The 50,258-nt window shown below is 43.9% G+C and carries 43 protein-coding genes, 1 tRNA gene and 2 other annotated features; of the genes, 1 reads left to right on the top strand and 43 read right to left on the bottom strand.

What is annotated here, in order from left to right:
* Positions 1-403: 403 nt before the first annotated feature.
* The 43 genes from EJP82_RS28690 to EJP82_RS24580 form a co-directional block, all read right to left on the bottom strand.
* Positions 404-1,900, bottom strand: a complete 1,497-nt coding sequence (locus EJP82_RS28690) for a LysM peptidoglycan-binding domain-containing protein (RefSeq protein WP_127194672.1) — start codon at positions 1,898-1,900, stop codon at positions 404-406.
* A 162-nt stretch (positions 1,901-2,062) separates the two neighbouring features.
* Entirely contained in the window at positions 2,063-2,941 is an 879-nt protein-coding gene (ilvE, locus tag EJP82_RS24375; RefSeq protein ID WP_127194673.1) for a branched-chain-amino-acid transaminase, read from the bottom strand.
* A gap of 21 nt (positions 2,942-2,962) precedes the next feature.
* Positions 2,963-3,832 (bottom strand): prephenate dehydratase, encoded by an 870-nt coding sequence (pheA, locus tag EJP82_RS24380; RefSeq protein ID WP_127194674.1) that lies wholly within the window; start codon positions 3,830-3,832, stop codon positions 2,963-2,965.
* Positions 3,829-4,797 carry a homoserine kinase gene (thrB, locus tag EJP82_RS24385; protein ID WP_127194675.1) on the bottom strand — a complete coding sequence of 323 codons (969 nt, stop codon included), beginning with the start codon at positions 4,795-4,797 and terminating at the stop codon, positions 3,829-3,831. The genes pheA and thrB overlap by 4 nt, the downstream gene beginning before the upstream one ends.
* A 29-nt stretch (positions 4,798-4,826) precedes the next feature.
* The gene (locus EJP82_RS24390) at positions 4,827-6,119 is read right to left on the bottom strand and encodes a homoserine dehydrogenase (RefSeq protein WP_127194676.1); all 1,293 of its coding nucleotides are present in this window, start codon (positions 6,117-6,119) and stop codon (positions 4,827-4,829) included.
* 45 nt (positions 6,120-6,164) lie between these two features.
* Positions 6,165-6,602, bottom strand: a complete 438-nt coding sequence (locus EJP82_RS24395; RefSeq protein ID WP_127194677.1) for an ACT domain-containing protein — start codon at positions 6,600-6,602, stop codon at positions 6,165-6,167.
* 200 nt (positions 6,603-6,802) lie between these two features.
* Positions 6,803-8,113 (bottom strand): GTPase ObgE, encoded by a 1,311-nt coding sequence (gene obgE / locus EJP82_RS24400; RefSeq protein ID WP_127194678.1) that lies wholly within the window; start codon positions 8,111-8,113, stop codon positions 6,803-6,805.
* Positions 8,104-8,868 carry a Spo0B domain-containing protein gene (locus EJP82_RS24405; RefSeq protein WP_127194679.1) on the bottom strand — a complete coding sequence of 255 codons (765 nt, stop codon included), beginning with the start codon at positions 8,866-8,868 and terminating at the stop codon, positions 8,104-8,106. Before EJP82_RS24405 ends, obgE begins: the two co-directional genes overlap by 10 nt.
* A 232-nt stretch (positions 8,869-9,100) precedes the next feature.
* The gene (rpmA, locus tag EJP82_RS24410) at positions 9,101-9,412 is read right to left on the bottom strand and encodes a 50S ribosomal protein L27 (protein ID WP_127194680.1); all 312 of its coding nucleotides are present in this window, start codon (positions 9,410-9,412) and stop codon (positions 9,101-9,103) included.
* An 18-nt stretch (positions 9,413-9,430) separates the two neighbouring features.
* Positions 9,431-9,763, bottom strand: coding sequence for a ribosomal-processing cysteine protease Prp (locus EJP82_RS24415; protein ID WP_127194681.1), 333 nt, complete (start codon positions 9,761-9,763; stop codon positions 9,431-9,433).
* 13 nt (positions 9,764-9,776) lie between these two features.
* The gene (gene rplU, locus EJP82_RS24420) at positions 9,777-10,088 is read right to left on the bottom strand and encodes a 50S ribosomal protein L21 (protein ID WP_127194682.1); all 312 of its coding nucleotides are present in this window, start codon (positions 10,086-10,088) and stop codon (positions 9,777-9,779) included.
* A gap of 13 nt (positions 10,089-10,101) precedes the next feature.
* Positions 10,102-10,186, bottom strand: a sequence feature (ribosomal protein L21 leader region).
* A gap of 56 nt (positions 10,187-10,242) precedes the next feature.
* On the bottom strand, positions 10,243-11,487 hold the full coding sequence (locus tag EJP82_RS24425) for an Rne/Rng family ribonuclease (RefSeq protein WP_127194683.1): 1,245 nt from the start codon (positions 11,485-11,487) through the stop codon (positions 10,243-10,245).
* A 50-nt stretch (positions 11,488-11,537) separates the two neighbouring features.
* Complete coding sequence (locus tag EJP82_RS24430; RefSeq protein ID WP_127194684.1) at positions 11,538-12,395, bottom strand: M50 family metallopeptidase; 858 nt, start codon at positions 12,393-12,395, stop codon at positions 11,538-11,540.
* Positions 12,388-13,278: a M23 family metallopeptidase gene (locus EJP82_RS24435; RefSeq protein WP_127194685.1), complete on the bottom strand. Its 891-nt coding sequence runs from the start codon at positions 13,276-13,278 to the stop codon at positions 12,388-12,390. The genes EJP82_RS24430 and EJP82_RS24435 overlap by 8 nt, the downstream gene beginning before the upstream one ends.
* Positions 13,279-13,486: 208 nt before the next feature.
* Positions 13,487-14,281, bottom strand: a complete 795-nt coding sequence (gene minD, locus EJP82_RS24440) for a septum site-determining protein MinD (RefSeq protein WP_127194686.1) — start codon at positions 14,279-14,281, stop codon at positions 13,487-13,489.
* 3 nt (positions 14,282-14,284) lie between these two features.
* A complete protein-coding gene (gene minC / locus EJP82_RS24445) occupies positions 14,285-14,947 on the bottom strand; it encodes a septum site-determining protein MinC (RefSeq protein WP_127194687.1) in 663 nt (220 codons plus the stop codon).
* Positions 14,948-15,025: 78 nt separating this feature from the next.
* Entirely contained in the window at positions 15,026-15,571 is a 546-nt protein-coding gene (mreD, locus tag EJP82_RS24450) for a rod shape-determining protein MreD (protein ID WP_127194688.1), read from the bottom strand.
* The gene (gene mreC / locus EJP82_RS24455; RefSeq protein ID WP_127194711.1) at positions 15,571-16,446 is read right to left on the bottom strand and encodes a rod shape-determining protein MreC; all 876 of its coding nucleotides are present in this window, start codon (positions 16,444-16,446) and stop codon (positions 15,571-15,573) included. The genes mreD and mreC overlap by 1 nt, the downstream gene beginning before the upstream one ends.
* Positions 16,447-16,575: 129 nt before the next feature.
* A complete protein-coding gene (locus tag EJP82_RS24460; protein ID WP_127194689.1) occupies positions 16,576-17,604 on the bottom strand; it encodes a rod shape-determining protein in 1,029 nt (342 codons plus the stop codon).
* Positions 17,605-17,643: 39 nt separating this feature from the next.
* Positions 17,644-18,333, bottom strand: coding sequence for a RadC family protein (radC, locus tag EJP82_RS24465; RefSeq protein ID WP_127194690.1), 690 nt, complete (start codon positions 18,331-18,333; stop codon positions 17,644-17,646).
* Between the two features lie 111 nt (positions 18,334-18,444).
* Positions 18,445-19,065 (bottom strand): Maf family protein, encoded by a 621-nt coding sequence (locus EJP82_RS24470; RefSeq protein ID WP_127194691.1) that lies wholly within the window; start codon positions 19,063-19,065, stop codon positions 18,445-18,447.
* 176 nt (positions 19,066-19,241) lie between these two features.
* Positions 19,242-20,456, bottom strand: a complete 1,215-nt coding sequence (locus EJP82_RS24475; protein ID WP_246054414.1) for an SPOR domain-containing protein — start codon at positions 20,454-20,456, stop codon at positions 19,242-19,244.
* Positions 20,457-20,618: 162 nt separating this feature from the next.
* On the bottom strand, positions 20,619-21,941 hold the full coding sequence (gene murC, locus EJP82_RS24480; RefSeq protein ID WP_246054418.1) for a UDP-N-acetylmuramate--L-alanine ligase: 1,323 nt from the start codon (positions 21,939-21,941) through the stop codon (positions 20,619-20,621).
* Between the two features lie 59 nt (positions 21,942-22,000).
* Positions 22,001-23,377 carry a bifunctional folylpolyglutamate synthase/dihydrofolate synthase gene (locus tag EJP82_RS24485; RefSeq protein ID WP_127194693.1) on the bottom strand — a complete coding sequence of 459 codons (1,377 nt, stop codon included), beginning with the start codon at positions 23,375-23,377 and terminating at the stop codon, positions 22,001-22,003.
* A 38-nt stretch (positions 23,378-23,415) separates the two neighbouring features.
* Positions 23,416-26,088, bottom strand: coding sequence for a valine--tRNA ligase (locus tag EJP82_RS24490; protein WP_127194694.1), 2,673 nt, complete (start codon positions 26,086-26,088; stop codon positions 23,416-23,418).
* A 111-nt stretch (positions 26,089-26,199) separates the two neighbouring features.
* Positions 26,200-26,456: a binding site (T-box leader), on the bottom strand.
* A gap of 283 nt (positions 26,457-26,739) precedes the next feature.
* Positions 26,740-27,996, bottom strand: coding sequence for a LysM peptidoglycan-binding domain-containing protein (locus EJP82_RS24495; protein ID WP_127194695.1), 1,257 nt, complete (start codon positions 27,994-27,996; stop codon positions 26,740-26,742).
* Positions 27,997-28,135: 139 nt separating this feature from the next.
* The gene (locus EJP82_RS24500; protein ID WP_127194696.1) at positions 28,136-29,038 is read right to left on the bottom strand and encodes an RluA family pseudouridine synthase; all 903 of its coding nucleotides are present in this window, start codon (positions 29,036-29,038) and stop codon (positions 28,136-28,138) included.
* Complete coding sequence (hemL, locus tag EJP82_RS24505; RefSeq protein ID WP_246054415.1) at positions 29,035-30,336, bottom strand: glutamate-1-semialdehyde 2,1-aminomutase; 1,302 nt, start codon at positions 30,334-30,336, stop codon at positions 29,035-29,037. Before hemL ends, EJP82_RS24500 begins: the two co-directional genes overlap by 4 nt.
* A gap of 46 nt (positions 30,337-30,382) precedes the next feature.
* On the bottom strand, positions 30,383-31,387 hold the full coding sequence (gene hemB, locus EJP82_RS24510; protein ID WP_127194698.1) for a porphobilinogen synthase: 1,005 nt from the start codon (positions 31,385-31,387) through the stop codon (positions 30,383-30,385).
* A gap of 823 nt (positions 31,388-32,210) precedes the next feature.
* Positions 32,211-33,758 (bottom strand): uroporphyrinogen-III C-methyltransferase, encoded by a 1,548-nt coding sequence (gene cobA / locus EJP82_RS24515; RefSeq protein WP_127194699.1) that lies wholly within the window; start codon positions 33,756-33,758, stop codon positions 32,211-32,213.
* A gap of 4 nt (positions 33,759-33,762) precedes the next feature.
* Complete coding sequence (hemC, locus tag EJP82_RS24520) at positions 33,763-34,734, bottom strand: hydroxymethylbilane synthase (protein ID WP_127194713.1); 972 nt, start codon at positions 34,732-34,734, stop codon at positions 33,763-33,765.
* A 3-nt stretch (positions 34,735-34,737) separates the two neighbouring features.
* Positions 34,738-35,385 (bottom strand): precorrin-2 dehydrogenase/sirohydrochlorin ferrochelatase family protein, encoded by a 648-nt coding sequence (locus tag EJP82_RS24525; RefSeq protein WP_246054416.1) that lies wholly within the window; start codon positions 35,383-35,385, stop codon positions 34,738-34,740.
* A 289-nt stretch (positions 35,386-35,674) separates the two neighbouring features.
* On the bottom strand, positions 35,675-37,057 hold the full coding sequence (gene hemA / locus EJP82_RS24530; protein WP_127194701.1) for a glutamyl-tRNA reductase: 1,383 nt from the start codon (positions 37,055-37,057) through the stop codon (positions 35,675-35,677).
* 209 nt (positions 37,058-37,266) lie between these two features.
* Positions 37,267-37,665, bottom strand: coding sequence for an adenosylmethionine decarboxylase (gene speD / locus EJP82_RS24535; protein WP_127194702.1), 399 nt, complete (start codon positions 37,663-37,665; stop codon positions 37,267-37,269).
* A gap of 360 nt (positions 37,666-38,025) precedes the next feature.
* The gene (locus EJP82_RS24540) at positions 38,026-38,613 is read right to left on the bottom strand and encodes a non-ribosomal peptide synthetase module (RefSeq protein WP_127194703.1); all 588 of its coding nucleotides are present in this window, start codon (positions 38,611-38,613) and stop codon (positions 38,026-38,028) included.
* Between the two features lie 202 nt (positions 38,614-38,815).
* Entirely contained in the window at positions 38,816-39,433 is a 618-nt protein-coding gene (gene yihA, locus EJP82_RS24545) for a ribosome biogenesis GTP-binding protein YihA/YsxC (protein ID WP_127194704.1), read from the bottom strand.
* Positions 39,434-39,448: 15 nt separating this feature from the next.
* Complete coding sequence (gene lon, locus EJP82_RS24550) at positions 39,449-41,785, bottom strand: endopeptidase La (RefSeq protein ID WP_127194705.1); 2,337 nt, start codon at positions 41,783-41,785, stop codon at positions 39,449-39,451.
* A 145-nt stretch (positions 41,786-41,930) separates the two neighbouring features.
* On the bottom strand, positions 41,931-43,646 hold the full coding sequence (lonB, locus tag EJP82_RS24555) for an ATP-dependent protease LonB (protein WP_370877727.1): 1,716 nt from the start codon (positions 43,644-43,646) through the stop codon (positions 41,931-41,933).
* A gap of 195 nt (positions 43,647-43,841) precedes the next feature.
* Positions 43,842-44,963 carry a flavodoxin-dependent (E)-4-hydroxy-3-methylbut-2-enyl-diphosphate synthase gene (gene ispG / locus EJP82_RS24560; RefSeq protein WP_127194706.1) on the bottom strand — a complete coding sequence of 374 codons (1,122 nt, stop codon included), beginning with the start codon at positions 44,961-44,963 and terminating at the stop codon, positions 43,842-43,844.
* A gap of 113 nt (positions 44,964-45,076) precedes the next feature.
* Positions 45,077-46,333 (bottom strand): ATP-dependent protease ATP-binding subunit ClpX, encoded by a 1,257-nt coding sequence (gene clpX, locus EJP82_RS24565; protein ID WP_127194707.1) that lies wholly within the window; start codon positions 46,331-46,333, stop codon positions 45,077-45,079.
* A 12-nt stretch (positions 46,334-46,345) separates the two neighbouring features.
* Positions 46,346-46,936: an ATP-dependent Clp endopeptidase proteolytic subunit ClpP gene (gene clpP / locus EJP82_RS24570; RefSeq protein ID WP_127194708.1), complete on the bottom strand. Its 591-nt coding sequence runs from the start codon at positions 46,934-46,936 to the stop codon at positions 46,346-46,348.
* Positions 46,937-47,167: 231 nt separating this feature from the next.
* Positions 47,168-48,502, bottom strand: a complete 1,335-nt coding sequence (gene tig / locus EJP82_RS24575) for a trigger factor (RefSeq protein ID WP_127194709.1) — start codon at positions 48,500-48,502, stop codon at positions 47,168-47,170.
* Between the two features lie 193 nt (positions 48,503-48,695).
* Entirely contained in the window at positions 48,696-49,523 is an 828-nt protein-coding gene (locus EJP82_RS24580) for a hypothetical protein (RefSeq protein WP_246054417.1), read from the bottom strand.
* A gap of 595 nt (positions 49,524-50,118) precedes the next feature.
* Between EJP82_RS24580 and EJP82_RS24585 the strand changes: the two genes are divergently transcribed.
* Positions 50,119-50,192 (top strand) — tRNA-Arg (locus EJP82_RS24585).
* Positions 50,193-50,258 lie beyond the last annotated feature (66 nt).

Here is a 50,258-nt window from a genome sequence, read left to right on the forward strand (position 1 = left end):
CACTCACTCGTTGTTCAGTTTTCAAAGATCAACTTCGTTTTTGTTGTCGCTCAATGTCTCAGCAGCAACTCTTATATCTTACAACATCCGGTTAAGTTTTGCAAGCTTTATTTTTGTTGGTGTTTCTCAGTTGTTAGCTGCAAAACCGTTGTACTCAACGACCGGATTTATAATATACCATATGGGTTTTAGTTTAGCAACCCCTATTAAAAGATTCTTTTATATTTTTATAAACTCTTACTTACTTCTTCTCTTGAGTAGATATTATAGTCTTCCAAGGGGAATTTGAAATGTCATAATCATATGGAATCTCTCCATTCATTTGGAATTCAATTGTTGATAAAACAAAAAAAACAAAAAAAAGAAAGCAAGGAGATCACGCCCATGCTCTCTTTAACTACGTCTATTCATTAATCCACGGGTTACGATTTCCTGAGGCTCTTCCATTTCTAGAAACACGATCTTTCTTAGCACCTGCGTTACCAGACGTACTCGTTTCTTTTTTAGAACTCTTCTTAGAAGGCGTGTTCGCAGAAATCTTTACTTGTTTTTTTGCTTTTGATTTAGGCAAAGTCTTCCCAGTTTCATTTTGCTCTACCGAAGTTTGCCCCAATTCGACCTTTTGCCGATCAATTTCGTAATTCCCTTTCATTTGATTTGCTCCACCAACATTACTCATTGGCATATTCTGAACATTCGCTTGACCCCATCCTCCAACTCCGCCATACCCAAGAGAACTGGGTTGTGCATACATATGAGGATGAACTGGTTCACAACAAGCATAAGGCGACTGGTAATACGGTTGAGGCCCACAGCATGATGAAGGCATTTGATTTGACGGCCAGTATCCCTGGTTAGGACTTGCGTTAGGCATTGGTTGATTATTTGAATCGTATGGATTTTGTACAGAATTAGATTGGAATGGATATCCCGCTGGCCAATAAGGTTCCATCATTCCAGGCACTGGGTAAAATGGAGTACTATGAATCCCCGGGTATCCCTCGTTCCCACAATGTTGACCCATGAATGAATTTTCCTGTGGTGTTTGCGGGAAGTCGTAAAAGGACGATACGTTCCCCGCTTGGGTTTGATATTGTTGAAATAAATTATTATTAGGTTGCATCCCGAAATCTGAACATCCACACGAAGATGGATAGAGCGGTGCGGGTAGCGTCATGGGTTGTTGCTCCATCTGATAGTTCTGTGGTGACATGAACTCTGGGTAATGAGGCTCTGGGAAGCATGGAAGTTCTTGAGTTTTCAATTGCTCAAACATAATTGGTATAGGTTTGATATTTTCAGGCATGATATTCTCTGGTTTGATTGGCGCTGGCTTAAGGTTCTCCGGTTTGATTGGTGCTGGTTTGATCGCTTCTGGTTTGATCGGCGCGGGTTTGATAGCCTCTGGCTTAACGGCTTCTGGTTTAACCTCTGGTTTGATGTTTTCTGGTTTTACATTCTCCGGTTTGATGTTCTCCGATTTTACATTCTCCGGTTTGACCCCTGTATTCTTCTTACCTGGATTGCCAGGCTTAGATGTCCCACCTGGCTGTTGATTAGAGGAACCTCCTTGACCCGAGGAAGAAGACGATGGGATATTTACAATTTCCCCAACTTTAAGGACATTAGGATCACTGATTTGAGGATTTGCGTTAATTAGAGCTTGCAACGGAATTCCCCAAGCCTTAGCAATCTTCCATAATGAATCCCCTGTTTTCACAACATACTTGTTGCCACCAATAGATATAGCTTCCGACGGGATCTTGATCTTCATTCCAACACTCAGTTCATTTGGATTGGATAATTGCGGATTAGCGTCAATTAATTTTTGCAGGGGCACATTATACTTTTTTGATAAGTCGAATAATGTGTCCCCAGTTTTCACTATGTGTATTTTCACGTGCGAAAGACCTCCTAGATTTCTTCTCCGGACCGTGATCTTCGCCCGGGGCCCAATTAATACATCCTATGCAGAAGCCCGGTTTTTGACATCACTATAAATAAAAAAAATCCTACCCACCTCTTTAATAAGAGATGAATAGGATTATCGTTATAAAACGAATTACCACACTTTTATTCCGTCTTTATCAACTACGCTACGGAATTCTTCAAGAAGATTTAATGTAATTGGGCCGGCATGGCCCTCGCCGATAATGCGACCGTCCACTTCACGAACCGCAATAACCTCAGCAGCCGTGCCTGTAAGGAAGACTTCATCCGCTACATAAACATCATGCAAACTAAATGGTTCCTCCTTAAGCTTGTACCCTTTTTCAGCACAAATGTCGATGATTGCCCCGCGAGTGATTCCTTCCAGAGCACCTAAATAACATGGAGGGGTCGTAATTACTCCATTCTTAACGATAAAAATATTATCGCCAGAACCTTCAGTTACATATCCTTGGGAGTTCAGCATAATCGCTTCTCCTGCTCCAGATAAGTTGGATTGAATCTTCACTAATATATTGTTCAAATAGTTAAGTGATTTAATCTTAGGATTGAGCGCATCCGGAATGTTACGTTTCGTAGATACTGATACTGTTTTCAAGCCTGTTTTGTATGCTTCTTCCGAATATATTGAAAGTTGCTCCACGATAATGACAACCGTGGCTTTCGGACAGCGATTTGGATCTAGACCCAAATCACCCGTACCACGAGATACAACAAGACGGATATAACCATTGCGTAATTCATTACGACGTAGCGTCTCAACGAGCGCATCTTCCATCTCTTGATAAGTCAATGGGATATTTAGCATAATTGATTTAGCCGAATCAAAGAGCCGATCTAGATGTTCTTTACATTTAAAGATATTTCCATTATAGATCCGAATACCTTCAAAGATACCATCTCCATACAAATAACCATGATCATACACCGAAACTACTGCATCTTGCTTAGTTACGTATTGTCCATTTAAATATATCCATTGTTCTGCCACTATATTGGCACCTCCGATTTATTATTTCCCAAAAGAATAACTAGGATAACTACCCAAAATACGCACCTGACACCCTAGCGCTTCGATCTCTTCAATTGCAGATGGAAGCAATACAGAATCCAATGAAGTGAGCACATCCATATAAAAATAATAACTACCTAATCTCTTCTTCGTCGGCCGAGATTCAATGCGCGATAAGTTCAGTTTACGCCAAGCGAATGCTGACAATACCTGATGGAGTGCACCCGGAAAATCCTCCGGTAAAGTGACCAAAATACTCGTCTTGTCTTGATCCGAACTTATAGCTAAGCTCAGAGGATCTTGACCAATCAGGACAAAACGCGTGTAATTGTTATCGTGATCCGTAACTTTATTCGCAAGAATATCCAGACAGTGCCTCTTAGCACCAAGTGTTGTTCCAATAGCGACCCAACCCTCACCCGGATGTTGCTTGACTCGTTCAACCGCTTCAGATGTACTACCAACATGTTCTAGTTCTGCATGTGGCATGTTCGAACGAATAAATTGCAGACATTGTGCCATTGCCACTGGATGTGATAGCACCTTTGTCACTTTGGAGAAGTCTATATCCCCTGTTGAAGTAGAAAATTCTTCCCGTCTACCGATTAGATTTTGAATAGAAGGATATACCCACTCAACCTGCATTGGAATATCCACTTCATGTACGAGCCAATCCATATGAAGACTAACTGAACCTTCAATCGTATTCTCAATTGGAATCACACTGTAGTGGCTCTTACCAGTGGCTGTTGCCAAGAAAACATCGGAAATCTGTTTGTAATGCAACAGTTCTACCTGCTCATCCCCAAACAAATGAAGCAGAGCCTCGTGAGATACTGACCCCTCTGGTAACACCGCTATTGTCTTCATACTGTTACTTCCCCTTTAACGATCTCCAAAAACGATTTGTTATCTTCTATAGTAAGGCTCGTTACCCCCGTTGTGCAAGGTTTTAGCCACAGTAACTTCGCACTAATACCTTGCTCACCAAGTACATCCAATAAGAATCGTTCCAAATCCACGCCATCTTGATTACGCCGATCAACTAATGCTAGCAGCGTAGGACCTGCTCCACTAAGAGCAGCACCTAGAGCACCGTGTTCAGTCGCTTCCTTTAGGATCCGGGTCATACCTGGAATAAGAGAGGCACGGTAGGGCTGATGAAGTCGATCACGCATGGCGAAAGAAATAAGATCCATTCTCCCTGAAGCAAGTGCCGCTGTGAGCAAAGAAGTTCTACTTACATTATATACCGCATCATCGAGACTCACCGATTCAGGAAGTATGTTACGAGCTTTCGACGTAGACAACTGGAAATCTGGAATTGCAACGAGTACTTCCATATCACTCGGTGGCTCGATTCGTAAATATTCTGCATGGCTTCCATCCCAAACAGCGGTAATAATTCCACCAAACAACGAAGCACCTACATTGTCAGGATGACCTTCTAACGCTGTTGCCATGTCGAACAATTGAGTCTTACTCAGCGGTGAACCAATCAAACAATTTGCGGCGAACAACGCCCCGATAATTGCCGATGCGCTACTACCTAATCCCCGAGTTAGTGGAATGTCGCTATACATCGATATTTCGAGTTCCGGCACGACCACACCAGCTTTGCGAAATACGGACTGCGCAACCTTGTATATAAGATTACTCTTATCTCTCGGGATTCCTTCCATATGATCTCCATATAAATGGAAAACGGTCTCTGTCGACGGTTTCATCTCAATCCAGGCATATAGCGATAATGCCATACCCAAGGTATCAAACCCAGGCCCTAAATTTGCTGTGCTAGCGGGCACTTTCACCCTAACGCCTTCATTTACAATCATAATAGTTCTCCTTGCATTTTGGTTATATTTTAACCCTCTACACGATATACGCTCTTCACGCGCTGAATTACATCTAGCTTCTCGAAGTGCTTCAACACTTTATCCATGCTGGCCTTACTAGCGTTATGAGTTACAATTATGATTTCAGCGTCCTTCGTATTAGCGTTTGGTGATTGGACCACCGATTCCAAACTAACAGCATATTCTGCGAACACTTGAGTGATTTTTGCAAGCACCCCTGCTCTATCAGCAACATGAAGTAACAAGAAATTCTTATAGGCAATCGTCTCATCATTCTTCAGCTTCTTAGGCTTATAAGGAACAATAGCTTTTAGACCGTTAACTCCTAGCTTTAAATTCTTGATGACAGCGACCAAATCAGCTACTATCGATGTTGCAGTTGGCATCTCACCTGCTCCGGCTCCATAGAACATCGTCTCACCAACAGCTTCACCATATACATAAACCGCATTAAACACGCCGCTAACTGCTGCGATTGGGTGAGTATTCTTCACCATCGTTGGCTGTACAGTAATACTAAACTCATCATCTTCAGGATCACGATCGGCTATTCCTAACAACTTCATTTCATACCCAAGCTTCTTAGCGTAAGTAATATCTTCCTTAGTTACTGCAGAAATCCCACGAACAGTCACGTCAGATAGTTCCACATTTGTGCGGAAGCCAAGTGTACCAAGGATCGCCATTTTACGAGCCGCATCCAGACCCTCCACATCGGCTGTTGGATCACTTTCAGCGTAGCCAAGTTGTTGCGCCTCTAAGAGTACATCTTCATAGGAGGCACCTTCCTGACTCATTTTACTCAAAATAAAGTTAGTTGTTCCATTTACAATTCCCATAATCTTCATGATCCTATCAGAAGAGAACCCTTCGATCAGAGTCCGAATAATTGGAATCCCTCCGGCAACGCTCGCTTCATAGAATACGTCACATTGCTTTTCCTGAGCCTTCGCAAGAATTTCTGAGCCATAGAGCGCCATTAAATCTTTGTTCGCTGTAACGATATGTTTCCCGCGTTCTAATGCTTCTAGGATATAAGCCTTTGTAGGTTCAACGCCACCCATAACTTCAATAATGACATCAATATCAGGATCGCGGATAATATCCCAAGGATCCTCTGTCAATTTACTTCGATCAACTTCAATATTTCGAATTTTATTTAGATTATTGACCGCTATACGTTCAATTATTATTGGAGATCCTACCTGACTACTTAAATCTTCTTGGTGTCCTTCTACAATACGAACCACACCAGTCCCAACAGTCCCCAGTCCGAGCAAACCTACCTTCACAGGTTTCATTTTTATTCCCTCCTGTATCCCTCTAGGGGTTATCAAAATAACGATCTAACCTTGAGCCACGATATGGGTCCTCTTCACATCAGGAATGCTTTGCAGAGCTTCAATCATCTCATCCAATTCCTCACTGAGACGTGAAGTCTCCACGGAAATCACTACATTCGCCCTTCCTTGAAGTGGAATACTTTGATTAATTGTAAGTACATTAACACCAAACCCAGCGATCAATGCAAGTACTTTAGATAAAATACCTGAGCGGTGCTCCAAATCAAAAGAAATCGTAACAATACGTTCACGATCCATTTGATTAAGGAGATGAATGCCATCTTTATACTTATAAAATGCACTGCGGCTTAAGCCTACTTGCAGAGCAGCTTCATGAACGGTCTTAACATCCCCACTTGCTAGCAGTTGCTTCACTTGAAGCGTCTTGATTACTGCTTCCGGTAGAATGTCCTCTCTTACTAGGTAATAACGTTCCTTCACAATCGTCCTCTCCTTAGAGACTATTGTTTTCATATAGTGGACATTATACGTGAAACAACCTCTAACGGCAACCTTTTTTGGGTTGTGTATCTGCGGATTTATTTGAATGTAGGCGTAAATTTCTAGATTTTCTCTATGTAAAATAAATAAAAGAGCACCTCCCGGTGCTCTCATGAACATCGCTTCATGACAGTTGCTGTTTAGTAATAGCTACTGCCTTCAACAAATTCGAATTCAAAATCAGCGATCTGTACCAAAGTGCCATCTTTCGCTCCACGTTTACGAAGTTCCTCGTCCACACCCATATGGCGAAGAGTTCTAGCCAACTTCAGAATAGCATCATGTGTGTTAAGTTGCATCCGCTTCATCATGCGCTCAATCTTCACGCTCTCTACAATGAAGGTTTCATTCTCACGTCTAATCGTGAATCCTTCATCTTCACCTTCGTCTAAGGTATATATTTTACGTTCATTGATCTCAGTTACTTCTTCAATGGCCGGTGCCTCTGGAATTTGATCCAACAAATCAGCTGCACGATACAACAGTTCCTGTACACCTTGACGAGTTAGCGAGGAGATTGGGAGAATTTCTAGATCAGGACGAACCTTGCTTACCTGCTCACGGAATTTCACCAAGTTGTCAGCCGAGTCCGGCATATCCATCTTATTCGCTGCAACAATCTGCGGTCGATTCTCAAGATCTGCATTATATTGTCTCAACTCTGCATTGATCTTCTCCCAGTCATCAAATGGGTCTCTGCCTTCTGAACCTGACATATCGACAACATGGATAATAACTCGTGTCCGCTCTACATGACGTAGAAACTCGTGACCAAGTCCAACCCCTTCATGCGCACCTTCGATAAGTCCAGGTAAATCGGCCATTACGAAGCTACGTCCTTCACTGACTTCCACCACACCAAGGTTCGGCGTTATCGTCGTAAAGTGATAGGCTCCGATCTTCGGCTGAGCGGCGGATACAACCGATAATAACGTCGATTTGCCTACACTAGGGAAACCAACTAGTCCTACATCAGCCATGACTTTCAATTCAAGAACAATCCAGCGCTCTTGGCCTTCTTCACCATGTTCAGCAATCTCAGGAGCTGTATTGTTTGGTGTTGCAAATCTGGTGTTACCGCGACCTCCGCGGCCGCCCTTGGCTACAACAACTTGCTGACCGTGCCGAGTCATATCAGCAATGACTTCCTGCGTATCATCATCGATAATAATCGTTCCTGGCGGAATACGTACAATCATTTTCTCCGCATTTGCACCGTGTTGACTTTTATTGCGGCCTTTTATCCCACGATCACCCTTAAAGTGGCGCTGATAACGAAAATCCATTAGGGTCCGTAAACCCTCATCCACTTGGAAGATTACATCTCCACCTTTACCACCATCGCCACCAGCTGGACCACCCTCTGGTACGTACTTCTCACGACGAAATGCAACGAGACCGTCGCCTCCGTCGCCACCTTTTACATAAATCTTCGCTTTATCTACAAACATTCATTCACCTCATTTATATTTCCGCAAGGCATCCGAAGCCGCAATGAAGATAGTTTCGGATCAACCTGTTCGGCTGTCACTCTCTTACCTGACATTAATTCGTCGATGTGTTGTTTCAGCGTCTCCAGATTACCTGCCCCTGCTTCACGATCAAATCGAACTAACACCTCGTCATTCTCCCGGTAAATCGCCATCTTCAATTGTAGGATCTCGTCCCATGACGAACGTCCTGTTAATTGAAAAGCACGCACCGTTTCAATAATTGCCTCAGCTAATTTTCTAGCATCATCTTTCGAAAGCAAATTACTTAAATTCAAATCATCTTCAATGTCAACTTCAAGTTGAACAGATCCATTCATCTCACGGAAAGACTGTAAATAAAATACTAATGACGGCAGGCCTAATCCGGAAATCTTACTTTCCACTGCCATGCGTTCTTTTATTCTTTCCACACAGTTAGTCAATTTATCAATTTTGCCCAGTTGAATGTATCCATACAATATTTGCAAATCATTCATCCAATCATGCCGATGATGACTTAGCGTTGAAATCGCCGTTCTTTGAACTGATTCCAGCAGAGTCGTACGCTCTTTAGCTGCCTGCCTCTGAATGTATCTTACATATCCCCAAAGCACTGCGAGCATTGATATACAAAGAATAAGATCCCCTAGTGGCGACTGAACGAAGTAGATAATCCCCATAATAACAAGCGATATTATTAAGACGATGACAGGCACCGTAAACCGATGTTTCATGACTTTCCCCGTTCCTCTACCAATTTAGTTGTAATACCTTACCCCTATATCATTACCCAGTATATCACAATCCTTGTCTAAAGACGCCACAAAGTGTATTGCGGTATACTGCACATTCCGAGGATAATTGATAAGAACGCTTTGAATACTTAGACCTGCATATATCCAAAAAAGAAGCCCCCGGCACTAGAGTGCCGGGGGCTTCAAAAGCCTCACTAGAACAGTAAAGCTCTTAAACTTCGACTGCAGCCGCTACTGGAGCGGTTTCCACAGGGTAGACGCTCACTTTCTTACGTTCGCGACCCCAACGTTCGAATTTCACAACACCATCGACTTTCGCAAATAGTGTATCATCTTTACCGATGCCCACGTTAGTTCCTGGGTGAATTTTCGTTCCGCGTTGACGGAAAAGAATGCTGCCACCAGTAACCATTTGACCGTCTGCACGTTTAGCGCCAAGGCGTTTAGATGCACTGTCACGACCATTTCGCGTGGAGCCTACACCCTTTTTGGATGCGAATAACTGAAGATCCAATTGTAACATTATTGTCTACCTCCTTCTTCAAGTAATGATATCCTGTATCTTAATATATTTCCCATATGATCCTTCGATGCCCTTCAACATAACAACCATTGAGGCAAGAAGCAGTTGCGCTTGATCCTTAGCCTGAGGCTGGACTGTAGAGGGAAGACTCGCGTTCAAGAACCCGTTCTTCATCTCCGAATCCATAACAATTCCTGTGAGTGCTTCAATCGAGTTGACCGTACCAACGGTAACGGCCGACACGCCAGCACATACAATATCTTGTCCTGCTTTAGCGTAATTCGCATGGCCCTTTACTTCAAATCCCTCAATGCCATTATCCTGCCGGCGCAATATGGAGACAACAATCACTGATGTCACCTACTTACGCTTGGATTTTCTCGATGGTCACTTTTGTGTATGGTTGACGATGACCTTGCTTTTTGTGGTAGTTCTTCTTAGGTTTGTATTTGTAGACGATAACCTTTTTGCCTTTAACGTGTTTCTCGACTTTCGCCGTCACACTAGCACCGGATACCAATGGAGCTCCCGCTACCAAACCTTCACCTTTAGATACGGCCAATACACGGTCGAACGTCACGCTTGCGCCGTCCACTGCGTCCAATTTTTCGATGAAAAGAACATCGCCTTCTTGAACACGGTATTGTTTACCGCCAGTTTCGATAATTGCGTACATATGCTTGCACCTCCTCATGTCTCAGACTCGCCTAATTCAGGTGTCGCCTATAAAATAGGACGATCTTCATAACCCGATCGGAGCGGTTACAGCATGTGCACAAGACTTACTTATGACACATACCCTAATATACTATCATGGGTTCCTAGGAAAATCAACTGTATCCGTTAAATTTCCCTTTACTATTAGCTCTGGATGTTGGAGAAGCCTCTCCAATCGCTACAGTGCTCTCTTCCCTCATTCTTTTCCTCGTCATTTCAAGCAACCCCAGCTTCGTCCATCCAAGAATATGATGCTGAGTCCGATCTCCGCGCATGCAATTATCCAGCTTATCTAATACAACACTTCTGTGTTGGTCACTTTCCATATCAATGAAATCAATAATAATAATTCCACCCGTATCACGAAGGCGAATCAATCTAGCCATTTCCTGTGCTGCTTCCAGATTGGTTTGAAATACGGTATCCTCCAAATTATCCCCGCCGGTAAACTTCCCTGTATTAACATCGATGACGGTTAGGGCCTCCGTTTGGTCCCACACAAGGTATCCACCTCCAGGTAACCACACTTTCCGCTGAAAATCTCTATCTAATTGATGTCTGACACCATAAAAATCGAACAGTGGAACCTCACCATCGTAAGCAATAACACGCGGTGGAGTCCCCGGAAACATAGAATTTAAAAATAATAAAGCTTCTTCTGCTTGCTCTGGACTATCCATAATAATCTCATCTGTCTCGGGACTATAAGCATCTCGCATTAACCGTTGTACCATGCTGAGATCATGATGAAGAGCCGTTGGAGCTGAAACTCTTTCTCCTTTTGCCAAGATCAAGGCAAATTGTTCACGCAACAATGCTAAATCCTCCGCAATGGCTTCACGTGCCTCATACTCTGCAACCGTACGCAGAATAAGCCCTTCATCAGCGTTGCGAAGCTCCTCACCTATTGCTTTCAAACGCCACCTTTCCTCTTCTTGGCCTATCTTCTTAGAAACCGCTACATACCCTGCGGAAGGCATATACACCAGCCAACGTCCAGGCAGCGAGTAATGAGTCGATACTCTTGCTCCCTTGTTACCAATCGCATCCTTAATAACTTGAACGATCAGTTCCTGCCCCGGCCTAAGTAACTCCGCAATAGAAGGCTTCAGCTTAGACTGCTTCTCCAAATTAGGATGCAGTAAGTCATCAATATAGAGAAATGCATTCTTCTTCTGTCCAATATCGACAAACGCAGCTTGCATCCCAGGAATCACATTTACAACTCTTCCATTAAAAAAACTGCCTACCAGTCCTCTTTTCTGAGAACGCTCCGCCGCATATTCCACCAGTTTATCATCTTCAAACAGGACCATTTCGGTGGAGCCAGGCTCGCAGTGAACAATCATCCGTTTCATGACCTCACCCTTCATTAACGTTCTATTCAGATATTATAACATGCTATACTTCAAGCCCCCGGTTTGCCTCGCAAAAAAGCGGAGATTATCCGCTGTTCCGGGATTACAGCCACAATATTTCCTTGAGGGTTCATCACATAGATAAAGTGATACTTTTCCCTTTTAAATAGACGCAAAATATTGTCCAAAGGTTTCGCCTTATCGGTCACAATCGGCTGGACAATAGTTCCATTTATGAGATGTCTAGCAAATGCCCGATCGCGGTTCATAAGAAAGCGTAGAAATCGATACCGGATATTACGATAATCCACCCAATTTGAATACAGAAGAAAAGTACCCACAAGTAGTAAATTAAATTGAAGTATTCCCTGAGCAAGTAGAAGTGGCAGAACCGAATATATAAGAACTAAAACACTGAACATTAGGCTGATTCGTAGCGACCAGAGGAGAGCAGCATGATACGGCAGCACAATACTGCATAAGGACTGAACAAGCTTTCCTCCATCCAGCGGCAAAATCGGTAACAAATTAAACAGTGCAATCAGAAGATTTGCTTCTATAAAATAAAACAGAAACGGCCCGTCCCATAAACCAAGTAGATGAAGAATCCATGATATGCCTATCAGTAGAACATTCTGAAGCGGACCTGCGAGTGAAATGATCATCTCTCGACCAGCCGTCAGATACCCTGTATCTTCCATTACCGCAACACCACCAAAAGGCAGCATCTGAATGGAGCGAACCGTTACCCCAAATCCACGCGCAGCTATAACATGACCTAGTTCATGTATAAACACGATGATAAAGAGAGTTAACAATTCCAAGAAATGACCTGTCATAATCGAAGCTAACATGATGATTACGAAGAATGGATGGACAGAGAGTGAAATGCCTTTGTACTTAATCAAAAGGTATCACATCCGTGGGATCGATGAATCGATCATCCTTTTTCAAAGCGAAGTACAACGTGGGACTTGGAGAACCCGATGATGGCGAGAGACTTCCAATCAACTCGCCTGTTTCTACCCAATCTCCCTTTTCTACAAAAGGCTGTTCCAAATGCCCATAAAGAGAGACATATCCCCCGGCATGCTGGATAGCCACTGTCTTTCCGGTGAACGCATCTTGGGTAATTTCTAGCACTCGTCCCGTTTCTATATTTTGAATACCTACGCCGCTAGATGAATTCTCTAAGGGGGTAATCTCTACACCTTTTAAATTAATAGCAAAAGGAGTAGCAATGCTACCATTCAACGGTGTCACAAATCCCCTCGCTGTTCCTACTTTTAACCCCTTATCTTCAGCCTGCTTAAAAATTGGAATAAAAGAAGGAGCCCCTCCGAAATTTTTCTCATACCATGTCTCTACAGCCCCAAAGTCGATCTCACGAGTTAATGATTGCGCCACGAATGTACGGAGGGGATTAGACCAGGATGGCTCATACTTTTCAATCCCCCATAAACTGAAGAATATTGCAGCGCTAATGATCAAACGTATAAAGAACATATTCCAAAAGGTAGAACCCTTACTATGATAGTTATCCGGAGTATCTTTAGGACCAGATCCATAAGCATCTTGCCAGCGACCTTGACCACGTTTCCACAGTAACTCAGGGTCAGGTTCTTCCCTCTCCGATGTGGAAGCATAAGCGATTGATTTTCCAGGGATAATGTTGTTGGTCACTGTTGATCCCCACCCCCGATCTTGAAGGGAGTTTTCTATCACATCACCAGCCGTCAGTTGCTTGATCCGCTCTTCTCTCCGTTTCTTAACATTAGACTTCACATCCATATTCCTCATTCCTCCCTAGTACCTCAAGGCATGTTCAGAGATTACCCTTCACTATAACGACTACACCCGACTATGCTGTAGTTAAGTTTATGAGAGGCTTGACCGGAATATGAACAAGCCTAGCTTTACCAGAAACAAAAAAACCAGTGCTCTAGCGCACTGGTTTCTAATTCAATCTAAGGCATAGCCAACATTCTGACGTCTAAAATCAACCCATTCCAAAGAACTTCTTGAAACGTTTAAACGCACCTTGCTTCTGATCCAATAGCATTAGAGGTACAGTATCACCAAGGATTCGACGAGCGATGTTCCGATAGGCAATTGCAGCTTTGGAGTCAGGATTCATGACCGTTGGTTCTCCAGTATTAGCTGCTTTGATAACGAGCTCATCATCTGGGACAATTCCAATAAGGTCAATATTAAGTACCTGGAGAATACTTTCAATATCAAGCATGTCGCCTGATTTCATCATATTGACTCTAATCCGGTTCACAACCAGCTTAGGCGAGGTAATATGCGAACTTTCGAGAAGTCCAATTACTCGATCCGCGTCACGAACTGCGGCATGCTCTGGTGTTGTAACAACAATCGCCTGATCGGCACCAGCAATCGCATTCTTGAAACCTTGTTCAATTCCTGCTGGACAATCAATAATGACATACTCATATTCTTTCTTTAGTTCTAGGATGATGTCTTTGACCTGTTCAGGAGAAATCGCATTTTTATCCTTCGTTTGTGCAGCAGGTAACATATATAGTTCATCGAATCGCTTATCCTTGACAAGAGCCTGATTTAGACGGCAACGTCCTTCAGCTACATCAATCAAGTCATAGACAATTCGGTTCTCTAGTCCCATTACAACGTCCAAATTACGAAGGCCAATATCCGTATCTACTAGACAAACCTTTTTGCCCTGCAGCGCAAGCGCTGTACCAATATTGGCCGAGGTCGTCGTTTTACCTACCCCACCTTTGCCTGATGTGACAACGATAGCTTCTCCCATTATTTACACCCCTTTGAACACGTTAAGATCCGGTCGAACCCGGGTAATATTCGTGATTTTGTCGATCTGCATCTTTCCATCTCGTAAACTAGCAAACTCCATGCTTGTCTCACGATTCTCCCATTCATCAGGAGGCCTGCTGATCGTTTCGGCGATACGCAGTTGCGTTGGCGACAAATAAGAGGCCGCTATTATTGCGTCCACATTGCCTTCTACCCCTGCATGTGCCATTCCCCGCAAGGATCCAAGAATCAAGATATCTCCGGTACAAGTAATTGTCCCTCCAGGATTCACATCCCCTAGAAAAAGCAAGTTACCCTTGTGGTGAAGAACTTGACCCGACCGGACAATACCGCTCATCGTCATTAAAGCCCCTTCGACATCTTTCTCCTCTTCCAAAACAGGAGATTCTACGGAACGAACGAGCAAATTACCTCTTTGCTTCAATATATCGAGTATCATCTCTTTCTGCTCTTCCGTTACCATTCTCGTACCTAACTTCACGTCAATATGAATGATCGGACCGGTCAGAATGTTCTGATGACTATACTCTAATTTATAACGTAGATCATCCAAAAGACTTGTGAATTCGCACCTGTCGTCTAATAAGAAAACCAGGCCATCTTTGATGCCCTTAATCGTAACGTGGTTGGATTTTACCGTCATAGCCTGTACCTCCCTCTTAATCAATTCGTGCAGGAACACCCTATTTCCTGCTTTCTTGTGAGGAAAAGTCTACAGTGACTAAGCATTATCCTCAGAGGATCGACGTTTCGTAATAATCTCCAACTGCCGACGGAGCGGCACATAAATAATAAGAGCAAAGGCGAAATGAACAAACAAGGTTGGAATGATATGATTCATCAGCGCCCAGGTAAGGGGTTGATGCGTAAGTTCAAACAAAGAATACGTTCCAAATAAGATCGTATCCAACAGGAGACTTCCGAGCATGACAACGATCATCATCAACGGCATAGATGCCCGTCCTCGCTGGGAACGGAATATCAAACCGAGTATATAACAGGAGAACCCCATAGCAAAAGAATAGGCCCCAATCAATGCGCCATAAAAGACGACATCCTGTAGCAGTCCAAATGTTAAACCGAGTATGAGCGCCGAATGTCGATTATCATACACCGCATAAAACAAAATCGCTATATAAGTTAAATGTGGAACGACACGAGTTTGCCATGCCCCAGGAATCAACCATGGAATGATTGTTCCCTCGATGATAAAGAGTAGGAACAACAAGGAGATAAGTATGAATTTACGTCTACTTACAGCCCTCATTATTCCTCAACCTCTGGTGTAAACACCACAAACAGTTCCTTCCAATCCATAAAACTAGCTGCTGGCTCCACAGATGCCGTATAAGTCAGACCATATTCGCCAACCTCGATATCCGTGACCTTACCAATGACCATCGCACGTGGAAATACCCCGCCAATCCCGGAGGAAACGATCGTATCACCTATAGAAACCGACTTTGGATCTTCAATTTTAGTCATCAGGAAGACATTTTTATTCGCGTCATAAGTCTCAATCATTCCAAAAACCTCGTTCTCTTTACCTTGGGATGTTACGGCGATAGCATTGGAGTTAGGATCCCTCGCATCCATTGACGTAAGCAGCTTAACTGTTGAGGTAAAGTTACTCACATGACTAATAACACCTACTAATCCCTCACCAGAGTGAACCGCCATGCCCTCTTTAACACCTTCACGAAGGCCGATATTCACGACAATCGTCGGGTTAATAGGATCATTGCTGATGCTTACAACTTGTGCAATCGGCCATTTATAGTCATTTTGAGTCTTCTGGGCTTCTGTAAAATTAAGTTTTTCCTTGAGTCGGATGTTCTCCTGCTCAATCCAGTTATATACTGCTTTATCCCTGGCATAGTGGGCCAATGAGATCTTTAACTGTTCGTTCTCTTCTTGAATCGAATGCAAGTTCGAAATGTCTTCAAACAAGCCCGCTACATAACTAGCGGGCTTGTAAAACACGTATTGCACGAAGCCAACCGTGTCTTTTACAAATTTCTCCGGCCAGGTTAAATTCGATCGCGGTCCAAGTGTAATACCCATAACAGAAATAAATAGAATCAGTCCGATCAACAAAACAAATAATCTTTTGTTGCCAAGTAGCTTAGACAGTTTAAGCACCTCCAACCTTACAATTTTTCTCCACTAATCCCCAACAAAATGAATAACAATAAACTAGAGAAAAACGGCATGACCGCCCAGGTTAGGACGGCGCCGCTTTATCATAAGGGTGTCTTCTTCTGTGGTGAATTATCGTCTGGAACGAAGGGCTGAACTACCTTTCGATTTAAACAAGTGTATATTATCCAACGCTCGTCCTGTTCCAATGGCTACACAATCCAACGGATTATCAGCTACAACAACAGGCATTCCAGTTTCACTAGCAAGTAGTTTATCTAGATTACGAAGCAGAGCCCCGCCACCAGTCAGCACAATGCCGCGATCCATAATGTCAGCTGCCAATTCAGGTGGACATTTCTCAAGTGTCACTTTAACAGCATCAATGATAGCTCCTACCGTATCACTAAGCGCTTCCGAAATCTCATCAGATGTTATGGTAATCGTCTTCGGCAATCCACTTACTAAGTCGCGTCCACGAATTTCAAGCGTTTCAACCTGTTCAAGTGCTTGCGCAGAACCGATTTCCATTTTCATTTGCTCTGACGTTCTTTCACCAATCATCAGATTATATTGACGCTTGATGTATTGAATGATTGAATCATCCATTTCATCTCCAGCTACACGAACAGACTTACTTGTTACGATACCACCAAGGGAGATCACTGCAACTTCAGTCGTTCCTCCACCGATATCAACAACCATACTTCCTGTCGGCTCCCATACGGGGAGATCTGCGCCAATCGCTGCTGCAAATGGCTCCTCAATCGTGTAGGCCTCACGAGCACCAGCCTGCTTCGTTGCATCCTCTACGGCGCGTTGTTCTACGGCTGTAATGCCTGATGGAACACAAACCATAACATTAGGATGGCGTTGAAAAATCGAACGCTGCTTCTGAGCTTGGCGAATGAAGTACTTGATCATCGTAGCTGTCGTATCGAAATCGGCGATTACGCCATCCTTCATTGGACGAATCGCACGGATATTACCAGGTGTTCTTCCAATCATCTTCTTAGCAGATTCCCCCACTGCAACAATACTCTTTGTATCCGTATTAATAGCAACTACCGAGGGCTCTCTCACAATAATACCTTTACCACGGGTATATACCAGCGTATTCGCTGTCCCCAAATCAATTCCTAAATCTTTCGTACCAAACATGATGTAATCTCCCTTTCTTTCTGTATCTAAACTATTATATTACATCAAGCCCTGCTCCTTCAAACTTATGAACTCTCCGTCACCAATTATGATGTGATCTAGTACATCAATACCCACAATTTCTCCCGCATCGCACAGGCGCCGTGTCATCGAGATGTCTTCCGGACTCGGCGTAGGATCTCCGCTAGGGTGATTATGGATACAAATCATAGAAGCGCTGCCGCATTTGATCGCCGCACGAAATACTTCACGCGGATGAACAATCGATGCATTCAGACTTCCAATGGAGAGCGTTTCTTGAGCAATGATATGATTTTTCGTATTCAAAAATAGACAGACGAAATGTTCTTTCTGTAAATAACGGAGTTGTTCCATGACCATATCCGCGACATTGCGTGGGTTGCGAATATTCCCAGTCTCGGGAAGGCGAGCCTTGGCTAATCTTTGACCAAGTTCGATCCCCGCTTTCAATTGTACAGCCTTAGCTGGACCTATTCCATTCAGCTTGGTCAATTCCTCCAGGCTAAAATCGATTAAACCACGTATACCGCCGGTCCCAACCAGTATGCGTTGAGCCATGTGAATGGCTGATTCATGTCGCGTTCCTGTCCGCAATAAAATTGCGAGCAGTTCTGAATTACTCAGTACCCCTGCACCATATTGTATCATACGTTCTCTCGGGCGTTCCTCAAGGGGAATATCACGCAGCATATATTGCGAAGATTCCATCACAATCACTCTCTTCCGAATGTTTTTGCGAAGTCATTAGTACGACTCCGATGGCAAAATCCATTGCGGAAGGATATGCTTTATCTCTTCCTTGTCTTTAAGGTCTTAACTCTACAACACGTTGATTCCAAAATTGGCCAGCATATCACTTAGTAGCGATAATGGTAATCCAACCACATTGAAATAACAACCCTCAATTCCCGTAACGATGACAGCACCAAGGCCTTGAATCGCATAAGCACCCGCTTTATCAAGTCCTTCTCCGGTTCGTGCATAACTCAATATTTCATCCTCAGCGAGAGCCTTCATTGTTACAGTTGTAGAGCGGTACTCTACCTGTGATGACCCGGTAAGACCATCAATGCAGGCCACTCCAGTTAATACCGTGTGACTACTTCCTTGTAGCATTCGAAGCATGGAAGCTGCTTCTTCAACGTCTTTCGGTTTACCCAAAATCAAACCGTTCCTAACTACAATCGTGTCACTACCAATAATAACAGCATCACGTTTAGATAATTCCAGTGTTTCATAAACAACTTCTGCTTTTCGTTTTGCTAGCTCCGTCACAATCTCTTCCGGCGTCCAATGGTCCAGTATAGTCTCGTCGGCATGACTTGGCACAATTTCAAACGGAATTTGTAGAGAAGACAACAATTCAGCTCTGCGGGGTGATGTTGAGGCAAGAATAATTGAACGAACAGATGTTGTTTCCAAAACGTAGGATCTCCTCATTTTTTACATTTACGAATTTAGAATAAATTAAAAAGCGGAATGAATACTTTAAGACTGTCATCCTCGCCATTTTTTGACACTTTATTATTATAAGGTTAATTCACCGTCAATACAAACACAAAAAGGGCAGGGGGAAGTATTTCCAATTCCCTGCCACAATTCAAGAGTATTCTTAATTATTGCCCTGCAGTAACTAGTTTTTGTTCAGCCAAAATAAATCGCATGATCTGATTCTGAACTTCCCATAGTAGTGTTTTGGCTTGTTTCTTATTGTACTCACCCATCGCTTCTACAGCGCTGTTCATCGCCTTCTCCATCTCGTTTATTTCTTGCTCGCTTCCTGGGGATAACTTGCCCCGAATTGCGGCTGCGCTTTCCGTCCAAAGTTGGTGTTTTTCGCCCTGTTCTTGAATATCTTCTACACTCTGAATCTTAGGTGTCAATTCGCCTAATAGGGAGGCGGAAGATGAACTTAACAAGTTGACCAAATCTACACTTTGCGACAAATAACGCTCTAATGACTGAACGTCACCACTATATTGCAATTCTACAGCTTTCGGCAAAGAGATTTCATGTAATATCAGATTAACTCCTTCAGCTTTGAGACCTCCACTTAACAGCTTGGCCTGTTCACGATCAGGTGACACTCCCGCGTAGACTCTCTTCTCATCAACCGTATCCCTTGCGGCAGCAATACCAGAGGCTTGTAATTCCTCTTGAGCTAATTGAACGCCTTGCGCCGTACTGAATACTCCATATTGGAGAAAATAGTAGGTCTGCTCAGGTAAAGCCAGATTTATAGGTAACGGCTCCTCCGTCTTATCTAATCCAATTTCCCCTAGTACGGGAATGCTAACCCCTTCGCCTGTTGTATTTTGACTAGGTACGCCAATACTAGGGAATGGAAGACTCACATCATTATTAAATAGGGATAGTACCACAAATCCAAACAACGCTCCGGTCACAATAGCCCCAGTTATCGATCCACCTAACTTCCACCACGATGTACGGGTAGGACGATAATGATAGTTTTCCGCATAAATTTCACTATTGTATTCCTTAATCTCTTCTTCATCTTCGGCAGATTGATAGTTATCATACCAATCTTCCCTAGTTAACGGGTCTTCCTCGTATATCTCATCGCTCTGAAGCTTATCATTCTGCTCACGCTGATGATACACGGTCATCTCAGTCCCCGTATGATCAGTGAACGGATCTCCCCATTGATTCATCGTTTCCACGGCATGGTAAGTAGTCGGAGTCTGTGAAGGAAATAATTGCTTTACGTTATCAGGAAATTCACTCTGCTTGTTATCTCTCACATTCGGCTGCATAGGCTCCACTTCCCGCCCTTGCCCGTCAAACCGAAATGTCATCTTGGCCTTGTTCACTGTCCGCACGCTCCTTGTCCATTCTTCTAGAGATACAATATGAACAATGGACAACTTATATGCCATTTGTGGAGAAAAGATCTATTACAATGCAAAAAAACGACCCATTCCTCAACTATGAATATTGAGGAAGGATCGCTATTCTTTGTACTTGAAAATTAATTAATCTAAAAGCTCCTTGGCAAGTTGATATCCGACTCTCCAAATGTCGCCAGCACCCATGGTCAGCACCATATCACCAGGTTGTACCCGATTATGGAGGTCTGAAATTACATCATCCTTTGTTGGGAGATATCTTGCCCCAGCATTACTATTCTCCTTAATTAAATCTACCAATTTGGAAGAATTAATTCCCTCGATCTGTTTTTCTCCTGCGGGGGAGTATATATCCGTAATAATCACTTCATCCGCACCGCTAAATGCCCGACTAAATGCATCAAGTAGGAAGAACGTTCGCGAATAACGCTGCGGCTGGAATACCGCAATAATGCGTTTACCCGTAGCCTTGGCAGCAGCGATAGTTGCCTCGATTTCAGTTGGATGATGAGCGTAATCATCAACAATCAGAATACCGTCACGCTCCCCAAGTACTTGGAACCTACGTTTTGCACCGTGGAAATATCCGATAGCTTCGGTGATTTCCTCAAAAGGAATTCCTGCTTCGAGACACACAATTATAGTAGCCATTGCGTTATAAACATTATGTCTCCCTGGTACAGATAGCTTCACTTCCCCAAGCTCTACCTCACCTTGTAACATAGTGAAAGTTACGCGGCGATCACCGAGTACAATATTAGTGGCAGAATAATCACATGAATTATCAATACCGTATGTAAGCTTTTCACACTTCAATTTCGGTAATAATTCTTGGATATTTGTATCATCGCCACAAATGACTGCCTTTCCTTCAGGTTTGGTCTGATTGAGAAATTGGACATAGGCTTCTTTCAAACGGCCAAAATCTCCATCATAATTCTCCAAATGATCTGCTTCGATATTCAAGACAACACTCAGCGAGGGATGATATTGCAAGAATGATCCATCACTCTCATCGGCTTCCGCCACAACACATTTGCCTTGTCCCGCTTTTGCATTCGTTCCTAAGTCCATAATTTCTCCACCGATAATGAAGGTTGGGTCGATACCACATCTCTCCATAACAATAGCGATCATAGAAGAAGTTGTTGTCTTTCCATGTGCCCCAGCTACAGCGACTCCAGTGCGTTCATTTAACAGTCGCGCTAACATCTGAGAACGATGCAATACCGGTATACCTTGTTCCTCAGCCTCAACCCGCTCTACATTATCACGAGGGAGTGCTGTAGAGTAAACTACTAACTCCGCTCCTTGAACATACTCGGCGTTATGCCCAATGTAAATCTTTGCCCCTTTGGCCTCTAACTTTACAGTTAGGTCCGAAGCAGCAACATCCGAACCTGTTACATTATAGCCCATCTCCAGCATAACGCGGGCGATAGCGCTCATTCCGTATCCACCAATACCGATAAAATGTACATGTTGTTCCGTTTTATTCAACAATATAGTCACCAGCCTTTTTCAGAATCGGTTTGATGCAAAAGGGTTGCTCGCACGTCCGAAATCATATACAACGTGCCCGTCACTACCCCAAGATCTTCCCGTTCCGTCCGTGACTCCAGCAGCGAAAGGGCCTTTCTCCAGTCACGTTCCACGATGATCTCTAAATTAGTCTTACCATAAGAATCTCGTAGTTCAACTACGAGATCAAATAACGCCTGTGCATCCATTTTCCTACGAAAATCAGGCTCGGTCAGAATAAGTGTATCCACTATTGGTAATATATGCTTCAAGTAGGCGCGATGATGCTTATTAGCGAGCATTCCCATCATCAAATTCAACTTACTGTATCGATAAATCTCTGGAATGCTTCTGGAAAGCGATTCCGCTCCTTCTGGATTATGAGCCCCATCGAGCAAGATACGCGGCTGTTCCGATACCAGCTCTAGGCGACCAGCCCAAAAAGTACTCTGAAAACCATGCAGCATTTCCTTATCATCCAGGTTAAAGGCCATGTACTGCCTAAGTACTTCTAGTACCATCATAACACCAGCGGCGTTCTTACATTGATGCTCACCCAGCATCGCAATATCGATATCAAGGTCACGAAATGGTCCATGAAATGAAATTTTTTGCAGAGTCTCACCTAGTTGCTTACGATCAAAATGAAACTGTTCTCCAAGTAAATATAAGGTCGAGGTATGCTTAGCCGCAGTCTCCTTTAGCACAGTAATGGCTTCGGGCTGCCCCACACAACTGATTACCGGAACACCAGGTTTGATGATCCCAGCTTTCTCCTTAGCGATCAGTTCAATTGTGTCACCTAGTACATCCGTATGATCAGTTCCAATATTCGTGATCAAAGAAATGATAGGTGTCACAATATTAGTTACATCCATTCTTCCCCCGAGGCCAGTCTCCCATACCACAACATCGGGGTAACAAACCTCCGCGAAATATAAAATAGCGATAGCAGTACTTACCTCAAACATCGTGGGAGAACCAAGCTCACTATCAGCGATTTCCTTCACGAAAGGAACGATCCGATTAGTTAACTCATGCAACGTCGCCTCAGGGATATCCTCCAGATTATATTGGAAGCGGTTCGTAAATTTTGTGATATAAGGAGAGGTGAACGTCCCTACGCTGTAACCACATTCCAGAAGCGTTCTACTTAAAAAGGCACAGGAAGAGCCCTTACCATTCGTTCCGGCAACATGAATAAATTTAAGTCTCCGATGAGGATTTCCTAAACGTTCCAGCAGAAGTTCTATTCGTTCCAATCCTGGGCGGATTCCAAAAGGAATCAGCCCATTAATCCACTCTACCGCTTCTTTATAATCCTTCAACTCTGAATCCATTTCTTTGTCTGTACTTTCCCCCATGTAATTCACCTTCAATTAATATTTGAAATGCGGAAAGATTACCCTCTCAATTCCTCAATACGGGCGAGTACTTTATCGCGCTTATCAGAATAATCCGCCATTTTTGCGGTTTCTTCCTCAATCACTTTCGCAGGCGCTTTGGCAACAAAACCTTGATTGGCAAGTTTCTTCTCGACACGTTCAACTTCTTTATTCAAGTTCTCAAGCTCTTTCTCCAAACGTGCGATTTCCTGGCTAATATCGAGCAGACCAGCTAGCGGCAAATACAACTCCGCACCTGTTACTATTGCTGTCATTGCTTTATCAGGAACTACGGTAGTTAGCGATGCTTCATATTCTGAAGTATTACAGAAACGACGGATATAATGACCGTTACGGACAAGGATATCCAGTAGTTCTTCAGATCCTGGTTTCACAAGTAGCTCGATCTTCTTACTCATAGGCACGTTCACTTCAGCACGGATATTCCGTACAGAACGAATTATGTCGATCAGAAGGTTCATCTCCTGAACAGCATCTGGCGCTTCAAGTGCTGGATCATACTGCGGCCACTCAGCAAGCGTAATCGTCTCGCCAGAATGCGGCAAATGCTGCCATATTTCCTCGGAAATAAACGGCATGAATGGGTGGATCAACCGCAACGTACGGTCAAGCACATACGCAAGAACGGATTGAGTCTTCCGTTTAGCATCCGCATCTTCACCGTAGAAGGACAACTTAGCGAATTCAATGTACCAGTCGCATAGATCATCCCAGATAAAGTTGTAAAGTACACGTCCAGTTTCACCGAAGTCATACGCATCAATTAGACGAGTTACTTCACGAGCCGTCTCATTAAAGCGGTGTAAAATCCAACGATCCGAGGTAGAAAGATCACCACTGATATCGATATCGTCGTAGGTTACCCCTTCTAAATTCATGAGTGCAAAACGAGAAGCATTCCATATTTTGTTGGCGAAGTTACGGGACTGCTCTACACGTTCCCAACGGAAGCGCAAATCCTGACCTGGTGTACTACCTGTCGAAATCATATAACGCATAGCATCCGCACCATATTGGTCGATAACCTCAATCGGATCAACACCGTTACCGAGTGATTTGGACATCTTCCGGCCTTCGCTATCACGAACAAGGCCATGCATAAGTACATCTTTGAATGGAATTTCGTCTGTAAACTCGAGCGCCGTAAAGATCATACGAGCTACCCAGAAATAGATGATATCGTACCCAGTAACGAGCACATCCGTTGGGAAAAACCGTTTGAAATCTTCACTGTTCTCATCCGGCCAACCGAGTGTAGAGAAGGGCCACAATGCTGAGCTGAACCATGTATCCAAAACATCATTATCTTGTCTCAGATCATCCTTGCCTAATTTCTCGCGAGCTTCTTCCTCACTATGAGCTACTACCATTTCTCCAGTTGATTCACTGTACCAAGCTGGAATCCGATGGCCCCACCACAATTGACGTGAAATACACCAGTCGCGAACATTCTCAATCCATTGTAAATATATTTTTTCGAACCGATCCGGAATGAAATTAACGCCTTTCCCACTCTTTTGAGCGGCAATAGCGGCTTCAGCTAATGGCTTCATCTTTACGAACCATTGTGTTGACAAATACGGCTCCACGACAGCACCGGAGCGTTCACTATGACCTACTTGATGAACATGATCTTCTATCTTGATCAGAACTCCCATTTCTTGAAGGTCCTTAACAATCAAGGTACGACACTCGCTGCGATCTAAGCCTTGGTATTTGCCTGCAGCCCCGTTCATCGTTCCGCTCTCATCCATAACTGTGATCTGCGGAAGATCATGACGTAGCCCAACTTCAAAGTCGTTAGGATCATGCGCCGGAGTGATCTTAACAGCACCACTTCCGAAATCCTTCTCTACATATTCATCCGCAATAATCGGAATTTCACGTTCAATAATTGGCAAAATCAATGATTTACCAATCAAATGACGGTATCGCTCATCCTCAGGATGAACTGCCACAGCCGTATCTCCGAGCATCGTCTCAGGACGTGTCGTTGCAACAGTAATATAGCCGGATCCATCTTTGAGTGGATATTGCAGATGGTACAGATGGCCGTTAACCTCTTTGTACTCAACTTCAATATCAGAAATTGCCGTACGAGCTGCTGGATCCCAGTTAATAATATACTTGCCCCGGTAAATCAGCCCTTTTTCATGTAGCTTAACAAATACTTTACGAACCGCTTGAGATAGACCCTCGTCGAGCGTGAATCGTTCACGTGAATAGTCAAGGGAAAGCCCCATTTTTGCCCACTGATCACGAATCGTATCGGCATATTGATCTTTCCATTCCCACACTTTTTCTAAGAATTTCTCGCGTCCTAGATCATAGCGCGTAAGACCCTGTTCCCGCAGCTTTTGCTCCACTTTCGTCTGTGTGGCGATCCCAGCATGATCTGAACCTGGTAGCCAAAGAGCATCATAACCTTGCATTCTCTTCGTACGAATTAAAATATCCTGTAACGTAAAATCCATGGCATGTCCGATATGGAGCATACCCGTTACGTTTGGAGGCGGGATAACGATCGTATAAGGCTTGGCATCAGGTCTTTGCCCTGCTTTAAAGAAGTTACCTTCCTGCCAATAGCGGTACCATTTCTGCTCTGCTGCTTTTGGATCATACGTTGTCGGCATATCAGCCGAAGTTTGCTGCTCATTTTTCTCTGTCATTATTATTCAACCTCCGTTACATTTAAGCGTATCTTGGCAAAATTGAGCTAATCCTGAGGATGGGGTGCCTGCATTACTTCACTTTGGCAGAAAACACAAAAAGCCCTCGTCTCAAAGGACGAAAGGCTTTACTTTCGCGGTACCACCTTTGTTTCACGCATAAATCTCCGCCTTCCTCAGGGATAACGGATATAGATTCGTGACACTCAATGCAGATAACGGCTGCTTGCCGGCCCGTTCTAACTTATAATGCTCAAACAGGCGACTCCCGGGCGACTTCGATCAGCTACATCCTACGGAATCTTTCAGCGATACAATTCCGCTCTCTGAAGGGTTTACTGCCTACTCTTCCCGTTCTAAGTCTTTAATAAGATATCCTAAATTCATCTATAACATCATAACTTGGATAGGTCCGAGAGTCAATATAACGACTTTCCTGTATAATTGACGAGCTTAAAAATAAAAAAACCTGCGCATCCGTAGCGCAGGAGATCTTATAGTGCGTGTTCAAAAAGTCAGGTTTTCAGCATCAAGAGCTTATGCTTACGATGCTGCGTTTTTTCAAAACGCTTCAGAAGGTTGAATAAAGCTAGGGACAGAGGAGCGGAGTGTAGGCAAAACCTACGTGAGCACCGGAGGTCCCGGCTGAATTCAAGATTCGCTGTCGAATATANATGGGATGTAGAGCACTTGACCTTCTGATATATTCTGTTCGGACAAACGATTATAAAGTTGAAGTTCCCGGTTACTAAGATGGTATCGTTGGGCGATATCATCGAGCGTCTCTTCACGTTGAACAATGACGAGCTTCACTTTGCGAAAAGGAGTCTTCTCATCTACATTTCCGATGAACAAGTTTTTCCAGTATACTTCCTCGTTGTCTCTAGGTTCCGTACTAGATTCAGCTAATACTTCTTCCTCTTCTACCAAGGCTTCAACTTCACTACCTATTCGTTTGGAGGGCAATAGTTTAGTTATACCAAAACTATTTTCTTGTTCTTCATCGCTACCTTTTTTACTACCTACTGCAATTTTTAGTTCTTTCTTCTCTTCTACTTGCACCGATGCAACAGCTTCCAACTCTTCTTGTACATCTTCTGTCGTCTCGAACTGTACCTCTGCATCAACAGGAATAGCATCCTCAGGTCCCAAATCATCGGAAACCTGTTCATGCTGATGTTGTTCCGCTGCTTGCGCAACTTCCGCTACTTCAGCAGTTTGATTCACTCTAGAGGTAGTAAAAACTTTCTCCTTGAACCAAACGTTACTATTCGATTCAGGGGTATACTCCGGTTCTGCTACCACTTCCACTGATTCAGGAACTCCATATTCCTTGTCCGCCCATAGTGTCGGTGACAACAACTCGGAGGAATCCTCTGTCCACGACAAAACTTCTTCAGCGTCTTCCTGCTCGTCCGTATCCCGGCCTTCAGAGGACTCTTCTGTCAAACCAAACTGCGGAATTTCCGCACCACTCCGGTTATCCTGCACCGTATCATGTTCGGCAGTAAATTCCCTTCCTCCCCACTCGCGCCTCTCCGTCACCAAAGAGGAGGTCTCAATTCCTTGCAGCGATAGAACGCCTGTGATATTCAAACTGCGGGCGCTAAGAAGATCAACATCGAAATTCTCAATTTCTACTGCGATATCCTCCAGCCGATTCACTCGACTGAGCGGAATCGTGATTTCCACTGGAATCCAGTGCTCTAATTCGCGAGTTTCCCCCTCCCCGCGGTATAACCCCGACAACAGCAAATGCCCGCGAAGCGCGGCGTACTCTTCACCGGGAATGACCTGAATTTTCGGGTAAAGTTCAATCTCCTCCAACTCATCAATACCAATTACATCATCCGATAAATGAACGCGTTCATAAATATCGAATCGCAGTCCGTAGGATTGATCAACCAAGAGCAATTACCTCCTTTCAGCATATCCAAACATGATTTTTCATCCATAGCTGTTCATGATCCAAATCATCGCTCGTTTTATTTATATGCTTAAAAAAAGAGTGCATGCCTTATTTTTACGTATCTCTCTCCTATGTTTCTTAGCCCTGTAATTGCTCGTGTAAAATGGTCATAGCGCTAGGCCACGGATCCACCACATCAATCATTTCTCCACTTATTGGATGCCTGAAGGAGAGTTTCTCACCGTGAAGCGCTTGATGAGGAATTAAGGCTGTACTTCCTCCGTATATTGAATCTCCAACCAATGGATGTCCTACATGACTCATATGGACGCGAATTTGATGTGTTCGTCCTGTCTCTAGCGTTAGGCGAACCAGACTTGCCGAAGGATAAATCTCTAGCACTTCGACTCGTGTTACCGCATGTTTCCCCGTATGAGAAATCCGCCGCCGTTGATTATGATGTCGATCCTTGCCAATAGGTTGATCTATCACTTGAAGCTTAGAATCAACTACTCCTTGGACAAATGCGACATAACTCCGACCGATTTCTTTACGTGCCATCGCTTCATCCAACTTGAGTTGGGCATAGTCATTTTTAGCATACAAGACCGGCCCCGAGGTATATTCATCTAGTCGATGAATATGCGCAGGCGCAACCACCTCATTTCTCACTGAGTATAGAGCGGACACTATGTTAGCTAGCGATGGTTGTCGCTCCATACCATCTGGATGGACTTTGATCCCCGCAGGTTTATGTACAACAAGACAGAAGTCATCCTCGTACAGTATGGTTAAATCTTGGTTATAGGGTTCATATTGAGATTTCTTGGGTGGGAAAAGCCGCAGACGAAGTCGATCACCTGCGAGCTTAATCCCTCCGTCAGACTCTAAAGACTGCAACAGTTTGGGTGGAGCTCCTAACACATCTTTTAGCCAGATAAGCGCCGCTGTGAGGCGGTCACCGTTCTCTGGTGGAGTCAACTTACCAGGAGTTAGTTCCAACCACTCTCCGCGTTTCTGACTTGCTATGCGTGGACTCATAATTTTTGCAGGGCAAGACGATGGGCTTCAATCGTAATATCGATATCCTCGTCCGTATGAACGCCAGATACAAACATACCTTCAAACTGAGACGGAGCTATATTGATACCCTCTTCCACCATCGCCGCAAAATATTTACGGAAGGAAACCAGATCACTATTCTTAGCCGTGTCATAATTGATAACCTTATCAGATGTAAAGAAAGGACATACCATAGATCCAACACGATTAATACTGCACGGAATACCACGTTCCTTAGCATTGGCTTCTATACCAGCCGCAAGCTTCGCCGATAAGCGCTCCAGTCGATCATATACTTCGGGTGTCAATAACGATAATGTAGTAAATCCTGCTGTCATCGCCAGTGGATTACCGCTCAACGTACCTGCCTGATAGATAGGACCTGTTGGCGCAATTTGCTGCATGATCTCACGCTTACCACCGTAGGCACCCACTGGAAGTCCTCCTCCGATGACCTTACCAAGACAAGTCAGGTCAGGTGTAACACCATATAGACCTTGAGCACAATTCATATGTACCCTAAATCCAGTCATGACTTCATCAAAAATAAGCAGACTACCGTATTCTGTCGTCAGTCGGCGAAGTCCCTCAAGGAAACCTGGTAGCGGTGGTACGACGCCCATATTACCGGCTACAGGCTCAACAATAATTCCTGCAATTTCTTCACCGAAACGTTCAAAAGCTAGTTGAACAGATTCGAGATCATTGTAAGGAACCGCAATGGTATTTGCAGCAACACCTTCAGGTACACCTGGGCTATCTGGAAGACCTAACGTGGCAACGCCGGAACCCGCTTTGATCAATAAACTATCTGCATGTCCATGATAGGAACCTTCAAATTTCATGATTTTATTGCGTCCGGTATATCCTCTAGCAAGCCGAATCGCACTCATCGTCGCCTCTGTCCCGGAATTCACCATTCGTACAATGTCGATGGATGGCACTCTCTCTGCCACAAGTTTGGCCATCTTCGTCTCCAGCAGCGTTGGCAGACCGAAGCTTGTCCCTTTCATCGCTGTCTCCTGTAATGCTTTGACTACCTCCGGATGGGCATGTCCCATAATAAGTGGGCCCCACGATCCCACATAGTCGATATATTGATTACCATCAATATCATAAATTCGTGAACCTATACCATGATCCGCATAAATCGGTGTTAACCCAACGGATTTAAAAGCCCTAACCGGACTGTTAACTCCCCCAGGTAAATAGTTTTGGGCTTCTTCAAAGGCTACCCGTGAAAGTTCTTCACCCTGTCTTCCAATTGTTTCACTCACTTCAGATCCACTCCCCATCCTAATTAATATGCTACATTACTGCATGTTATCTATCGCTACGTAACCAGCGTGCTACATCCTTGGCAAAGTACGTAATAATAATATCCGCTCCCGCGCGCTTCATCCCGAGCAGCATTTCCATCACAATCGCCCGTTCATTAATCCAACCATTTTGAGCTGCTGCTTTTACCATGGAATATTCGCCACTAACATTATAAGCAACAAGAGGGAGATCGAATTGATCACGTAACATACGTATGATGTCCATGAACGCCAAAGCCGGCTTAACCATTAGCATATCAGCACCTTCTAGCACATCTGACTCCGCTTCTCGAAGCGCTTCCCGTGCATTAGCAGGATCCATTTGATATGTCTTACGGTCTCCGAATTGTGGAGCAGAATCAGCAGCCTCCCGGAATGGACCGTAAAAAGCCGAAGCGTACTTTACTGAATACGACATAATCGGAATATAATTGAATCCTGCCTCATCCAAACCTGAACGAATGGCTTGCACGAATCCGTCCATCATATTAGAAGGGGCAATAATATCAGCTCCCGCCTTTGCTTGAGATACTGCAGTACGCACCAACAATTCGAGTGATTCATCATTTAGCACATCTCCGCATACATGACCATCACGTTCAAAGGTATGGACCATACCACAGTGCCCGTGATCCGTGAATTCACAAAGACATGTATCCGCCACAACGAGCAAGTCGGGATATAGTGATTTGATCTTACGCGTAGCTTCCTGAACAATGCCATTATCAATAAACGCTGGGGTACCAACGCTATCCTTACTCTCCGGAATACCGAATAATAATACGGCTGGTATACCCAAATCTACAATTTCCTTCACTTCCTGTTCAAGTGTATCTAGAGAAAAATGAAACACACCTGGCATAGAAGAAATTTCATTCCTCACACCGCTTCCATAAGTCACAAAGATCGGCTGTATCAAATCATCCACAGTGAGCACTGTTTCGCGAACCATACCACGAATAGCCGCAGACTGACGTAAACGACGATGTCTTACGATTGGAAAAGTCATTATATTTTGTTCCTCCTTAGTTATTATTGATCCCATCCCTCCCAAACCCTCCCTTGTCTTAAGGGAGGGCCCCAAGGGCTGCTGCCCTTTGGATACCCGCTTAGGAAACGTGGGAGGTAGAGAGACGCTCCTGCTCGCTGTCCCCTTCGGGGATACGCTTTACTTTTGTGCGTAGAACGCTTTTCCCCCTTCGGGTACGTCTTACTTTAGATGCTCCTGGGTTACCATGAAACATGTTGCAGAATTCTGCTACTTTTGATTTATCCGAGCCACCACCTGCTGGGAGCCGCTTTTCTCCCCTGTGGGGCACGCTCTACTTCAGACAACACTCAAGCGAAAACTGACGCTTTCCTCCTTCGGAGGATTCGCTTCAGTTTCTTCGGTACTAATGCTTTGAATTTGGGCGCTATTTCGTCTACGAAGCCGAAATAAAGTCTACTTATCACTCTTTTTTACTTACATGGTGCAAGTAGCTGGTTGCACAGTACGTAGCGAAGAGGACGGAATTGTTCTGAAGAAGCGGCAGCGTTCGCCTTTGCCATCGGATTTCTAAGTTGATTTAAAGATAGTAATCCAGCGGAGAAAGCGAAATGATTCTGAAGAAGCGAAGCGTTCACCTTTGTCCCCGAATTTCACCCTTGTACAATAGTTCAATCAAGAAATTCGGGGACAACAGTGATCGTAAGAACATTTCGCTATCACAGCCTAATTACAATCTATAGTCCTACTTATAAAAGAAATCTGAAGGCAACAGCTATCGTAAGAATAATCCGTATCGTAGCGGGCCATAGCCGTCTATACACAACTTTTACCCTTCGGCTACTTACACCTTGGAAGTCCTCGCCTTCCATTGGCATAACGCCTCAACAAGGCTATCAATCGTTGCCTCTTCAGCCAATAAGGTAACGTTCAGACCAGCCTCCTCGGCAGTCTTCGCAGTTAAGGGACCAATACAAGCAATCTCAGCGCCGCTTAATGCTTGAGCGGGATCGGAAATCCCCATTCTTTTGAGGGCGCCTATTAGATTGGTCACAGTTGAAGAACTCGTAAATGTAACCGCATGGATGCCGCCTTCTTCAATCAGTTTGAGCAGCTCGTCATCTTCTTCTCCAGTTGGTACTGTCTCGTACATAACGGCTTCTGTCACAGATAGTCCATTCTCACGAAGCACCCCAGGAAGCCACGTGCGAGCCAGATCACCTCGCGGCAATAGCACTTGCTGTCCTGCCACCATCTCATCACCGTAAGCTTCAAACATACCTTCAGCCTGATAACTACCCGGTAACTCTTCGGCAACAATCCCTCGCAGCCTCAGCGCTTCCTTTGTCGCTGGTCCAACAGCAGCAATACGTGCCTTATGCAACGAACGGATATCTTGTCCCAGTTTCTCCAGGTGCTTAAAGAAATACTCCACTCCATTCACACTAGTGAAGAATACCCAATCATACTCCGCAAGACATCCCAGTGCGGTATGACTTTGTAATAAATCTACTTCGTTTCTAGGCATGACGACTTCTATGACAGGAAACTCATATGGCTCACCGCCCAAATCCTCAATCCGGTTAACGAGCTCACTTGCCTGCGAACGGGCACGGGTTACGAGAATCCGTTTGCCAAAGAGTGGCATTGACTCCGCCCATTTCAACTGCTCACGTTGGTTAACCACCTCTCCGACCACGATGACAGCAGGTGGCTGAAAATTTGCCTCGCGTACCTTTTCTTCGATATCAGCTAGTGTTCCTGTCAATGTATCCTGCTCAGCACGCGTTCCCCAACGTACAAGTGCCACGGGAGTATCCGGTGATTTGCCATAGGTAATTAGTTGTTTGCTTATGTATCCAATTTTAGCGACACCCATCATGAATACTAACGTACCCGTAGCATTTGTTACCTTCTCCCAGTTTATAGACTGGTCCAACTTCTCTGGGCTTTCATGCCCGGTAATAATGGACAGGGAAGAGGCAATATCGCGATGCGTGACCGGAATCCCCGCATAGGCTGGCACTGAAATAGCCGCTGTTATGCCTGGAACAATTTCATAAGGTATCCCGTGTTTCCGCAATAGTTCGGCCTCTTCTCCAACCCGTCCGAAAATTGTTGGATCCCCACCCTTTAAACGAACGACGGTTTTACCCGTCAGAGCCAAATCAACCAGAAGCTGATTTATCTCTTCTTGCTTCATGGTGTGTCGGTCAGGTCTCTTTCCGACATATACTTTCTCTGCTCCGTGTTTCATTCTCTTCAAAAGGCTAGGATTAGCCAGTCGATCGTAGACAATCACATCGCCTTTTTCAATACAGTCCATCCCTTTAAGAGTAATCAACCTGGCATCGCCAGGCCCCGCACCTACTAGGTAAACCTTCCCCGTCATAACGTCACTCCCTGACTTCCGCCAATATTTCGTCTGCCCCTCTGGAAATAAGTCTCCAGGCTACTTCTTCACCCAAACGAATAGGATCCTTTCCCATAAGGGTCTCCTTAATAATGGTTCGCCCATCTGGGTAGCCAACCATTCCCGTTAGCATAATGCGCGGGGAATCCCCTTCCACATCAGAACTCGCTCCCCCTGCATCATGAATCAAAGTTGCATATGCCCCAATTGGAACTTGGCAGCCCCCATTCAGCACACTAAGAAACTTACGTTCTGCCTTCACAGTTAACTCTGTTTCCTTATCGTTATACAACGACAGAAGGTGATGTATATCCGTATCCACCTCACGACACTCAATTCCAAGGGCCCCTTGACCCACGGCTGGAAGACAAACATCCACCGGCAGGAAAGAGGTAATCTTATCTCCCCAGCCCATCCGATATAATCCAGCAGCAGCAAGAATGATGGCATCAAATCCTTCTTCATCCAACTTACGTAGCCGAGAATCGATATTTCCACGGATCGGCTCAATGTTCAAATCCGGACGAAATGCCAAGAGTTGACTACAACGACGCAGGCTGCTCGTACCAACCTTAGCTCCTTGTGGGAGGCTCTCCAGACTATATCCCCGGCTTGAAATCAAAGCATCCCTAGGATCTACCCTTACAGGGGTTGCCCCATTTACTAGACCTTCCTGAAGTTCCGAGGGCATATCCTTCATGCTATGCACAGCCAAATCAATCTCACCGTCTAGCATGGCTTGTTCAATTTCCTTTACGAACAGCCCTTTCCCTCCTACTTTGGACAATGTCACATCCAAAATCCGGTCACCCTTTGTAATGATCTTACGGACTTCAAAATCGAACGGTAGAGAATGCTCCTCACAAAGGAGCTTCAATGCATCAATTACCTGCCCCGTTTGCGTTAAAGCCAGCTGGCTCTGTCTAGTACCCACCACAATCGTACGTTTCATCATCATTTATACCTCCCGATACTCTGAAATCCACGAAGTGATTTCTTCTTCGCTCCAAGGAAGAAAATTACCCTCCCGGATTTCTGTCAAAATGTCCATCTCCGCCAGCAATTTGAACAGCGATTGTCGCTGTGAACCATCAGGTACTAGCTCTTTAATAAACGCTCTTACATTGCTAATAAAATCTATATATGTCTCATATTCATCACCATATTGTTTATCAATTTCGTGGCAGAGACTTCGTGCTATCCTCGGTCCCGCCCCAGAAGTAGATACAGCAATAATTAATTTCCCACGTCGTATCATACTAGGGGTAATGAAAGAACCTCGTTCACCATCTCCGGCATGGTTAACTGGTATACGGAGCGCTGTTGCCTCCATTATGACAGCCTCGTTAACTGCAACCTGATCCGTAGTAGCAAAAACCAGTCTCGCTCCTTCCAGGTCGCCCTCGATGTAACCACGCTCAAACCACGAGATCACCCCTTCGGTATGACGGGACTTTAACCACGGTGTCAACTTGTAGCTAATCACAACAATTTCGGCTTTCCCCTCAAGTAATGAAGATACCTTGCGTTCAGCTACCCTGCCGCCCCCCACAATAACAATACGCCAACCTTCGCAATTCAGCATGATGGGAATATATTGAGGCATCGTCATTTCCCTCCGGTCCCACCATGGTAGGCGGACGACAAATTTTAAACACATAATTATAATGATAATAGCATACTCCACCATTATCTATTTTTCCATCAGTGGACCTCATTAATAAGCAATATGGGATCGGTAAATAAACAAGAAACCCTGGCCTATCCGATTCACACCCGCGTTGCCATGAAGGCAATTCGAGTAAAGAAACAGCAAGCTCAGGGTATCGAAGAAAATAATCCGGTCCGGTTATACACTCAATAATAATTAGTCTTGGTTAGCTATCACCATATTTCTAACCCGAAACCAATGATAGTGGAGCTTTATCAAGAAGAGAGAGTATATTCTCCTGAACATCTTGAACTTCCTGAGAAGAATCCTTCTCACAATCTACATCCATTTGGGCATCTAGCTGTTCTTCCAAAGCGAAAATTTGCGTAAAAGTCTTTAGCGCCTCAGCGCCTCCCTTTTCTCCCGCCATTTCCTTAACTCGGTTAATCGGATCGTGCATCATCTGATTAACTATACTTTTCGTCAAGCGCCGTATTATTTTACGCTGGCGCTCATCCAGCTCTGGAAGTTTGTTGAACAGACTGTCCATTGTACTTTCGTGGATGGAGGATGATTTCTCCTGCAGTGCACGAATGACTGGCTTAACGCCCAATGTTTCTATCCATTCGTCAAACAACTTTAATTCTTCCTCAATCATAACCTCTATTTTGATCGATTCGGTGCGACGCATTTCCATGTTGCTTTCCACAATACCTTCCAAATCATCAATATCATACAAAAATACATTCTCCAAATCACCTATTGAAGGATCTATATCACGTGGTACCGCAATATCAATCATAAATAAAGGACGATCAGGACGCATTTTCATACTATTTGCCACCTGAGAGGCCGTAATGACATATCCTTCAGAGCCCGTAGAACTAATAAGAATATCAATATCTTTCAGCCGCTGAAAAGCTTCCTGCATTGTACAGGGAACTCCATCAAACTTTGATGCTAGTTCCTGAGCGCGTCCAAAAGTACGGTTAGCTACGAGTACTTCCTCAGCACCACCTCCGCTGAGATGTTTGGCTGTTAACTCACTCATTTTACCGGCACCAAGAATCAAAACTCTCTTACCATTAAAGCTACCGAATATGCGTTTCCCAAGCTCCACAGCCGCATAACTTACAGAAACGGCATTTTCACCGATTGCGGTTTCCGAATGCGCCCGCTTACTGAGTGTAATGGCTTGCTTAAACAGCATATTGAACCAAGTTCCTGTTCCATTCAGGTTTTGCGATAATAAGAAGGCGCTTCGCACCTGACCTAAAATCTGTGTCTCACCTAGAACCATCGAATCTAGTCCACAAGCGACCCGGAACAAATGATCTATCGCTTGTTTATCTTCATACATATATAAATGTGAAGTGAACTCCTCACGAGGAACTCCAAACCACTTCTCCATGAAACTTCGAATATAATATTCACACATATTCAGCCTGTCTACGACCACGTAAATTTCTGTACGGTTGCAGGTAGCTAATATGACACCTTCCAATACACTCTTGGTACGTTTCAGTTCTTGCAGTGCCTGTGGCATGTCACTATCTGTAAAAGAAAAACGCTCCCTAACTTCCACTGGCGCTGTTCGATAATTTAACCCAACTGCGATGACGTGCATTGCAAGTTCACCTGCCTCGTAAAAATATACATGCATCATTCCCTAATAAATATTGTTAATTATATCACAGAGAAATAATGTTTCCTTGAGACTTCGGTGAGCTTTTTATGAACTATTTATGAAAGAAGGCCATTTCTTATCCTTTTACTTCATAAAAAAAATAACCATGGAACATTTCCATGGTTATTCTATCCAGCTTAGTATTATCTTTATACGAGTTCCACTTGATTCATAACAGGTGTTACGACTTCAAGTTCACCCAAACCGCGAATTAATTGCTTCGCGAATATTTTGTCCGGTTTCAATACGGACACCAGGTAATCGATCGCAAGCTGTGGATCAACAGTCTCCCCACAAGTGTAACAATCAATTGCAGCAAACCCTCTCTCAGGATACGTGTGAATCGAGAGGTGGCTCTCCGACAGCAATACAAGTACTGTAGCCCCTTGTGGCTCAAATTGCTTCGATTGCATTGACAATATCGTAGCTCCGCAAGATTCGGCAGCTTCCACCAAATGCTCCTGCAACAGGTCCGCATTGTTCAATACCTCAAAGTCTACTCCCCAAGTATCAACAGCAACGTGTCTTCCGAAAGTTGAATATTCCATCTTTCGGTTCCCCCTTCCTAGGAATAAAATGTTTGAAAAATTTCATCCGCTAGGACCTACGTCATTCACTTCCCGAGGGAAAAATCTCTCGCAACATCTCCATGTCCTGAGTGAATCCTGGTTCCTATATTCTTTTCAACGAGATTAAAAATAACATCTATTAGCGACAAATGCAACCCTTTTTTAAAACCATCTACATAAAAAATGCTCAAGAGTGTGAACATATTCCAAATGAAACTCGCCTTACTTACACCTTAGCGCATTCTCCAGGTCCTAAAAAAACTACCCTAGATAACAGGTAGTTTTCTTCAATACTTTATGTTGCTTCAGCTCATTCTGTGACAATCGTCTAAGTAAACCTTACGCTTCTAGTACAAATAAGCGGCGGGTATGCTGACGAAGTTCTCCATCAATTCGTCCCACTTCATGAGAGTCTTGAGTGACAATACGTAAATCGAGCAGAGCATTAATACTTTTATGAATGAGATCGATCTCTAATTCCACATCATTATTACGATAAATCCGTTGAAGCTCCCCAACTGTGTCCTTATGTTCGTAAATTAGTTTGTGAGAATCACGTGAGTATTCCTCAATTTTGCGAACTCGACCTTCTTGATAATAATACATCATCATGAATCCATTATAAATTCTTGTAACCATACCCGAACCTTTAAAAGTCGAGAACAAAAGTCTCATGACGTTGGTTAAGTGAGGTTTTTCCAAGCGGAAAGACAATTCACAGACGTAATTACCGTCTCTGCGGTCAAAGGGCAGATGGACTTCTTCACCACCGTCATCCTCCAGCACCACCACTTGCCCGCCATTATCGAGTACTTTTACTCGCTGACGTACGTGTGGATCGTACACTTTATGAATAAACTGCGACATCTGATCTTCCGACAAACGTAAACTGGCATTAACATATTCTGTGGCTAACCGCTGAGCCATAAAAATCTCCTCAATTCTTTTAGCAATCCTTTAAAAATATTATACACTACTCATTAAAGCATTTGCTCAGCGATTAAAACGTGAATTCCTGCCATTTTTCAGAAAAAAACGGATTAAGCCGTTCTTAGCTCCAAAAATCCCCCTGCATGCTCACTTTCCTACCGAAACTTCTCCAAATCCCTTTGTGATCCATTATCATTTTTCATTCTTCCGTGATATTCGGTCCAAGATCCTCATTCTTCATATGCTGTTTGATATGACTCCAAAGCTCATCTTTGCCGATGCCTTCTTCGGAAGAGAACATGATAAATCCATCGCCAGCACGCATCGCCAGTGCTTCTCTGATCAATTTAAGATGTTTTGGCCACCGTGATCTCGGTATTTTGTCAGCTTTTGTCGCAACAACACATACCGGCATATCGTAGTGTTTCAACCAATCGTACATCAATTCATCGTCCTTAGAAGGAAGGTGCCGCAAGTCTACAATAAGTAATACAAGACGAAGTGTCTCACGATCCAAGAGATACTTCTCGATCATTTCGCCCCATACCTGACGTTTCGTCTTAGATACCTTCGCATATCCGTAACCTGGGAAATCCACGAAATACACTTCATCATTAATTCTGTAATAATTCAAGTGTTGCGTTTTACCAGGGGTTGAACTTGTTCGCGCCAAGTTCTTGCGATTAATCATTCGGTTAATAAGTGAGGATTTCCCCACATTGGAGCGACCTGCCAGAGCAATCTCTGGCAAGCCATCCACAGGGTATTGATCTGGGCCTACTGCGCTAATTACAAATTCTGCATTTACTACTTTCATTCTTATAATTCCTCTCTAGAGCACTCCGGATTGTTCCACGAGTGCATGTTCCAGTACCTGATCCATGTGGGACACCGGCACAAAAACAACGTCTTCCTTCACACTGTCCGGGATGTCCTTTAGGTCTCGTTCGTTATCCATAGGGAGTAGTATTTTTTTGTAGCCGGCCCGATGAGCTGCGAGCGATTTCTCTTTCAGTCCACCAATCGGCAATACCCGACCACGGAGCGTAATTTCACCCGTCATCGCCACATCTTTCGAAACATAACGGTTCGTTAGTGCGGAGATGAGTGCGGTAGCAATTGTAATACCAGCAGACGGTCCGTCTTTCGGAATCGCGCCTTCTGGAATATGAATATGAATATCGTTCTTCTCATGAAAATCAGGGGCAATACCAAGTACTTCCGCCTTTGAACGTGTATAACTAAAAGCAGCTTGAGCTGATTCTTTCATCACATCCCCAAGTTTACCGGTAAGAGTTAACTTGCCCGTTCCCGGGACAACTGTAACCTCAATAATTAAGGTCTCTCCGCCAACCTCAGTCCAAGCAAGTCCAGTCACAGTGCCAATCTGATCTTCTAACTCTGCTACACCATGGCGGAACTTTGGAATACCTAGATAATCTTTAATATCCTCAGGAGTAATAACTACCTGTTCCTTGCCTCCTGACACTATACTCTTGGCAACTTTCCGGCATAAAGCCGCAATTTGCTGCTCAAGATTACGCACACCGGATTCACGGGTATATTCCCTAATCGTCCGAAGCAGTCCATCTTCGCCAATCTCAAGTTGTTCTGGTTCAAGACCATGCTCCCTCTTCTGTTTTGGCAACAGGTATCTGGTAGCAATTTGCAGCTTCTCAAGTTCAGTATAACCAGGAATATATAGCATTTCCATCCGATCCAATAAAGGACGAGGGATGTTATGAACCGCATTAGCAGTCGTCACAAACATGACGTTCGATAAATCAAACGGCAATTCGATAAAGTGATCACTAAATGTATTGTTCTGCTCTGGGTCTAGAACTTCAAGTAAGGCTGATGACGGATCCCCGCGGAAATCGGAAGCCATCTTATCAATCTCATCCAACAATACAACGGGATTTAGTGTACCTGCCGTCTTCATTCCCTGAATAATACGTCCAGGCATGGCACCAACATAAGTTCTCCGATGACCACGGATTTCCGCTTCATCCCGGACACCACCAAGTGAGATACGAACAAATTCCCGATTCAAGGAACGTGCTATGGAGCGTGCAAGTGATGTCTTACCCACCCCAGGTGGCCCAACAAGACAGAGAATAGGTCCTTTTAACTTCTTCACCAGCTTCTGTACAGCCAAATATTCAAGTACCCGTTCCTTAGGCTCATCTAGTCCATAATGGTCTTCGTTCAGAATTTGCTCCGCTTTGGTTAGATCTAAATCTTCTTCCTCCGCATTGCTCCATGGTAAACTGAGCAACCATTCAACATAATTGCGGATCACACCGCCCTCAGCTGAACTTGTAGGCATTTTCTCTAACCTGTCGATTTCCTTCTCAACTTTTTCACGGACTTTGTCAGGCAGGCCTTTCTCTTCGAGCTGTGCTCGAAGTTCTTCGACTTCACCCGTGCGACCTTCCTTCTCGCCTAGTTCCTTCTGAATCGCCTTCATCTGCTCGCGCAAATAGTATTCCTTCTGTGTCTTCTCCATCTGCTTTTTAACACGTTGGTTGATTTTGCGTTCGAGCTCCAGAACTTCTCGCTCGTTATTCAAAATATCCAGCAGCTTCTCTAACCGCTTTCTAACGTCAATAGTCTCCAATATTTCCTGTTTGTCCTTGATTTTGAGCGACAAATGGCTCGTAATCACATCAGCAAGACGCCCAGCCTCTTCGATATCTGACACCGCAGCAAGCGTCTCAGGGGTCACCTTCTTGGACAAATTGATATAATGTTCAAATTGAGTAAGCACCGTGCGCATCAAAGCATCCACTTCAGGATCTTCGGTTTCTTCTTCCGGTCGCTCCTGAGCAAATACTTCGTAATATTCTTCATTCTCTAAATACTCTAATATTTCAGCGCGCTCCATACCTTCCACTAGCACCCGGATTGTACCGTTGGGTAGTTTCAGCATTTGCCGAACTTTTGCTACAGTACCGATTCGAAAAATATCTTCCTGTGTCGGCTCTTCAATGTTCACTTCAGATTGAGAACATAGGAGAATTAAATTATCGTCAACCATCGCCTTTTCCAGCGCCTTTACGGATTTCTCCCGCCCTACATCTAAATGCAAAACCATGCTCGGGTAGACGAGAAGGCCGCGTAAAGGAAGCAAAGGAAAACGACGGCCCTTGGATTTAAGAGTTCCCATCGTTTATGCACCTCCAAACGTTCTCGTTAAAGATCATTCCTATTTTAGCAAATGTTACATTAAAACACCAACGAAGGACGGCTGCGAAATGCAGCCGCCCAGAGATGTAAGCAACATTATATACAACGCTGAACCTTCAAATAAACTATAGGCTTCCATTTGGTGGTGGTGATTCCGCATGCAGAAACGGCCCAGGTGCAGGTGCAAACAAGTCGGCAACTGATGACAAACCAAAGTCCTTCTCTGCTTCGGGTCCAAATACATGGCGGAACACCTCAGTAACGGTTTCAACAGGGATGACTTTCAAACCCTCTAGACCCTCAAATAAAGTTTGCCAATTATCCTTCGGGATAAGCACTGTGGTCGCTCCAGCCTGAAAAGCTGCCTCAACTTTAGCTACAACACCACCGACAGGCTTCACTTTTCCATGTATACCTATCTCTCCAGTCATCGCAATGCGACGATCAACAGGAACTTTCTTAATCGCCGATGCTACAGCTGTAGCAATAGCTAAACCCGCTGAAGGACCATCAATTGGCGTTCCACCAGGAAAATTAATGTGCAGGTCATACCTAGAGATTTCAAGACCAATCCTCTTCAACACCGTAAGTACGTTCTCCACGGAACCTCTAGCCATACTTTTTCGGCGAAGTGTTCTATTTCCTCCACCTATCTCTTCTTCATCTACAACTCCAGTAATGTTATAGGTTCCTCTACCTTTTTCGACCTGAACAGCGGTAGCTTCAATCTCCAGCAAAGTCCCCATATTGGGACCATATACTGCAAGACCATTTACTACTCCAATTTCCGATTGATCAGGAATCTTACGATCCGGGCGTGGTGTAAGCTGACTACTTGTTGCTACCCATTCCAGATCACCCGCTAGCATATAATCACGCTTCTCTGTCAATGCGAGCCCCGCTGCAAGCTGCACCATATTGACAGCTTCCCGGCCGTTTGTAGCATACTTCTTGATGACATCAACTGCCTCAGGGCAAGGCTTGAATCCTATTCGCTTCACCGCATCCTCTGCAATCTGAGCAATTTCATCTGGAAGGAGTGGTCTGAAATAGACCTCCATGCAGCGAGACCGCAACGCAGGTGGAATATCTTGCGAAGAACGAGTTGTAGCACCAACAAGGCGGAAGTCTGCTGGAAGCCCATTCTGAAAAATATCATGGATATAGGCTGGAGTCCCTGTATCTTCAGAACTGTAATAGGCACTCTCCAAATATACTTTACGATCTTCTAATACCTTTAACAGTTTATTCATCTGAATACTGTGTAGTTCACCGATCTCATCTATAAACAAGATACCACCATGGGCCTTCGTAACGGCCCCTGGCTTGGGTTGGGGAATACCCGCAACTCCCATTGCACCCGCCCCTTGATATATAGGGTCATGTACAGATCCAATTAACGGATCCGCAATTCCACGCTCATCAAATCTCGCGATAGTAGCATCGATCTCCAGAAACTTAGCATCACCTTTGAACGGTGAACTCGGATTTTTCTTAGCTTCCTCCATCACGACCCTAGCCGCCGCGGTCTTGCCTACCCCAGGCGGACCATAGATAATAACATGCTGCGGATTAGCGCTACACAACGCCGCCTTCAGTGCACGCAGTCCATCCTTTTGACCAACAATATCATTTAACGTAGACGGTCTCGTCCGTTCGGATAACGGCTTAGTAAGCGAGACTGCTCGTAGTTTGCGCAATTTCTCCATTTCCTTACGTGACTCTCGGTCTACCGCAGTGCGATTTCCTTTCTGGCTACGAAGCTGATTCCAGAAATAGAGGCCGATCACCACAGCAAAAAACATTTGCACGGCGATTAGGATTACATTGATATCTATCATATTGAGCCTCCCACAATTCGACTGATACATGGTAGTATAGCCTTTTCCCTCCATCATAAAACGCGAATTATGAAGATACTTTTTATTTTTTGAAAATAACGGGTTAGATTTGATAATGATGCGGTATCTCTCTAATCAAATATGAAAAGAGCCGTAAACTGCACAAAACGCGCAGCCTACGGCTCCTTTGTTCATTTATTTAGAAGATACTTCACGATGTTCTTTCCGCCCCGGAATTTCCCCCGTTGCCTCAAATACTTCAACGATGTGATCGATCTCTTTCTTCAGTTCAGACAAAAGCTCATCCTCCGGTACTTTTCGGATCATTTCTCCGTATCGGAACAAGAGACCTTCACCTCGAGCCCCAGCAATACCGATATCCGCTTCGCGGGCCTCACCAGGTCCGTTTACCGCGCATCCAAGCACCGAAACTTTGATAGGCACTTTTAAATTTGCAATATATGCTTCTACCTCATTAGCGATGGAGAAAAGATCGATATCAAGGCGTCCACAAGTCGGACAAGAGATAAGTGTAGCAGCATTCGTAATTAACCCAAATGTTTTGAGCAACTCACGAGCAACTTTCACTTCTTCAACTGGATCAGCACTGAGAGAAATCCGCAAGGTTGACCCTATCCCCATGGACAATAGAGCTCCTATTCCTGCTGCACTTTTCACTGCGCCGGTGAATAAAGTCCCCGCCTCAGTAATTCCAAGATGAAGTGGATAAGGAATGACTTTAGCCGCCTGGGAATATGCTGCAATTGCCATCGGTACATCAGACGCTTTCAAGGAAACGATGATATCATGAAAATCCAATTCTTCTAAAATGCCGATATGAAACAAAGCGCTCTCTACCATCGCTTCAGGCGTTGGATAACCATATTTTTCGAGGAGATGATTCTCTAGTGAACCTGCATTAACGCCGATTCGAATCGGAATTCCCTTTTCTTTGCATGCATTAACAACAGCTTCAACTTTCTCACGTCGGCCAATGTTTCCTGGATTGATACGTACTTTATCAATTCCGTTCTCAATAGCTAGCAAAGCGAGCTTATAATTAAAATGAATATCAGCCACGAGCGGTATATGAATTTGTTTCTTGATTTCTTTGATCGCGGCAGCCGCTTCTTCGTTGTTTACTGTCACACGAACTAATTGGCAGCCCGCTTCTTCCAACCGAAGAATCTCAGCCACCGTTGCTTTAACATCAGCCGTCTTTGTAGTACACATACTCTGAATGATCACTTCATTACTTCCGCCAATCACCAAATTACCGACTTTGACAGCCCGCGTATCTTGTCTCAAGAATGTCATTTCATACCTCTCCCATAACGTCAAAGCTCCACCCCCGTAAGTAAAGCCAGCTAGGGGCTCACTCTACAAAGGTGGAGAATTCAACATCTATTTTGTCACGTGTTAAATTATCTTCACGCGCTCTCTTCTTGCTTCTTATTCTTCTTTGTTTCCAACTCAGGAATCGTCTTCTCGATGACGACTTTCTCCGTAATAACGCAATCGGTAACATCTGCACGAGAAGGAACCTCATACATTACATCAAGCATCAATGCTTCAATGATCGCACGGAGTCCACGAGCGCCTGTATTCCGCTTAATTGCTTCACGGGCAATCGCTTCAAGAGCTTTTGGCTCAAATTCCAATGTTACATTGTCGAGCTCAAGTAGCTTCTGATATTGCTTAACCAGAGCATTCTTCGGCTCAGATAGAATCCGGACAAGTGTAAGCTCATCTAGCGGCTCTAGTGTGGAAATAACCGGTAAACGCCCTACAAACTCAGGAATCAATCCGAATTTGAGCAAATCTTCCGGTAGAACCATCGATAGATGCTCACCTGGCTTCAGATCTTTCTGTCCATCACTAACCGCATTAAAACCAATCACTTTCTTACCAACACGACGCTTGATCATTTGCTCAAGGCCATCAAATGCCCCACCACAAATAAACAAAATGTTCGTCGTATCAATTTGAATAAATTCCTGATGCGGATGTTTACGTCCTCCTTGAGGAGGTACCGATGCTACAGTCCCTTCCAATATCTTCAGGAGTGCCTGTTGTACACCTTCCCCAGAAACATCACGGGTAATCGAAGGGTTCTCAGACTTACGCGCCACTTTATCAATTTCATCGATATAAATGATTCCGCGTTCTGCTTTTTCCACATCATAATCTGCTGCCTGAATTAACTTCAGCAAAATATTCTCTACATCCTCACCGACATAGCCGGCTTCTGTGAGCGAAGTAGCATCTGCTATTGCAAACGGTACATTTAAAATTTTGGCCATAGTTTGAGCCAACAATGTCTTACCGGAACCTGTTGGTCCTAGCAATAAGATGTTACTCTTCTGTAGCTCCACATCTTCAATCTTACTACCTGTATTCACACGCTTATAGTGATTATAAACTGCTACAGAGAGAGATTTCTTCGCCAAATCCTGACCAATAACATATTGATCCAAAATATCGCGGATTTCTTTTGGTTTTGGAATCTCTTTGAGATCAAGTTCTTCTTCGTGTCCGAGTTCCTCTTCGACGATCTCCGTGCACAATTCGATACATTCATCACATATATAAACGCCCGGTCCGGCCACAAGCTTACGTACTTGTTCCTGCGATTTACCGCAGAAAGAACACTTCAGTTGTCCCTTTTCATCGTTAAATTTAAACATGTAAACACCCCTTTATGATTTGATCGGCTTATTGATGACTTCGTCGATGATCCCGTAGTCCTTAGCCTCTTCCGCGCTCATGAAGAAGTCGCGGTCCGTATCGCGCTGAATCTTATCAAGGGGTTGACCCGTACGATCCACATATATCTGGTTCAACTTTTGTCTCGTTTTGATAATCCATTCTGCGTGGATTTTGATATCAGATGCCTGGCCTGACACACCTCCGAGTGGTTGGTGAATCATGACCTCACTGTTTGGTAAAGCAAACCGTTTACCTGGCGCACCTGCTGTAAGCAGAAGCGACCCCATACTCGCAGCCATCCCCATACAAATCGTTGAAACATCTGGGCTGATAAGTTGCATAGTATCATATATCCCCATCCCAGCAGTAACAGAACCCCCTGGTGAATTGATATACAAATGAATATCCTTCTCAGGATCCTCGGCTGCTAAGAACAACAGTTGAGCAATTACGAGATTGGCAACGTCATCGTCAATCGCGCTGCTTAGAAAAATGATGCGATCTTTGAGAAGTCTTGAGTATATATCGTAAGACCGTTCTCCCCTATTTGTTTGTTCTACAACCATAGGCACCAGATTCATGTGACCAACCTCTTTTCTTATTCGATTTCTGCGCTTACAGAAGTATTCTACCATGTTCAAAGTCACATGTCATTTTTCACACATTACAGTTTATGTCGCCCGGAACACAATATATTACCTTTGGTCTGCTTCGGGTCCACTTGGAAATATATGTATTCTAAAAAAGAGATAAATCAAGGCACGCATTAAATATACGTGCCTTGAAGCAATACTTGTTGTTATTAGGTAATGTTATTCAGCAGACTCTTCAGTCTTAGCAGCTTCTGCTTGCTCAGCAGGAACTTCTTTGCTGTTCTCAATCAAGAACTGAATCGTTTTGCGTAGAGTAACATCTTCGTTCAAACTATTTAGTGAACCATTAGCTGCAAGAATGTTAAGGATATCTTCTGCTGAACGCTTGTACGCCACAGCCATATCAGCTACTTCTTTGTTGATTTCTTCTTCAGTAGCTACGATACCTTCAGCTTTTGCGATGGCTTCCAAGACAAGGTTGTTGCGAACGCGTTTTTGAGCGTCGCCTTTCATTTGTTCTTGAAGGTCTTCGATCGTTTGACCAGAGAAGTTAAGGAACATTTCAAGGTTCATTCCTTGGGAGTGAAGACGATTGTCGAAATCACGTACCATGTTTTGAACTTCGCTTTGTACCATTGCTTCTGGAATCTCAACTTCAGCATTGTCGCCTACTTTATCAACAACAATACCTTCGCGAACGGAGAGTCCTTCTTTTTCTTTGCGAGCCAACAATTGTTTCTTCAGATCTTCTTTGTACTCTTCAAGAGTATCAAATTCACTAACATCTTTAGCAAACTCATCGTCTAGTGCAGGCAATTGTTTGCGTTTGATTTCATGTACCTTTACTGCGAAGACAGCTTCTTTGTTAGCTAGTTCAGCTACTTGGTAAGCTTCTGGGAAAGTCACGGTAACATCTTTGAAGTCTCCAGTTGCTAAGCCAACCACTTGCTCCTCGAAGCCTGGAATAAATGTGTTGCTTCCAAGTTCCAAAGAATAACGTTCTGCTTTGCCACCTTCGAAAGGTACACCATCTACAGAACCATCAAAGTCGATTACAACTGTATCGCCATTTTGAGCCGCTTCTTCGTCAAGTACAACGAGTTCAGCGTGACGTTGTTGTAGACGCTCAAGTTCTTGACTCAATTCCTCATCACTAACTTCTAGGTTTTGTGCAGGCACTTCGATGCCTTTATAGTCGCCAAGTTGAACTTCAGGTTTCACAGTTACTTTTGCTTTGAATTTGAAAGTTTCGCCTTTGCCAAACTGTTCAACGTCTACTTCAGGACGATCAACCGGGAAAATTTCCACTTGGTCAATAGCCTCACCGTAAACTTCAGGAAGCAAAATGTCGATTGCATCTTGATACAAGCTTTCTACACCGTAACGTGCTTCGAAAATAGGCCGTGGTACTTTACCTTTACGGAATCCAGGTACATTAGCTTTCTTAGCTACCTTTAGAAACGCTTTATCCAGTGCAACGGAAACGCGTTCCGCTTCTACTTCTACCTCAAGAACCCCAAGGTTCTTTTCTATTTTTTCCCAAGTTGCTTTCATTTTATGCCTTCCCCTCCAAATTTCACTATACTATACTGAAATACTGAAACCGAATCGCGGTAAAACAGCTATCAAGGTTTCAGTATAGCTGTCCTTATAACACGATCAGAATAACCATTATATTATAAACAACAATACATCATTTTACAAGAGCAAGTACTGTAACTTCCAGAGTGAGTATTATTCCCCATAATCAGGACTTTGTTCCAATAGAAACAAACTGTTTCATAGAGCGATAAGCCTGTTCATAACGCAAACGCATACTATCTGTAATCCCATAGAGACTACGGATCTCTTCGTCATTCTTGTCATCGGACAGAGTTTCCGACACAATCGTATGCAGTACTCCTGCCCATACATCTAAGATTGAATCGCCCTCACTAAGTATGGAGCGATAATTCATAGTCCCATACACTCCCATAATAAATTGGTACCATAACTCTTGAGCAAAATAAAGTAATGTCGGATTATGAATCCCTGTGTGTTGTTCAACTCTCTCCAACACTTCCTGCACAGGAGGTGGGAAATCAGCGGGTTTCAACGGTACTTGATCCAATTCGACTTCTACTTCTTCTCCTCCACGCTGAAACCTAATTAAGCCTTGTGAACCCCTGCGATTCAATATTTGCAGGATGCGATACTGCAACAATGGATGCAATTCACTCCGATTCAACCACAAATGAAGGGTTTCGTCAATTTCAGACATATCGACATAAGTTAACTGCTCCAACGCAAGAAAGCTATGTTCTGACATTGGTCTTTCCATAACAGCTTGCAGTAGCTTCTTTGGATAGTCTTTATCCTCAGCAATCTTAGCATCCATATGTCTTCTGGCTAGTTGCTCTTCGCCTTCTTCTTCCGCAATATCTAAATCATCATTATTCAGAGATTGAGGGAAAGCGCTCATCAACCACTCTAACAGAGCCTGCCATTCTTCATAATGCCTTGGATCCTGTCCTTGGCATTGTAGCAAAAACTTGAGTAATTCAGCAGCCTCTCCGTATCTTTCCGTTTCCAACATCCTTGTAAGCTCAATCTGGTAGTAATCCAGAGTCTTGGGGAATAGGACGATATTATCCTTATTATCCGATTGAATTCCGCTGATAAGGACACCTCCCTTCATCTAAACTGTCAAACTATAATTATCAATTGTAGATTATAGCATAGACACCTCACCCGATGAAAATTCATGTTGTAACTCACGCCCTAATTCCGCCACAAGTTCCCATATAATGTTTCGTCAAAAAAAGGAATCAACCCCTTAATCAGTGCTTGACGTACACAGACATCATTCTAACGGAACTAGCAGACCTTATATTTAGTTTTTTGAGGGTAAAAAAAATCTAACGGAACTGAGAGGCCTTATTTCTTCCAAATGATGCTCTCATGAATGAATATGATCAAATAACGTCTGCTGGTTCCGTTAAAATCCAGAACAGTGGAATAAACCGCAATAAGGTCGTCTGAGTTCCGTTACAGAGATTCGCAATCAACTTCGATTGTTGGTCAAACGCTATTATTGATTTTGAGCCAAAATAAGATTAATATAAAATCCTTGATTAATGTTTGTGGATATGATAAGATATTTTTTGCTTGAATTTTTTGTTTGTTATCATGTCTCAGTAGCTCAGCTGGATAGAGCAACGGCCTTCTAAGCCGTCGGTCGGGGGTTCGAATCCCTCCTGGGACGTAATTAGAAAGAGTCCACTTTTGTGGACTCAGCTTGTCGAGAAACCCAGTCATTTTCATGACATCG

The organism is Paenibacillus anaericanus (genome assembly GCF_003994475.1).
In the GTDB taxonomy this organism is placed as follows: Bacteria; Bacillota; Bacilli; order Paenibacillales; family Paenibacillaceae; genus Fontibacillus; species Fontibacillus anaericanus.

What these genes read in the sequence shown, in the direction of transcription:
- ispG (WP_127194706.1), bottom strand. Translation starts at nt 44,963, where the DNA reads ATGACATTCTTGAGACAAGATACGCGGGCTGTCAAAGTCGGTAATTTG.
- mreD (WP_127194688.1), bottom strand. Translation starts at nt 15,571, where the DNA reads ATGAGGGCTGTAAGTAGACGTAAATTCATACTTATCTCCTTGTTGTTC.
- EJP82_RS24525 (WP_246054416.1), bottom strand. Translation starts at nt 35,385, where the DNA reads ATGCCTCAATATATTCCCATCATGCTGAATTGCGAAGGTTGGCGTATT.
- hemB (WP_127194698.1), bottom strand. Translation starts at nt 31,387, where the DNA reads ATGACTTTTCCAATCGTAAGACATCGTCGTTTACGTCAGTCTGCGGCT.
- lon (WP_127194705.1), bottom strand. Translation starts at nt 41,785, where the DNA reads ATGGGAACTCTTAAATCCAAGGGCCGTCGTTTTCCTTTGCTTCCTTTA.
- hemA (WP_127194701.1), bottom strand. Translation starts at nt 37,057, where the DNA reads ATGCACGTCATCGCAGTTGGGTTAAATTATCGAACAGCGCCAGTGGAA.
- clpP (WP_127194708.1), bottom strand. Translation starts at nt 46,936, where the DNA reads ATGAATCTGGTGCCTATGGTTGTAGAACAAACAAATAGGGGAGAACGG.
- yihA (WP_127194704.1), bottom strand. Translation starts at nt 39,433, where the DNA reads ATGAAAGTAGTAAATGCAGAATTTGTAATTAGCGCAGTAGGCCCAGAT.
- minD (WP_127194686.1), bottom strand. Translation starts at nt 14,281, where the DNA reads ATGGGAGAAGCTATCGTTGTCACATCAGGCAAAGGTGGGGTAGGTAAA.
- EJP82_RS24500 (WP_127194696.1), bottom strand. Translation starts at nt 29,038, where the DNA reads ATGAGTCCACGCATAGCAAGTCAGAAACGCGGAGAGTGGTTGGAACTA.
- rpmA (WP_127194680.1), bottom strand. Translation starts at nt 9,412, where the DNA reads ATGTTACAATTGGATCTTCAGTTATTCGCATCCAAAAAGGGTGTAGGC.
- EJP82_RS24540 (WP_127194703.1), bottom strand. Translation starts at nt 38,613, where the DNA reads ATGGCTCAGCGGTTAGCCACAGAATATGTTAATGCCAGTTTACGTTTG.
- hemC (WP_127194713.1), bottom strand. Translation starts at nt 34,734, where the DNA reads ATGATGAAACGTACGATTGTGGTGGGTACTAGACAGAGCCAGCTGGCT.
- EJP82_RS24460 (WP_127194689.1), bottom strand. Translation starts at nt 17,604, where the DNA reads ATGTTTGGTACGAAAGATTTAGGAATTGATTTGGGGACAGCGAATACG.
- speD (WP_127194702.1), bottom strand. Translation starts at nt 37,665, where the DNA reads ATGGAATATTCAACTTTCGGAAGACACGTTGCTGTTGATACTTGGGGA.
- EJP82_RS24405 (WP_127194679.1), bottom strand. Translation starts at nt 8,868, where the DNA reads ATGAAACATCGGTTTACGGTGCCTGTCATCGTCTTAATAATATCGCTT.
- minC (WP_127194687.1), bottom strand. Translation starts at nt 14,947, where the DNA reads ATGACGGTAAAATCCAACCACGTTACGATTAAGGGCATCAAAGATGGC.
- EJP82_RS24435 (WP_127194685.1), bottom strand. Translation starts at nt 13,278, where the DNA reads ATGGATGTGAAGTCTAATGTTAAGAAACGGAGAGAAGAGCGGATCAAG.
- lonB (WP_370877727.1), bottom strand. Translation starts at nt 43,646, where the DNA reads ATGATAGATATCAATGTAATCCTAATCGCCGTGCAAATGTTTTTTGCT.
- EJP82_RS24580 (WP_246054417.1), bottom strand. Translation starts at nt 49,523, where the DNA reads ATGTTGGAAACGGAAAGATACGGAGAGGCTGCTGAATTACTCAAGTTT.
- cobA (WP_127194699.1), bottom strand. Translation starts at nt 33,758, where the DNA reads ATGACGGGGAAGGTTTACCTAGTAGGTGCGGGGCCTGGCGATGCCAGG.
- EJP82_RS24490 (WP_127194694.1), bottom strand. Translation starts at nt 26,088, where the DNA reads ATGACAGAGAAAAATGAGCAGCAAACTTCGGCTGATATGCCGACAACG.
- tig (WP_127194709.1), bottom strand. Translation starts at nt 48,502, where the DNA reads ATGAAAGCAACTTGGGAAAAAATAGAAAAGAACCTTGGGGTTCTTGAG.
- murC (WP_246054418.1), bottom strand. Translation starts at nt 21,941, where the DNA reads ATGAGCGCTATCGCCCGCGTTATGCTGGAGATGGGCTATAATGTAACA.
- thrB (WP_127194675.1), bottom strand. Translation starts at nt 4,797, where the DNA reads ATGATTGTAAATGAAGGCGTTAGGGTGAAAGTGCCCGCTAGCACAGCA.
- EJP82_RS24485 (WP_127194693.1), bottom strand. Translation starts at nt 23,377, where the DNA reads ATGGGGGAAAGTACAGACAAAGAAATGGATTCAGAGTTGAAGGATTAT.
- clpX (WP_127194707.1), bottom strand. Translation starts at nt 46,333, where the DNA reads ATGTTTAAATTTAACGATGAAAAGGGACAACTGAAGTGTTCTTTCTGC.
- EJP82_RS24425 (WP_127194683.1), bottom strand. Translation starts at nt 11,487, where the DNA reads ATGAAACGGATGATTGTTCACTGCGAGCCTGGCTCCACCGAAATGGTC.
- obgE (WP_127194678.1), bottom strand. Translation starts at nt 8,113, where the DNA reads ATGTTTGTAGATAAAGCGAAGATTTATGTAAAAGGTGGCGACGGAGGC.
- EJP82_RS24470 (WP_127194691.1), bottom strand. Translation starts at nt 19,065, where the DNA reads ATGAGGAGATCCTACGTTTTGGAAACAACATCTGTTCGTTCAATTATT.
- rplU (WP_127194682.1), bottom strand. Translation starts at nt 10,088, where the DNA reads ATGTACGCAATTATCGAAACTGGCGGTAAACAATACCGTGTTCAAGAA.
- radC (WP_127194690.1), bottom strand. Translation starts at nt 18,333, where the DNA reads ATGGAATCTTCGCAATATATGCTGCGTGATATTCCCCTTGAGGAACGC.
- pheA (WP_127194674.1), bottom strand. Translation starts at nt 3,832, where the DNA reads ATGAAGACAATAGCGGTGTTACCAGAGGGGTCAGTATCTCACGAGGCT.
- EJP82_RS24390 (WP_127194676.1), bottom strand. Translation starts at nt 6,119, where the DNA reads ATGAAACCTGTGAAGGTAGGTTTGCTCGGACTGGGGACTGTTGGGACT.